This is a genomic window from Bacillus sp. EAC (assembly GCF_002156875.1).
Taxonomy (GTDB): Bacteria; Bacillota; Bacilli; order Bacillales; family Bacillaceae_G; genus Gottfriedia.
Map to the genome: position 1 here is coordinate 576716 of NZ_NCSY01000002.1, position 57671 is coordinate 634386.

General features: G+C 32.0%; 66 protein-coding genes and 1 pseudogene (2 of these 67 running past the window's edge). 22 read left to right on the plus strand and 45 right to left on the minus strand.

Translation table 11 applies throughout. From position 1 onward, the window contains the following. The 4 genes from B7R65_RS05930 to nagZ form a co-directional block, all read right to left on the minus strand. A protein-coding gene (locus tag B7R65_RS05930) for a DUF4395 domain-containing protein (RefSeq protein ID WP_088041809.1) crosses the window boundary here: on the minus strand, positions 1-287 show its 5' portion. It extends 142 nt beyond the left edge of the window; the window shows 287 of its 429 coding nt (coding positions 1-287); it begins with the start codon at positions 285-287; its stop codon lies beyond the left edge, outside the window. Positions 288-588: 301 nt separating this feature from the next. Next, positions 589-1218, minus strand: a complete 630-nt coding sequence (gene cdaS / locus B7R65_RS05935) for a sporulation-specific diadenylate cyclase CdaS (RefSeq protein WP_373419549.1) — start codon at positions 1216-1218, stop codon at positions 589-591. Between the two features lie 180 nt (positions 1219-1398). Then, complete coding sequence (locus B7R65_RS05940; RefSeq protein ID WP_088041810.1) at positions 1399-1671, minus strand: hypothetical protein; 273 nt, start codon at positions 1669-1671, stop codon at positions 1399-1401. A 249-nt stretch (positions 1672-1920) separates the two neighbouring features. Next, positions 1921-3627 carry a beta-N-acetylhexosaminidase gene (gene nagZ / locus B7R65_RS05945; protein ID WP_088041811.1) on the minus strand — a complete coding sequence of 569 codons (1707 nt, stop codon included), beginning with the start codon at positions 3625-3627 and terminating at the stop codon, positions 1921-1923. A gap of 144 nt (positions 3628-3771) precedes the next feature. On the opposite strand from nagZ, the gene B7R65_RS05950 reads away from it, so the two are divergent. Together B7R65_RS05950 and B7R65_RS05955 are read left to right on the plus strand one after the other, a co-directional pair. After that, complete coding sequence (locus B7R65_RS05950) at positions 3772-4686, plus strand: alpha/beta hydrolase (protein WP_088041812.1); 915 nt, start codon at positions 3772-3774, stop codon at positions 4684-4686. Between the two features lie 232 nt (positions 4687-4918). Beyond that, complete coding sequence (locus tag B7R65_RS05955) at positions 4919-5896, plus strand: hypothetical protein (protein WP_088041813.1); 978 nt, start codon at positions 4919-4921, stop codon at positions 5894-5896. 44 nt (positions 5897-5940) lie between these two features. Here B7R65_RS05955 and B7R65_RS05960 read toward each other — a convergent pair whose 3' ends face one another. The 3 genes from B7R65_RS05960 to B7R65_RS05970 all read right to left on the minus strand — a co-directional run bounded on the left by B7R65_RS05960 (position 5941) and on the right by B7R65_RS05970 (position 7854). Continuing rightward, the gene (locus tag B7R65_RS05960; protein ID WP_088041814.1) at positions 5941-6153 is read right to left on the minus strand and encodes a hypothetical protein; all 213 of its coding nucleotides are present in this window, start codon (positions 6151-6153) and stop codon (positions 5941-5943) included. Positions 6154-6222: 69 nt separating this feature from the next. Further along, the gene (locus B7R65_RS05965; protein ID WP_088041815.1) at positions 6223-6519 is read right to left on the minus strand and encodes a DUF4359 domain-containing protein; all 297 of its coding nucleotides are present in this window, start codon (positions 6517-6519) and stop codon (positions 6223-6225) included. Between the two features lie 570 nt (positions 6520-7089). Beyond that, positions 7090-7854 carry a nuclease-related domain-containing protein gene (locus B7R65_RS05970; protein ID WP_088041816.1) on the minus strand — a complete coding sequence of 255 codons (765 nt, stop codon included), beginning with the start codon at positions 7852-7854 and terminating at the stop codon, positions 7090-7092. 184 nt (positions 7855-8038) lie between these two features. Between B7R65_RS05970 and B7R65_RS05975 the strand changes: the two genes are divergently transcribed. Then, the gene (locus B7R65_RS05975) at positions 8039-8830 is read left to right on the plus strand and encodes an HAD family hydrolase (RefSeq protein ID WP_088041817.1); all 792 of its coding nucleotides are present in this window, start codon (positions 8039-8041) and stop codon (positions 8828-8830) included. 57 nt (positions 8831-8887) lie between these two features. Here the strand turns inward: B7R65_RS05975 and B7R65_RS21670 are convergent, their stop codons facing one another. Beyond that, the gene (locus B7R65_RS21670; RefSeq protein ID WP_256941177.1) at positions 8888-9019 is read right to left on the minus strand and encodes a hypothetical protein; all 132 of its coding nucleotides are present in this window, start codon (positions 9017-9019) and stop codon (positions 8888-8890) included. Between the two features lie 352 nt (positions 9020-9371). Here B7R65_RS21670 and lepB point away from each other — a divergent pair, with 352 nt between their 5' ends. Both lepB and B7R65_RS21045 read left to right on the plus strand, forming a co-directional pair. Beyond that, on the plus strand, positions 9372-9908 hold the full coding sequence (lepB, locus tag B7R65_RS05980; protein ID WP_256941178.1) for a signal peptidase I: 537 nt from the start codon (positions 9372-9374) through the stop codon (positions 9906-9908). Positions 9909-10051: 143 nt separating this feature from the next. Next, positions 10052-10243: a hypothetical protein gene (locus B7R65_RS21045; RefSeq protein WP_142288206.1), complete on the plus strand. Its 192-nt coding sequence runs from the start codon at positions 10052-10054 to the stop codon at positions 10241-10243. 77 nt (positions 10244-10320) lie between these two features. On the opposite strand, the gene B7R65_RS05985 is transcribed toward B7R65_RS21045, so the two are convergent. Continuing rightward, positions 10321-10992 carry a GNAT family N-acetyltransferase gene (locus tag B7R65_RS05985; protein ID WP_256941190.1) on the minus strand — a complete coding sequence of 224 codons (672 nt, stop codon included), beginning with the start codon at positions 10990-10992 and terminating at the stop codon, positions 10321-10323. Between the two features lie 297 nt (positions 10993-11289). Between B7R65_RS05985 and B7R65_RS05990 the strand changes: the two genes are divergently transcribed. After that, a complete protein-coding gene (locus tag B7R65_RS05990) occupies positions 11290-11676 on the plus strand; it encodes a RidA family protein (protein WP_088041820.1) in 387 nt (128 codons plus the stop codon). An 82-nt stretch (positions 11677-11758) separates the two neighbouring features. Here B7R65_RS05990 and B7R65_RS05995 read toward each other — a convergent pair whose 3' ends face one another. Beyond that, positions 11759-12061 (minus strand): hypothetical protein, encoded by a 303-nt coding sequence (locus B7R65_RS05995; RefSeq protein ID WP_088041821.1) that lies wholly within the window; start codon positions 12059-12061, stop codon positions 11759-11761. A gap of 35 nt (positions 12062-12096) precedes the next feature. Beyond that, positions 12097-12453, minus strand: a complete 357-nt coding sequence (locus tag B7R65_RS06000) for a hypothetical protein (protein WP_088041822.1) — start codon at positions 12451-12453, stop codon at positions 12097-12099. 186 nt (positions 12454-12639) lie between these two features. On the opposite strand from B7R65_RS06000, the gene B7R65_RS06005 reads away from it, so the two are divergent. Beyond that, the gene (locus B7R65_RS06005) at positions 12640-13629 is read left to right on the plus strand and encodes an NAD(P)-dependent alcohol dehydrogenase (RefSeq protein ID WP_088041823.1); all 990 of its coding nucleotides are present in this window, start codon (positions 12640-12642) and stop codon (positions 13627-13629) included. A gap of 119 nt (positions 13630-13748) precedes the next feature. On the opposite strand, the gene B7R65_RS06010 is transcribed toward B7R65_RS06005, so the two are convergent. The 13 genes and pseudogenes from B7R65_RS06010 to B7R65_RS06065 all read right to left on the minus strand — a co-directional run bounded on the left by B7R65_RS06010 (position 13749) and on the right by B7R65_RS06065 (position 23866). Then, positions 13749-14204 carry an SRPBCC family protein gene (locus B7R65_RS06010; protein ID WP_088041824.1) on the minus strand — a complete coding sequence of 152 codons (456 nt, stop codon included), beginning with the start codon at positions 14202-14204 and terminating at the stop codon, positions 13749-13751. Beyond that, entirely contained in the window at positions 14201-14545 is a 345-nt protein-coding gene (locus tag B7R65_RS06015; protein WP_218780398.1) for an ArsR/SmtB family transcription factor, read from the minus strand. Before B7R65_RS06015 ends, B7R65_RS06010 begins: the two co-directional genes overlap by 4 nt. A 133-nt stretch (positions 14546-14678) precedes the next feature. Further along, complete coding sequence (locus B7R65_RS06020) at positions 14679-15362, minus strand: hypothetical protein (protein WP_088041825.1); 684 nt, start codon at positions 15360-15362, stop codon at positions 14679-14681. 105 nt (positions 15363-15467) lie between these two features. Beyond that, positions 15468-15884 carry a hypothetical protein gene (locus B7R65_RS21485; RefSeq protein WP_218780399.1) on the minus strand — a complete coding sequence of 139 codons (417 nt, stop codon included), beginning with the start codon at positions 15882-15884 and terminating at the stop codon, positions 15468-15470. Between the two features lie 285 nt (positions 15885-16169). Further along, entirely contained in the window at positions 16170-16799 is a 630-nt protein-coding gene (locus B7R65_RS06030; protein ID WP_256941180.1) for a hypothetical protein, read from the minus strand. Positions 16800-17051: 252 nt separating this feature from the next. After that, complete coding sequence (locus B7R65_RS06035; RefSeq protein ID WP_088041827.1) at positions 17052-17603, minus strand: GNAT family N-acetyltransferase; 552 nt, start codon at positions 17601-17603, stop codon at positions 17052-17054. A 550-nt stretch (positions 17604-18153) separates the two neighbouring features. Further along, positions 18154-18576, minus strand: a complete 423-nt coding sequence (locus tag B7R65_RS06040) for an SMI1/KNR4 family protein (RefSeq protein ID WP_179194787.1) — start codon at positions 18574-18576, stop codon at positions 18154-18156. Positions 18577-18857: 281 nt separating this feature from the next. Beyond that, positions 18858-19130: a hypothetical protein gene (locus B7R65_RS06045; protein ID WP_088041829.1), complete on the minus strand. Its 273-nt coding sequence runs from the start codon at positions 19128-19130 to the stop codon at positions 18858-18860. A gap of 277 nt (positions 19131-19407) precedes the next feature. After that, positions 19408-19934, minus strand: a pseudogene (locus B7R65_RS06050) (dihydrofolate reductase family protein). Between the two features lie 215 nt (positions 19935-20149). After that, positions 20150-20860, minus strand: a complete 711-nt coding sequence (locus B7R65_RS06055) for a hypothetical protein (RefSeq protein WP_088041831.1) — start codon at positions 20858-20860, stop codon at positions 20150-20152. Between the two features lie 391 nt (positions 20861-21251). Beyond that, positions 21252-21932, minus strand: a complete 681-nt coding sequence (gene rpiA / locus B7R65_RS06060) for a ribose-5-phosphate isomerase RpiA (RefSeq protein ID WP_088041832.1) — start codon at positions 21930-21932, stop codon at positions 21252-21254. Between the two features lie 142 nt (positions 21933-22074). Continuing rightward, positions 22075-22236: a hypothetical protein gene (locus B7R65_RS21245; RefSeq protein WP_179194788.1), complete on the minus strand. Its 162-nt coding sequence runs from the start codon at positions 22234-22236 to the stop codon at positions 22075-22077. A 175-nt stretch (positions 22237-22411) separates the two neighbouring features. Then, positions 22412-23866, minus strand: a complete 1455-nt coding sequence (locus B7R65_RS06065; protein ID WP_088041912.1) for a DHA2 family efflux MFS transporter permease subunit — start codon at positions 23864-23866, stop codon at positions 22412-22414. Positions 23867-24138: 272 nt separating this feature from the next. On the opposite strand from B7R65_RS06065, the gene B7R65_RS06070 reads away from it, so the two are divergent. The 3 genes from B7R65_RS06070 to B7R65_RS06080 all read left to right on the plus strand — a co-directional run bounded on the left by B7R65_RS06070 (position 24139) and on the right by B7R65_RS06080 (position 26473). Next, positions 24139-24723: a TetR/AcrR family transcriptional regulator gene (locus B7R65_RS06070; protein ID WP_088041833.1), complete on the plus strand. Its 585-nt coding sequence runs from the start codon at positions 24139-24141 to the stop codon at positions 24721-24723. An 83-nt stretch (positions 24724-24806) separates the two neighbouring features. Next, positions 24807-25481, plus strand: coding sequence for a response regulator transcription factor (locus B7R65_RS06075; protein ID WP_088041834.1), 675 nt, complete (start codon positions 24807-24809; stop codon positions 25479-25481). After that, positions 25478-26473, plus strand: a complete 996-nt coding sequence (locus tag B7R65_RS06080) for a sensor histidine kinase (RefSeq protein WP_088041835.1) — start codon at positions 25478-25480, stop codon at positions 26471-26473. Before B7R65_RS06075 ends, B7R65_RS06080 begins: the two co-directional genes overlap by 4 nt. Before the next feature lie 5 nt (positions 26474-26478). On the opposite strand, the gene B7R65_RS06085 is transcribed toward B7R65_RS06080, so the two are convergent. Both B7R65_RS06085 and B7R65_RS06090 read right to left on the minus strand, forming a co-directional pair. Further along, positions 26479-28437 (minus strand): ABC transporter permease, encoded by a 1959-nt coding sequence (locus B7R65_RS06085; protein WP_088041836.1) that lies wholly within the window; start codon positions 28435-28437, stop codon positions 26479-26481. After that, a complete protein-coding gene (locus B7R65_RS06090; RefSeq protein WP_088041837.1) occupies positions 28434-29180 on the minus strand; it encodes an ABC transporter ATP-binding protein in 747 nt (248 codons plus the stop codon). The genes B7R65_RS06085 and B7R65_RS06090 overlap by 4 nt, the downstream gene beginning before the upstream one ends. A 234-nt stretch (positions 29181-29414) precedes the next feature. Between B7R65_RS06090 and B7R65_RS06095 the strand changes: the two genes are divergently transcribed. Continuing rightward, on the plus strand, positions 29415-29930 hold the full coding sequence (locus B7R65_RS06095; protein ID WP_088041838.1) for a DUF421 domain-containing protein: 516 nt from the start codon (positions 29415-29417) through the stop codon (positions 29928-29930). Positions 29931-30066: 136 nt separating this feature from the next. Here B7R65_RS06095 and B7R65_RS06100 read toward each other — a convergent pair whose 3' ends face one another. After that, the gene (locus B7R65_RS06100; protein ID WP_088041839.1) at positions 30067-30318 is read right to left on the minus strand and encodes a cold shock domain-containing protein; all 252 of its coding nucleotides are present in this window, start codon (positions 30316-30318) and stop codon (positions 30067-30069) included. A gap of 165 nt (positions 30319-30483) precedes the next feature. On the opposite strand from B7R65_RS06100, the gene B7R65_RS06105 reads away from it, so the two are divergent. After that, positions 30484-30708, plus strand: a complete 225-nt coding sequence (locus B7R65_RS06105; protein ID WP_088041840.1) for a hypothetical protein — start codon at positions 30484-30486, stop codon at positions 30706-30708. Positions 30709-30807: 99 nt separating this feature from the next. On the opposite strand, the gene B7R65_RS06110 is transcribed toward B7R65_RS06105, so the two are convergent. After that, positions 30808-31164: a helix-turn-helix domain-containing protein gene (locus B7R65_RS06110; RefSeq protein WP_088041841.1), complete on the minus strand. Its 357-nt coding sequence runs from the start codon at positions 31162-31164 to the stop codon at positions 30808-30810. A 183-nt stretch (positions 31165-31347) separates the two neighbouring features. On the opposite strand from B7R65_RS06110, the gene B7R65_RS06115 reads away from it, so the two are divergent. Then, positions 31348-31866 carry a cysteine hydrolase family protein gene (locus B7R65_RS06115; RefSeq protein ID WP_088041842.1) on the plus strand — a complete coding sequence of 173 codons (519 nt, stop codon included), beginning with the start codon at positions 31348-31350 and terminating at the stop codon, positions 31864-31866. Positions 31867-32117: 251 nt separating this feature from the next. On the opposite strand, the gene B7R65_RS06120 is transcribed toward B7R65_RS06115, so the two are convergent. From B7R65_RS06120 to B7R65_RS06140, 5 genes are all read right to left on the minus strand, one after another. Beyond that, complete coding sequence (locus B7R65_RS06120) at positions 32118-32336, minus strand: helix-turn-helix domain-containing protein (protein WP_088041843.1); 219 nt, start codon at positions 32334-32336, stop codon at positions 32118-32120. 10 nt (positions 32337-32346) lie between these two features. Next, complete coding sequence (locus B7R65_RS06125) at positions 32347-32826, minus strand: DUF2975 domain-containing protein (protein ID WP_088041844.1); 480 nt, start codon at positions 32824-32826, stop codon at positions 32347-32349. 39 nt (positions 32827-32865) lie between these two features. After that, a complete protein-coding gene (locus tag B7R65_RS06130) occupies positions 32866-33348 on the minus strand; it encodes a DUF2975 domain-containing protein (protein ID WP_088041845.1) in 483 nt (160 codons plus the stop codon). 349 nt (positions 33349-33697) lie between these two features. Further along, on the minus strand, positions 33698-35086 hold the full coding sequence (locus tag B7R65_RS06135) for a sensor histidine kinase (protein ID WP_088041846.1): 1389 nt from the start codon (positions 35084-35086) through the stop codon (positions 33698-33700). Position 35087: 1 nt separating this feature from the next. Then, positions 35088-35729, minus strand: a complete 642-nt coding sequence (locus B7R65_RS06140; protein WP_088041913.1) for a response regulator transcription factor — start codon at positions 35727-35729, stop codon at positions 35088-35090. 189 nt (positions 35730-35918) lie between these two features. On the opposite strand from B7R65_RS06140, the gene B7R65_RS06145 reads away from it, so the two are divergent. Together B7R65_RS06145 and B7R65_RS06150 are read left to right on the plus strand one after the other, a co-directional pair. Then, positions 35919-36785, plus strand: coding sequence for a metallophosphoesterase (locus B7R65_RS06145; RefSeq protein ID WP_088041847.1), 867 nt, complete (start codon positions 35919-35921; stop codon positions 36783-36785). A gap of 243 nt (positions 36786-37028) precedes the next feature. Beyond that, entirely contained in the window at positions 37029-38738 is a 1710-nt protein-coding gene (locus B7R65_RS06150) for a peptidoglycan-binding protein (protein WP_088041848.1), read from the plus strand. Positions 38739-38859: 121 nt separating this feature from the next. Here B7R65_RS06150 and B7R65_RS06155 read toward each other — a convergent pair whose 3' ends face one another. Further along, the gene (locus B7R65_RS06155) at positions 38860-39858 is read right to left on the minus strand and encodes an NAD(P)H-dependent flavin oxidoreductase (RefSeq protein ID WP_088041849.1); all 999 of its coding nucleotides are present in this window, start codon (positions 39856-39858) and stop codon (positions 38860-38862) included. Between the two features lie 454 nt (positions 39859-40312). Here B7R65_RS06155 and B7R65_RS06160 point away from each other — a divergent pair, with 454 nt between their 5' ends. Next, positions 40313-40807: a hypothetical protein gene (locus B7R65_RS06160; RefSeq protein WP_088041850.1), complete on the plus strand. Its 495-nt coding sequence runs from the start codon at positions 40313-40315 to the stop codon at positions 40805-40807. Between the two features lie 52 nt (positions 40808-40859). Here the strand turns inward: B7R65_RS06160 and B7R65_RS06165 are convergent, their stop codons facing one another. The 7 genes from B7R65_RS06165 to B7R65_RS06195 form a co-directional block, all read right to left on the minus strand. Next, positions 40860-41189, minus strand: a complete 330-nt coding sequence (locus B7R65_RS06165; RefSeq protein WP_306298447.1) for a nucleoside triphosphate pyrophosphohydrolase — start codon at positions 41187-41189, stop codon at positions 40860-40862. Between the two features lie 55 nt (positions 41190-41244). Then, the gene (locus tag B7R65_RS06170; protein ID WP_179194789.1) at positions 41245-41988 is read right to left on the minus strand and encodes a metallophosphoesterase family protein; all 744 of its coding nucleotides are present in this window, start codon (positions 41986-41988) and stop codon (positions 41245-41247) included. A gap of 129 nt (positions 41989-42117) precedes the next feature. After that, entirely contained in the window at positions 42118-42552 is a 435-nt protein-coding gene (locus B7R65_RS06175; protein ID WP_088041852.1) for a DUF6526 family protein, read from the minus strand. Positions 42553-42650: 98 nt separating this feature from the next. Beyond that, positions 42651-42881 carry a hypothetical protein gene (locus tag B7R65_RS06180; RefSeq protein WP_306298448.1) on the minus strand — a complete coding sequence of 77 codons (231 nt, stop codon included), beginning with the start codon at positions 42879-42881 and terminating at the stop codon, positions 42651-42653. Between the two features lie 67 nt (positions 42882-42948). Then, positions 42949-43344, minus strand: a complete 396-nt coding sequence (locus tag B7R65_RS06185; RefSeq protein WP_088041853.1) for a hypothetical protein — start codon at positions 43342-43344, stop codon at positions 42949-42951. A gap of 100 nt (positions 43345-43444) precedes the next feature. Next, positions 43445-44401, minus strand: a complete 957-nt coding sequence (locus tag B7R65_RS06190; protein WP_088041854.1) for an ABC transporter permease — start codon at positions 44399-44401, stop codon at positions 43445-43447. A 34-nt stretch (positions 44402-44435) separates the two neighbouring features. Next, the gene (locus B7R65_RS06195; protein ID WP_088041855.1) at positions 44436-45332 is read right to left on the minus strand and encodes an ABC transporter ATP-binding protein; all 897 of its coding nucleotides are present in this window, start codon (positions 45330-45332) and stop codon (positions 44436-44438) included. A gap of 442 nt (positions 45333-45774) precedes the next feature. On the opposite strand from B7R65_RS06195, the gene B7R65_RS06200 reads away from it, so the two are divergent. Then, on the plus strand, positions 45775-46266 hold the full coding sequence (locus B7R65_RS06200; RefSeq protein ID WP_088041856.1) for a GNAT family N-acetyltransferase: 492 nt from the start codon (positions 45775-45777) through the stop codon (positions 46264-46266). A 147-nt stretch (positions 46267-46413) separates the two neighbouring features. After that, the gene (locus B7R65_RS21675; RefSeq protein WP_256941181.1) at positions 46414-46548 is read left to right on the plus strand and encodes a hypothetical protein; all 135 of its coding nucleotides are present in this window, start codon (positions 46414-46416) and stop codon (positions 46546-46548) included. 94 nt (positions 46549-46642) lie between these two features. Here the strand turns inward: B7R65_RS21675 and B7R65_RS06205 are convergent, their stop codons facing one another. Together B7R65_RS06205 and B7R65_RS06210 are read right to left on the minus strand one after the other, a co-directional pair. Continuing rightward, positions 46643-47083 (minus strand): hypothetical protein, encoded by a 441-nt coding sequence (locus B7R65_RS06205; protein WP_088041857.1) that lies wholly within the window; start codon positions 47081-47083, stop codon positions 46643-46645. Between the two features lie 19 nt (positions 47084-47102). After that, positions 47103-47435 carry a nucleoside triphosphate pyrophosphohydrolase gene (locus B7R65_RS06210; protein WP_256941182.1) on the minus strand — a complete coding sequence of 111 codons (333 nt, stop codon included), beginning with the start codon at positions 47433-47435 and terminating at the stop codon, positions 47103-47105. An 88-nt stretch (positions 47436-47523) separates the two neighbouring features. Between B7R65_RS06210 and B7R65_RS06215 the strand changes: the two genes are divergently transcribed. Continuing rightward, positions 47524-48561: an HNH endonuclease domain-containing protein gene (locus tag B7R65_RS06215; RefSeq protein ID WP_088041858.1), complete on the plus strand. Its 1038-nt coding sequence runs from the start codon at positions 47524-47526 to the stop codon at positions 48559-48561. Between the two features lie 32 nt (positions 48562-48593). Continuing rightward, the gene (locus tag B7R65_RS06220) at positions 48594-51746 is read left to right on the plus strand and encodes a DUF3427 domain-containing protein (RefSeq protein ID WP_088041859.1); all 3153 of its coding nucleotides are present in this window, start codon (positions 48594-48596) and stop codon (positions 51744-51746) included. Positions 51747-51784: 38 nt separating this feature from the next. Here B7R65_RS06220 and mutT read toward each other — a convergent pair whose 3' ends face one another. After that, on the minus strand, positions 51785-52174 hold the full coding sequence (gene mutT / locus B7R65_RS06225; protein ID WP_088041860.1) for an 8-oxo-dGTP diphosphatase MutT: 390 nt from the start codon (positions 52172-52174) through the stop codon (positions 51785-51787). A 381-nt stretch (positions 52175-52555) separates the two neighbouring features. On the opposite strand from mutT, the gene B7R65_RS06230 reads away from it, so the two are divergent. Both B7R65_RS06230 and B7R65_RS06235 read left to right on the plus strand, forming a co-directional pair. Next, positions 52556-55351: a TrlF family AAA-like ATPase gene (locus B7R65_RS06230; protein WP_088041861.1), complete on the plus strand. Its 2796-nt coding sequence runs from the start codon at positions 52556-52558 to the stop codon at positions 55349-55351. 736 nt (positions 55352-56087) lie between these two features. After that, positions 56088-56906 carry a hypothetical protein gene (locus B7R65_RS06235; protein ID WP_088041862.1) on the plus strand — a complete coding sequence of 273 codons (819 nt, stop codon included), beginning with the start codon at positions 56088-56090 and terminating at the stop codon, positions 56904-56906. Between the two features lie 381 nt (positions 56907-57287). On the opposite strand, the gene B7R65_RS06240 is transcribed toward B7R65_RS06235, so the two are convergent. Next, positions 57288-57671 carry the end of a DEAD/DEAH box helicase family protein gene (locus B7R65_RS06240; RefSeq protein WP_088041863.1) on the minus strand. 2202 nt of this gene lie beyond the right edge of the window, so 384 of the gene's 2586 nt are visible here — the last part of the coding sequence; the start codon falls outside the window, past its right edge; the stop codon is at positions 57288-57290.

Genomic DNA, 57671 nt, shown 5'->3' on the forward strand with positions numbered 1-57671 from the left:
GCACTAATGAAAGCAATGGTTAAACAAAATACCGCAATGATTTGATTAAAATTTTGCTGACTTTTATCTTCTTGATGATAAGCAGTAAACTCCTTTTTCAGGAAGTTTTTAGCGATTCTCATAATCGGGTTAAAATCAAACAAGATACCACCTAGACCACTAATTAAGGGAATTAATAATATCCAATATTGCCCTGTCAACCAGGTTAATAAAACTGATAATACAATTGTCCACTGATTCGTTTTAACCAAGGGCTGAGGAATCGTTCCGTTTTTTGAATTCGCCATCAATAAACCAACCTTTCACATCGGAATAGTTTAGTATTATCATAATATGATTCAAGAGATCTGACAATTAATAAATACATTTTATTATTTTTTATACATTCTGTTTCCGATAACTTTGTTGCTAATGATCTCCGGGGACAACTCGCCTTTCCGATACTCCCACAGAAATCTCACTCCTTCCGCTTTAAGCATTTTCTATACTTAATGTTTGCTTTTACTAAACTTATATAAAACAACAAATTTTTAGTAAAAAACCTACATAAAAAAAGCGACCTCAAAAAGATCGCTAACAAATTACTATTTAATTCATATGTGGTGCACCAGATTGAACTGGATACAAGTTACCTTGAAATGCAAAGGATATTTTCCCTGTCTCTTCAGAAACGACTAGTACTAGTGCATCACTTCGTTCTGATAGACCGATAGCTGCCCGATGTCTTGTCCCAAGCTTCTTATTCTCATATGTGATTTTTGATAATGGTAGGACATTTCCTGCCGAGATAATCATATTCCCTTCAACTAAAACGGCTCCATCGTGTAGAGGGCTCCCCGGATAAAAGATTGATTCCAAAAGTGCCGGGGATAAATTAGCTCCAACCGGAATCCCAGAACTCATTAGTTGATGAAGTGGATCATCTCTTTTTATGACGATTAAACCACCATGCTTTCGCTCTGATAAATGTTGGATTGAAATCGTCAGTTCATCAAAAATATCTGTAAATGGTGAAAGATAGGAGTTTAAATAAAATGAAGATGCTTGCAATTGCAATTGATTAAAGATTCGATGTATATTTTCAAATTCAGTTAATATTCCACATCCTTGCACTTCAATTTTATTAATCATACTTTCGATTTTTGAATTGATTTGCGAAAGTGTACTTGATAAATTTTTCTTAATGACTGGTGTTAACTGTGATTCCATTTCGTCCATACGATCTTCAACTCACTTTCAAACCGGAATACCTTCTAATACTTTTCCCACCGAGTGAAAAGATATTCCATTCTTTACCATCAACTATTTTCCAAATTAAAAAACCTCGAAAGGCAGTATGCCAATCGAGGTTTAATAGTATCTATACCCATTTAATAATTAAGATCTAATCTATCTATTTTATTTTAATAATTCAATTACTTTAACCATTCCTGCCGGTGTAATTGACACATTACTAAAAGAAGGTATTTCGGTTTGATCTACTTCACTTTTAACCCATATTATTCCCTTGATAAATCCTTCTTGCTCTAGTTCTATTAATGCAGGTGTAACGTATTCGAAAGCTACTCCAACTTCATTATGAATCCCTTTTTCAAAATTTGGCATTTTTTCTTGAAGTTCTTTAAAAATAGCTAATAGTATCATCTCTGCATCCGAAATCATCGTAGACATTTAAACACCACCTTTCTATACTAGCTTTCGACAAAAGATGGCATTTTCCTTTTTTTTCCTTTAAATTCCAAATAATTTTTCACATTTTTATTAACTTTTTACGTAAACATTGTTTCTATTTAATATTGGGTTAGTTTCCGTAACAGGATACTCGCTTTTTTTATGGGTGGGGACCGAGCATCATGTCGTGCAATCGCTCACATCTCCCACTACAATGTCCTTCTAAAAAACAATCATTTAGAAAAAGAGTTATTTTTTTAATAATTTGTTTGTTTTTTCAACTACCTTTTGAGTACTAATGTTAGGTACTTTGTTATTGTCGATTTTGTATTTTTGCTTTAACAAAATAATGCGTTTTACACTTTGGTTTATTCTATCTTCCGAAATCTTTCCATTTTGTACGGCTGCTTGGATTGCTTTAAAAACCGCTCTTACTTTATTCGGATCATGCGCAACCATAATAATATCACTACCTGCTTGAATGGATTTGACCGCAGCATTTGGTAAATCGTAGTGTTTTTCAATTGCTGCCATCGTCATATCATCAGTCATCACGACTCCACTATAGTGTAAATCGTTTCGTAATATGTTAGTGATTACATTTTTAGACATAGATGATGGAAACTTCGAATCAATTTTCGGCAATAAAATGTGAGCAATCATAACGGCATCTGCTTTTTGCTGAATTGCATTTTCAAAAGGAATTAACTCTAAATGCTTTAAGTCATTATAAGTTTTATTAACAACCGGTAAATCTAGATGTGAATCTACCCCCGTATCACCATGACCAGGGAAATGCTTAACGACTGGAATTATTCGTTCTGATTGGATTCCTTCCATTGTCTTGATTCCTAATTTACTAACTATCGAAGCATTATTTCCAAATGATCGATCACCAATAACAGGATTATTCGGGTTACTATTAATATCTAATACTGGTGCAAAATCAGTGTTAAATCCAAATATCTTTAACTGTTCACCTAGTATTTGGCCAATTTCATATGAAAAATTCGAATTGTTTCGCTTTCCAATTTGTTCATTTGTAGGAATATTACCTAACTTCTCAGGTAAACGAGATATTCTCCCGCCTTCTTGATCTACTCCAAATAAAATTGGTAAAGAATTAGAACCGTTAGCACTTTTCATCGAGTTGATTAACTTAACGGTCTGATTCTTATCTTTCAAGTTCTCGCTATAAAATATAAACCCACCTATTTTATATTGCTGAATAAGATTTTTTAAATCGCCTGAATACGTAGGACCATAGAATCCTGATAAAATCATTTGACCAATTTTTTCATTAAGTGACATTTCATTTAAAAGATTGTCAATATTTGAACTAACATTTGTATTATTTCCACTTGGATTATTTCCATTTATAAGTAATACAGCAGTATGATGTAATGATGGATTAGGATTTTCATTTGTCGGTCGAGCTAGTATAAATTTTAATTCGTATGTTTTAGATAAACGGTAATCAAGGATAATTTGATCAACATTCTGATCTTTATAATATTTAGTAGATGTTGGTTTCTTTAATGTTTCAAGAATGGATTCAAAGTGAATTTGATTCAAGCGTGAGTCATATGATCTGGCCTCAAAAATACTTCCTGCATGTTTAGTTCCAATTGCAAATGCTGGATTTGAATAGGTTAAAAAAGTACCTTGTGCGATTGACTCTTCCTGGTCCGGCGTTCCAAATTCTTTTGTAATATCAGTCATTGTTGTTTTTCCAACAGTAATATTCGTTTTCCCATCTATTTTTCCAGCTTTTGCATTAGAAATAATATTAGCTAACAGTTCATCCGTATTGTCAGGTACTTGTACCTCACTTTCAACAGGATTACTTCTAGTAGTTTTAGGGGTTTCCTTCGAGATTTTAGTATTTACATAAAAAACTACTCCTGCACCTATTAGAAACAAAATTAAAATCAAACTCACAACTTTTTTAATCATTGTCCCCTCCTAAAAATATGTTTTTATAACAATCAAATTCTTAAAATTAATGCACATGCCATCCTATGTTTTAAAAAAATACCGGGTACCAACCCATCTCGTACTGCATACGATGTGGAAGATATTAAGGAGGGACCATTACGAATGACGATCAAAGAATTTTATGCAGTTAAAAATCACTTCGACCATAAATATAGAAATAGCCAGTTAAATCAATTAAACCCTTATTCCTATTATCCCCAAAATTGGAATAACGAATATACAGCAAATCCATATGAATCCCATTATTACCCAGATCAAACTGACTTTTTCCATCGTCACCAATCACAAATAACATTTGTATTAGTCCATGGTTCATGGGTTGATCCTAGTTTTTGGAACGGTATTTCCGCAGATTTACGAAAGATGGGTCATGTAGTTCACACACCACAATTGGCGGGGCATGGAACTGATACAAACAAAAACGTTACTCATGAGATTGTAACGAAATCCGTTGTTGATTATATTACAACTAAAAATTTAATAAATATTATATTAGTCGGACATAGCTTCGGGGGAAGTGTCATTCAAAAAGTAGCTGAACAACTCCCTGATCGAATTAAACGGTTAGTCTTTTGGAATGCTTTTGTCTTAAATGATGGAGAAAGTATGGCTGATCAATTTCCTAAACAAGCTCAAGACTTCTTATTAGGTCTTGCTCAGCAATCAAGTGATCATACGATTAAACTGCCCTTTTCCTATTTTCGAGAAACATTTGTGAATTTAGCTGATTTACAAACTGCTCAACAAATCTATAACTCTACTACTCCAGAACCAGCTAACCCCCTGGTGGAAAAACTAGATTTAAAGAATTTTTATAGGCTAACTACTCCTAGAAGCTTTATTAACTTACAAGAGGACACTGTTATTCCTGCTGGAGAACAATATGGATGGTATCCACATTTAGCTAGCCGTCTAGGTATTTTCCGATTTATACAAGGGCATGGTGACCATATGTCGACAGCTAAATTACAACCGAGGAGAATTGCACAATTAATTGTGAATGCAGGTAGAGATTGAATATAAAAAACATTTTTACTACTATCCTATGATTTTATCATGAGTATTATCTAACTCTCTATGATTTACATTCTGTAATTTCGCTCAGAGTTAGATAATATTTTTTTATCATGCAATTATAATTTTCTTTTAACCTGCATATATATTTTTTAATAAATATTTAATATATCGAAAACTTGTATTATACTAACATAGTGTAAAAATATTAAAATACATAATTAGGAGACCGAGTATGAAAAATATTAAGAAACTAGCAACTCTCGTGACCGCATCAACATTATCAGCAGGTATTCTATTAGGTGCTGTACCAACTACAGCTTCTGCAAAAACATCTCCAAAAATTGTCCAAGCTCAAGCTAATCTAAAAAAACAAGTTAGTGCATACACAAAAACGCTGACTAGTTTAAAAAATGAAATTCGAGCTAACGATCGTTTTATCTACGGTTACTATAGTTCATTGCAAGCAGACATTAAAGCATTTACAACGTACAATTATTCTGGGAAAGATGCGTTAGTTAAAAAAACTGCAACTTTCAAAACTAAAATCGATAAAACACGTAAGGATAACTCAGCTGTAGATATGAAAAAAGTAACAGCTACATTTAACACATACATTAAAAAAGCAGATGCTAAAAATGCTAAATCATATTACACAAAACAACGTGCAAAATTAGTTGCAATCTTAAATTACCAAGACAATTTCATGTATGATATTGAAGAGTATGCAGATGAAATCGAGTTCCAAATCTATACTGAAAATGATATATATATCCACAACCAATTACCAACTGAGTATGGAAATTATGAATCAGAAATGACAAAAGCACTTACACGTATGATTGGCTCAATGGTTAAAGTTCAAGAAATTAGCTCGTATGCATACGAAGTTCTAAATATGGACTACACAACATATAACCAAATTCAAACTGATAGTGAAAAAATAGTTGAAAAGTATTATAACGGATTTTTAGGAACTGAAGATGATGAAGATTTACAAGACCTAGAAAGTGATGATCTATCTGCAGCCATTCAAAAGAGAGATGTCGTAAAAGCTAAAATTGCTCTTTTAAATGCTATGGATGATATTAAAAAGTTGAACGATTCATTTGACCAAATGGATCTAGAACTAAAAACTTACAAAGAAAATCTTACAGTTAAGTTCGCAGACAAAGTAAAAGAAAAACCTGCTGACAAACCTGTAACTGAATAACTGCATTATTTGAGAAGAGTCATACGTACTCTTCTTTTTTTAATTTAAGAACAAAATAAAAAACAGTCCTTTGTTTGAAAGTCATCTCTTCCAAAGGACTGTTTTTTATGTTTAAATTGATTTAATTTATCTTTCTTCGTTTTTGTTTTTCGAGTATTTAAATCCATCATCGAAAATGGGCTTCTTCCTAATTCTGGATTTCTTCTACCTTCTCTTTCTAATTTCTCTCTTAGTTTCTTTGCTTTTGATTTACTCATCTCATCCACCTCTTTTATTCTTTTCGTTTTATTATATACTGCAAATACTATTTTACCACTTCCAACCAACTATTTAATATCTGATTTTGAAATTGGAATAAAGTGATCAAATACTCCGATGACTTTTACTTGTTTATTAAGTACTCTTACTTCATACAGTGAAAAGAACTTATAGTTATGTGTAGTTGTTGCTGAACTTATTAATTTATCTCCAAGTAGATCAAGTCCAAAATCTATATATTTATTTTTAGATTCTTTCTTCAGTTTTTCTTTCGCCCATACTACAAATTCTCCTTTTGTTGGATTTGTTTGAGCTGAAATGATTAGAACAACAGCAATGATAACTGCTACGATTAACTTTTTCATATTACCCCTACCTATCCCAAAGTATTACTTACTATCATAATAGAAAATTCCTTTTTGACCAAATATTTTTAACAAATCGGTGTTTTCGTATAGCTAATAATCATGGGAGTTTCGTTGATTTCCACTTCAGGATACTCGCTTTCCGTGGGGCAGGCGATGAGCCTCCTCGTCGCATTCGCTTCTGCGGGGTCTCACCTGTCCTTCTACTCCCACAGGAGTCTCGCACCTTTCGTTTCAATCATTTTCATTTTTTTAGTTTAATTAAACAAAAACTTTTTAAAGAATATCTTGAAAAATTTCATATGGAAATATAGTTTCTTTCTAATTTGTTGGTAATTTCGTAGATTTCCACTTCAGGATACTCGATTTCAGTGGGGAAGGCGATGAGCCTCCTCGTCGCATTCGCGTCTGTGGGGTCTCACCTTCCAGCTACTCCCACAGGAGTCTCGCACCTTCCGTTTCAATCATTTTCATTTTTTACAGTTTGAATAAAGAAAACCTTTTTACGATTTATCATTGATGATCAAAACAATAAATCTTATTTTTAAATTTTTCTTTATTTGTTAAACATTAGTCTTTTACTTTTTCAGATACTTTTTTACCACATGTAGCACAAGTAGCCGAATATATTTTACTTTCATTAGATTCTTCACTTTTTACTTCATTGATTAACTCGATATGTTTCTGTCGTATTTCAGGATCTAGAATATTTTTTCCATTTAATTTATTGAACATCATTAAGATTTCTTCATCAGTAAATGAATTAAGTTGAGGTTGTAGTTTTAAGACATTCAGCTTCCTGTTAATGTAGTCGGTTAACTCTGTATCATACACAATTAGATCATTTGAATGAATTTTTCTTAATTCTTCATTCACTTTAAAAATACATCTTCTAGAAAAAGACACAATCGAAATATAACTAGATAAATCAACATTATCTAGCAATGCATTGATTGCTTTTATATGGCCAAAATTTTGATGAAATGGATTCATCATTTTAAATTTACCATTAACATTCCAAGTGCTTCTTTTTCGATCGCCATATATCGTTCCTTGATAATTCTTCGTTTCTATGACAAAGATTCCTAAATGCGTGAATACAACATGATCTATTTGCGAATAACCAGATTTTGATTTTGGATTTCCTATAAGGAGATCACTAATATATTTGTATTTTTTATTAAGCTGGTCTAGTTGAATATTAATTTTATATTCTCCCAATTCACCTATCCTTGTAGGTTGAATCTTGTTTTTAGTCTCTCTACTTACTTTCTTTTCTTGTGTATTTTTCACATTATTTTTCCCAGTAAATATGCCGATTAATTTTGAAAACATTATTGTAAACTCCTCAATTTTTATAAACATTTCTAAAGCCCATTAGTTCTATCGACCATTTTCATTTTTATTTAATAATAAGAGTACTTTAAATTCCTATTTATCTCTATTTACTATTTCACCTTTTCACTGTACTATTATGGATAATTTATATAATTCAAAAAATTAAAAGGAGTTTTCTCTTATGATTAAAGGAATTATTTTTGATTTGGATGATACTTTGCTTTGGGATCAGAAAAGTGTGGAGGTTGCATTTGCGAACACATGTAAATTGGCTGAAGAGAAGTATGGTATTAATCCAGATGCGTTTGAAGAAGCAGTTCGGGATGCAGCAAGGCAACTATACTCTTCATATGATACATATGAATTTACTAAATTAATTGGAATTAATCCGTTTGAAGGACTTTGGGGGAATTTTTTAGAAGATCATGATGAATTCCCTAAAATGAGAGAAAACTCCTCTACTTATCGAAAAAATGCATGGACTTTAGGTTTAAAAGCTTTCGGAATTGATGATCCTGAATTTGGCCATGTATTAGCAGAAAGATTCCCTGAAGAACGAAAAGGTAACCCATTTGTATATGAAGAGACATTCCACGTTTTAGATGCATTAAATGGAAACTTTCAGCTCCTTTTACTAACTAATGGTTCGCCTGATTTACAGCATACAAAGCTTTCCATTACACCTGAAATTAAAGAATACTTTGATCAAATACTGATCTCTGGAGATTTTGGAAAAGGTAAACCAGACCCAACTATTTTTGAACATGCTTTATCTTTAATGAACCTAACAAAAGATGAAGTCCTAATGGTTGGCGACAATTTAATGACAGATATACTTGGCTCAAACAAAATAGGAATGAAAAATGTCTGGATTAATCGACATAATAAGGAAAGAAACGAAGTAATTCCTACATTTGAAATTAGTCATTTAGAGGAATTATTAGGGATAATTTCTACCATTAATGCAGAATAAATCTAATGAAACAAATAAAGTACTCTCTAATTTAGAGAGTACTTTTTACTTTTAAAATTAATCCTCTAACCATTTAAGGATTTCATCAATACCTATCGCTTCTTCAATTTCCGGTAATTGGGTAATAAAATTTAATTCGGCCTCGCTTTTAACCACTTCATTACTTTCGTTTGGGTCATTAACATTCATTGAGTACACCTCATTTTAAAATTTTATTTTAATTTTTGTATTATTAACAATCTGAACTAATACCATACAATATCCATTTTATTAACTAAATACTCAACAAATTCTAACGGAAATAATTTCTTTTATTACTATTTCGGAGTACAGAATGAAATTCCCTTTTTTTAACTAAAATTCGAAAAAAAATATGACTATTACTTTGTTGCTTTTTAAGATAAATGTCAGTTGATTTCCATTCCTGGATTCACACTTCATTCAACTTCTTTAATGGCACATATGATTAATGAAAATCTAACAGTATTCACATCTTTTACGTGATAAAATATGGGTACAACCCAATAAAGGAGATGGCAAATTGAAACCTAAACAAAAAGTTACTGTGTGGAGTCTAATAAAACTTGCCGCATACTCATTTACACTCGCATTTATTGTGAAAATATTCGTTTTTTCACCATTTGTAGTTGAAGGCGCATCGATGCAACCTACATTACATACAAACGATTATTTATTTGTCAATAAAGCGGCGATTCATATATCAAACATAAATACTGGAGACGTTATTATTATCAAAAAAGTAAATGATCCAAAATATTATGTAAAACGTGTTGTTGGTTTATCTGGAGATCACGTTTCAATCATTGATGGCGTTTTAAATGTGAACGGAAAACCGATCAAAGAAGAATATTTAAATTCAAAACTCAAACAAGAATACAAGCAATATTTACAATTTAAGCAAGTAACAGTTCCTAAACATTCTTATTTTGTGATGGGCGACAATCGATTAAATAGTAAAGATAGTCGAAACGGCTTGGATTATATTAAACAATCTGAAATTGTAGGAAAAGCAGAAATGATATATTTCCCTTTTAATCGTTTAAAACTTATCCATTAATTATTAATCATAAAAAAACTTAACTATCGCTAGTGAATAAAAAAAGGACTGCAATGCAGTCTTTTAATTTTTTTATGGGAAGGAATTACTTTCGCACAAGTGAATATTATGGTTAATAAATCCATTTAGGGGATGTGTATAAAATGTTGCTAGTACAAATTTTAGTGATCGTAGGTATTATTAGTCTTTGCATTGCTGGAATTCAGTACAAAGGGTATTTACTATCATTATCTTCTAAGGGCAACAATCATAAAATCATCCAAAAACAATATCGTTGGACCACACTTTTTAGCCTCTTATGTTTTGCCATTTCTGCTTATGTATTTTTTTCTTAAAGTCTGAGTTAACTTATATAACTAAAAAAAAGCTTACGAATCCTAGATATCGTAAGTTTTTTGTTTAGTCGATTCTTTTAACTAATATGTATATCCGTACCAAATTGAATTAGTTTCAGCTTCTTAGCGATCGATTGTGAAGAAAAATTATCGAATGATGTACTGTATAATGCAATTCGATTTTGATTTTGAATTTCAATTGCCCATGCATTCGTAACTTCAATTCCATATTCTTTTCCTCGGAAATCTTCTAAAGTATACAAGCTTGCCTCCGCTGCTTTTTCAGTTTGTCTAGCACTACAGCAAATCGAAACAGCCTGATTATTTTCAATGATTGCATAACACGGTGATTTTTCCTCAAGTTCTTTAAACGTATATGGAAAATGTGGTAATAGAAACTCTTTGTTTTCATTCGTTATCTTTATTGCCTTCGATTTCCGATCTTTCACATCAGGAAAAACATATGCAGGTCCAAACCAAATATTTGTTATAGGTTGATCTTTACTTAAAATATTTATGATTTCAGCGATGGGGATACTCTGTTCAGTATTAAATACTCTTTCGATCTTATTGATAAACTCTTCTCCAAGACTATTACTATATTTAACAATGTTACCACGCTTTGTACAACCTAAATAAAATTTAGGCGCTACATCAAATGGTTGCTCATTTATGAAAGTAATTCTGCCCATATCATCATTCATAAACAAGACTGTAGCATGTAGCTTTATAAGCTCCAACTCTGTCATCAAATAGCATTCCTCCTATGTTAAATTCCCACAAAATTACCTAATTCATAAAAATCCATTTACTATTGATAGATAGAAGACAACTGAATGAATGCGAATTACTAAAGATAAGCTAATCAACAATCTAGCTTTCTCTTACAATATTTCGTTTAAATGTAAATATTTCCTTCTTCAACTCAAATAGGAATAGATTAATTAGAATACTTTCCGCACTAATTTTAATGTTTGTAGGAATACCAAAAATTGTATAATAATAAATACATACAAATAAAATACGATAAGCCGAGGAGTAAAAAAATGGAAATTAAAAGATCAAATCCTGAAAATGTAGCACCGCCAGTAGGTCAATACCATCACGTTACAGTTATTCCGAGAGATGCTGAATTAATCGTTTTATCTGGACAAATAGGCAGCGATAAAAATGGCTTTTTACCTAAAGATATTGAAAGCCAATTTGTGAATGCACTTGAGAATATAAAAGCAATTCTCGAAAGTGAAGGCGTAGAATTAAATAATATTTTTAAAATTAATTTCTGGTTGGCAGAAAACATTGATCGTAAAGTATTTTTAGAGAAGTGGAGTGAATTCCATAAAGGAAATCCACCAGCTACAACATATGCATATGTTTCTGCATTAGCAAACCCTGATATAAAAATTGAAATTGAGGCGTGGGCCGCTCGATAACAAATAATTAATTTTTTTCTAAAATTTAAACACAAAAAAAGGGCTGCTTACAGCCCTTCTTTACTTCAACTAGCACAATGTGTTAGTTCATTATGTAACTCACTATAGGTAGTAATACTAACAGTAAGATTGAACAAGATACAAGTATGCTTGAAACTCTTTTAGGGATTTTTGCTTTCCCCTTTCCTGCATACCAACCACTATATTGCAATTTGTTTCGATACAAAACAAATAACAAAACGAAAATTGCAGTAAATCCCATCCACTCGTAACCATCCGTGTTTACGTTTAGTGCCCCGTATAGATTTGATAGAATCACACCAAATATGCTTCCTAGAAAGAAAAAAATTAAAATAATTCTTATTAATTCCAGTATTACCTTCATTTACTCCCTCCTAAAATCGCAAATTAATTTTTAAATTAACTAGTATGTGTCTCGTACTTAATTACTTCTCCATTATCATCCAACTCAATGACGAGTAATTCAATATCAATGCCAGGAAATCCTTTTTCAGGACCAAGATAATAAATGATCGTATTTACAGTCTTAGAACTAGCTTGTTCAGTTGGTGCCCCTAAAAGCTTAATCACTTCGGCTTTACTCTTACCAACTAGATTATATTCACTTAATAAGTCATCAACAATATTAACTCTATTACTTGGATCTTCCATCCATTTTTCACGACTAAAGTTTGCTTGGTACTTATTAACTCCTATCCAGCAAAGAAAAATCACCAACATACTAATAAAAATAATCCGAACGTATTTCTTCCCCATGTTTTCCCCCAGATGTCGTTTCAAATGATTATATCATTTAAATTTAATTTACTCTTCAACGATTCTTGCTTTGACTACTAAAAAATGTTTCACTTTCTTTTCTACATTCTTTCTCAGAATGACATTTTTATAGTATGAGCTTCATAAGGTTAAATGACCAAATCATAGAAATGGTAGAGGTGACTTATGAAAGCAATTATCTGTACTAAATACGGTGCACCGGATGTGCTTCAACTAAGAGAGGTTGAAAAACCTTCTATTAAGGATAATGAAGTATTAATAAAGATATATGCTACAACGGTAACTTCAGGAGATACAAAACTTCGGAAGTTCGATTTCCCTTTCATGTATTGGCTCCCCTCTCGCATTATGTTTGGTTTCAGAAAACCTAAAAAAACGATTCCAGGAAGTGAGCTAGCGGGGGAAATTGAATCGGTCGGGAAAGATGTAAAACTATTTAAGGAAGGTGATCATGTATTTGGCTATAGTGGATTTGGTTTCGGAGCGAATGCCGAATACATTAGTCTGCACGAAGAAAGTGCACTGGCAATAAAACCAGCGAACATGACTTTTGAGGAAGCTTCCACTGTTCCTATTGGAGCATTAACCGCATTGTTTTTCCTTCGAAAAGCAAATATTCAGAGTGGACAAAAGGTTCTTATTTATGGAGCTTCTGGTAGTGTAGGTACGTTTGCGGTACAGCTTGCCAAGTACTTTGGAGCAGAAGTTACTGGGGTATGCAGTTCCAACAATTTGGAATTGGTAGCATCTTTAGGTGCTGATAAGGTGATTGATTATACAAAAGCAGATTTTACTAAACGAGATGAATCATATGATATTATTTTTGATACAGTAGGAAAAAGTTCCTTTTCAGGTAGTAAAAGGTCATTAAAAGAAAATGGTGTTTATCTTTTATGTGCAGTCTGGCAGATGTCGGTTTATGCTCGGGGCTTATGGACTTCAATGACAAGTAGCAAAAAAGTCATACCTGGGATTGCAGTCCCAACTTCAGAGAATTTAATTTTCGTAAAAGATCTTATCGAGGCAGGAAAGCTAAAATCGATCATAGATAAACGTTACCATCTGGAAGAAATTGCAGATGCTCATTCCTATGTTGAAAAAGGACACAAAAAAGGAAATGTAGTCATAACCTTAGACCCTCTTCATAAAACGTAATAACTGATTAAATTAAATAAAATGCAACGATAGTCTCCTTATCATAGGTACATTTTATAGTCCTCTATTTATAAAATAGAGGACTATTTTTATGTTTATAAAATTAAATCATGTCAAGGTTAAATAGAAACGGCAGGTAAAGTATTTCCTGTTTCAAGTAAACTTTTCAAGTTACTTAGAATTGCCGGCCAACCATTATTTAATCCCTCAAAAGTACCCTCTTTATCAACGAAGTCTGTTGGCTCCAGGTTTTCATGCTTTAGCGTTAATTTTACGGTTGAATCCATCGAAATCAATTCAAATGTAACCTGTGATGGTTCCTCACGATTCGTTGTATCGTGAATGTGATTCCATGTAAATGAAAGCAAACGATATGGCTCACACTTTAGAATCTTTCCGTGATCAGTGACCTCACCATTACGTGAATACTCAACAGTTGAACCTTCTTGCCAATCAGATTGAATTTTAGTTCCAAAAAAGTATTTTTCAGTAAAGCTGCTGCTTGTTAAAGCTTCCCAAAGTTTCTCTGGTGTGGTTGAAATGTAAGTAACATAAACGAATGTCGGTTTACTCATTTTTTCCGTTCCTCCTCAAGATTATTTTTTAGTTCATTCAATGATTCCATACGATGGTGATCATATTTGCTGATCCATCGATGATAAACTTCGCTAATTGGAATGGGATTAAGGTAATGTAGTTTCTCACGCCCTTTCCATTCCACAACAACAAGATTTGCCTCTTCTAGTATTACAAGATGTTTCGTTACTGCTTGTCTAGTCATATCAAGATGTTTACAAAGTTCACTTAATGTTTGTCCGTTGTTTATGTAAAGTAGGTCAAGTAGTTTTCTGCGATTTGAATCGGCAAGAGCCTTAAAAATCTTATCGATTTGTTCCAACCTCCTCATTGTTTCCATTATAAGCAACTAAATAGTTGCATGTCAAATTTACAAAAGGACTGTCGAAACAGTCCGTTACAAATCATACTATATAATTATTAGTTCAAAAACTGATCTGCTTTTATCAGATTCATATAGCAAACCCAGAGTATTATTTTCCAATAAATAATCCAACTGTTTCAGCATTTTGATTAAGTTGATAAAAAATATTATTGTCATTGCAATACACCGGGAAAGATAATTCAAAATTCCCAACAATCACAGTTTCTAAGGCGGGGAAAAAGATATTACCAAAACACACTTCTCTAGTTGAAAGAGTTGAAATTAGTTGAAGGGCTTGTAAACTTGTTACTTTAAAAACATTTGAATTCGATTTAAGTAAATTATGTAAAAATGCAAAACTATCTTTTTCCAATACGTTTTTATATTCTTCTAGATCTACAGTTTTCATATTCGAAAAAGATTTATTAGAAAATGGAATACTTAATTGTACAAAAATTGGTTGTCCTGAGTTCAATTCAAATATCTTTTCAAAAAAAAGTAGAAAGTTCTTTTCATACTTTAAATTATGATTTTTGAAAGAAGATAACAGTTTTACGGCTTCCTCTTCTGTTAAACATTGATCATATACGTCTAATATTCCGATATTACTAAATAATCCTTCTAATATTTCTTCATTTTCGATATCTAATCTACCAAATTGATTTTTTAAAAATGAAAATTCGAAATCTGTCGCCACTTGAACCATCGAATCCTTATCATTAACTAAATTAAATTCGTTAACAACATTCTTTACAAAATGAAAGTAGCGTCTTTTACCTCTAAACTTCTTCATTTGCTCCTCCATTTTAATTTTATATCTAACAAGATCTACATTCATATCAATACTAAGAATTTATTCAAAAAATCTATGAAAATAAAAACAACTTGAACTACTTACTCATAACTTTCTACTTTTATTTCCAGACCTAATAATAATATTTACATCTGTAGCTTCTCCACTATCAATATGATTCTCTATCTTCGAAACATCAATATTCATCTTGATTTTCACTATCTTTCTCTCATTACCATATAACGTTACTACATTTAGACCATTTTTATTTAAAAGTGAAACCATTTGTACATCATCCTCGAATTGATCATAAAATTCAACTTTGAATTGCACATCAGTTCTACCATAATTTTTAAAAGGCAGTTCACATTCTGCATGTAAAGTCTCTTCATTTTTCATATTAAAACGACAATTACTTTTATCACGGTCATATGTAATTGCATAAATACCTGTTGCAAAGGTTTTTTGATACGATTTGACAAGAAAAGGTGGCAAAATCATTGCGATTATTATAGCAATCACTATCAATCTAGCTCTATATTTCCCTAATGATATCCAAAGAAAATATAAGCTCAAAATCAGTAAGGATAAGGAAATAATTCCTACATACCGTAAACCATGTTCTGAATTTACAATGATATTGAACACCGCTATTTTCCCACTATAAGAATGATCATTAGGAAACGGAATATTCAATGCTATAGATGCGAAAAAAAGTATTAATGAAATATAGAAAGATTTTTTATCTCTTACCAATAAGATCCACTCCCTTTTAATTTTTTCAGGGTTAATTGTTAGCCGCACTATTTAAGAATTTTCCCTAATCATTTCTTCTACATAACTTTTTAAATTAGGATATGTTGAGTTTCCTTCTAAAAATTGTGATACTTCGTAAATTGGTAATATGACTATCTCTCTCTTTTTTGAATAAAGAAGACTAGTAGGTTTGTTACTTCTATGTACCCCATCAAGCTTGGACGAATAATTATAAACAGAGTCATATTCATACCAGTAGAAATCTTGTTTGATATTTTTTTTAATAACTTCTCCAATATATGCTCCTATTCGAACTACGAGACTATCAAAATGCTCATTCAACAGTTCTGTACCCGTTTCAGTATTCATTAATCTTGTAGAATACAAATCAATATATCGAATGCTTTCAATGGAGAAATCCAAATTACTTTTAGTAAGGTTTTCTTTGTCCCAGACATCCGCTGAAACATCTTGATACATTAATTTTGCTAATCCATTTAGATCATCTTTTATTAATTTGTTTTTTCTAAAGAATCCTAATCCCGTTATACCTAAAGAAGCACCTAATGCTGTTGAAAAAGCTGTGAGTATGTTTAAATTCTCTTTAAAAATTGCGTTTCCTATTAAATTTCCTATGAATAAAACAATAAACCACTTTAAAAACTCAATTAGTCGATTCATTTTATGCCCCTTTAATAAACATCCATTTCATTCACTACGTATTACTTCTATTATTATAATTGTTCCACTTTTTTATTGCATCAAGCATTTTAACTCGCAATCTGTCATTAACTGTATAGCAGTTAAAATAAAAAAGGATCGACTAAACAGTCAATCCTGATTTTAAATTAGAACTTTATAAGTTTAATAGTAAGGATATTCTTACTTTAAAAAAGAAAGCTAAAAGGCTAGCTTATTTTTCTGTTTTATCCATCAAACCTTTGCTAAAAATTCTTCTTCTAATAGTGCGACACATACATGATCACACCACTTATCTCCAACTTTTAAGTTTTTTCTAGCATAACCTTCTTTAACAAAGCCGACTTTTTCGAGTACTCTTAAGGAAGCTATATTTTCAGGATTAACTTGAGAAGTAACTCGGTGGAATTTCAATTCTTGAAAAGCAATTTTCAGTGCAATTTCCAAGGCTCTCGTCATATATCCTTTTCCATTGAATTTTTCACCAATTTGATAACCTACCATGCAACTTTGTTTAGGTCCTCGTGCTACAAAAGTGAACTGAACCTCTCCAATTAATGTGAGTAAAGAGTCTTCTTGTAAAAAAATAGCGAAATCATATCTACTATCTTCTGCACTGTTTTCCATAAACTTTTTAATGCTATCGATTTGTCCTTGTAATGTAAAAAAATCTTCGTTACTTCTGACCGGGGACCATTTTTGGAAATGCCCTCTATTTTCTTGATGTAATTGAAGCTTAACTTCGGCATCTTCGTATGTATATGGTCTAACAATTAATTGTTTCAATGTAACTCCTCCAGTGCGCTGTTTATATACAAATTCTTTTTAATTGGTCGATTTTCCTCCCGCACTCATCACTTTGATCCAATAATAAAGTTGCCGCGAACTATCTTGGACAACTAGACTGTGGTTTTAAATGAGCCCAAACTATGTAATTATTACTCTTAATCTATTAACTTGCTTTCAACTATTTTAAAAAAATCGTTTACATTAGATTGGTCACTTTTAAAAATCTCCTTTAAAACATAGCAACTATCACACATCCAAATACCACCCGTTCTATTTATAAATTTAAATTTACTTAATCTAATATTTTACATCTATTATCGGTTTATTTCATTCAAACTGCCATTTACTTCAATAAAAAAAGAGCAGCCTAAGCCACTCCATAATATTCAACTAACACATGCATTATTCACTCATGAATGTAAATACGCCTATGCATAAGAAAAGTGAAGGATAGATAAAAAAGTTATTTATTAGTTGAAATAATTAATACAAAAAAGATCCCTTTTTAGGAAGGAACTTTCGTTTTCTTATACAACTGAAGCATGTGTTAGTTCAATAAGGAATTTTGGTAATTGTATAGATATTCAATAAACTCATAGAAGTATTTATTACTATAATTGGGATTTTCAATATCCATTGGTATATAATTAACCTCAACTAAATTCGGGATTTCATCTCGAAAATCGTAACCAAAAGCAGTTCCTCCACCATCTGACCCTATAATTAAAAACCCAGGTGCGAACTCACTTACTGAATAATCCTCATTAACTCCAACTAATTGTTCGATTTTCCATAGTCTTAGATAACCTTCTCCAATATTCCCTTCACCACCGTTTGTCTTAATCATAAATTCAACATAATCTGATGGGAACTTTACCTTTAATTCTTTTTCCACCTTTTCTATTTCTTCCTTAGAAATAGATTTATTAAAATTGAAACCTTTAAATAAATATTTTTTCTGGTCTAACACCTTTTTCACTCCTAATTTCAAACTATTAATTTTGTAATTAGAATTAAATTCTACTTAATTGCCGTTGTTCCTTCTTCAACTATCCTGCTCCATAGAAAAAAGGAACCAATCGGCTCCTATTCTTGTTCAATTAACGCTGAGTATTAGTTCGGCAATGGGAGGGATGTATTACGGATTTATTTATTGAAGTATGTGACAGTAATCCATTACATTAAGTTATTTATTGTTAATAGTAACATAAAAAACTCTCGTAATCTGGAACAAATAGAATGAAAATTTTCTTATTTTAAAAGTCCTTTTACTATTTTGAGAATATATCTATCAAATCTAGCTATAAAACCTTCACCATTCTCTCCTCTTTCTGATACATGCTTTTTATGCAGTTCTACTATATTAAGTCGAGTTTTTCCTAGGTTAAAAACAAAGTTTTCCGATTTAGCTAACAATCCTTTACCATTCTCTCCTCTTTCAATTTTTTGAGCATGTTCTTTATGGAATGCCGCGACTCTCATATTATGCTCTTTCTGCCAATTGTGTATTTTATTTTGTTTCATTTAAGTTCCCACCTTTCAGTTATATATTTAGTCAACATTTAATCTAACCTCAACCTCTTATATCCCTGACATTTCATCGTTCAATCGACATGTTAGGGTAAAGGAGGATTTTTTATTTTGATTATAATATAAAATATAAATGAGATTTATGAACAAAATATGAACCACTATTTTATGACGAAATCATAAGTAGGTTCACCGAGAAACGTTTTTTAGAAATAAGGTAATTAAAAAGATAAAAATCTTCCCCAACTTAAATAAGGGAAGATGATAAAAATTATTTTTTTATATAATGAAGCATTGCAAGTTGACCTAATTTTTCTACTTTTGTTAATGTGTATTTTTGAGTAATATCATCTCCGAAATAAAGGGAGATTCCTTTCCCTAGTACAATAGGTGCAATGGCTAGTTGGAATTCATCGATTAAATTTTCTTTAAAAAATCATGAGCTAATTTTCCTCCACCAATTAACCATATATCTTTACCTGAGTCTTGTTTTAATTTATTTATGAAAGTTTTAATCTCTTCATCAATAAATGAAGCATATTCATCTGATCCGCTAATCGATTTAGTAAAGACATAATTTTTATATTCACCATAAGGATAATCCATATCAAATCCACGAATGACATCATAAGTTCCTTTTCCCATCAAAACAGTGTCAATTCTTTCAAGAAGTGAATTGTAGCCAGAATCTCCCTTTACTTCTGTTGATTCCAACCATTCTAATGTACCATCTTCATTTGCAATATACCCATCAATTGAAGTACCAATATATAAAATAACGTTACGCTGTTTTCCCATGTTTATCCCCCTTACTTTGTTTAAGGATAAAAACAATATACTAATAAATTTACATAGTTTACCATTAGATTAATGAAGACGAATACCTATCAAAAATAAAAGAGAAGTTTAACTATTAAAATAATAGTCCACTTTTCACATTATCCTCAATTAAAAATAGAGTTGCCTGAGCAACCCAAGATCTAAAACTAAAACAAGCGATGGTTACATATTTCTTAATGATTTATCGGACCGTAGAATGGATTTTTATCAAGTAACGAATGTGGTAAAAATTCGATTGTTTTCGCTTGATACATTTTATTACGAAATTCATAACCGATAATAATATCTCCAATAAACCCTGCTGGAGTTATTTGTGCGCCAACACTTGCCATAAGCTGCTTATTAATAACCTCATAATCAATAATACTACCAAAACCTATATCTTCATTTAAATGGGAAGGCTCGATCGCTTTTATCTTCACAACGGATATTTTGTCTCCCACAATCACCTCGGCTTTTTCGGTTGTCAATTTTGTTTTTACATTTTTATAGACAATTGCTAGAGGATTATCAACGAGTTCCTCACCGAAGTAGTTATAATCTGTATTAAAAACATGAACTTCTTCAATGTTCAGACCACTGCCATGACCTTTGTTCAAAATAATAATTAACTCTTTCCGTTTGTCTTTGTTTATATCTTCATAAATCATTTTCGGTGCGTATGTATATTTAGTAGCTGTGCTCATCCAGTAAAAAGTTGAATAAATAGTCCCCTTGAAATCAAGTTTGAAATCTTGATACCAACCATCCCTCGTCTTAGCATATAAAGTTATATCCTCATTGTTGATTTTTGCTACAATCTCAGGATCTGTAGTTACTGCACCTGATTTAATTGGTGAACCAACAAAAAGTATTACCATTATTAAAATAAAGTATTTTTTCAATCGTTTAACACCTCATTTTAGTATTCCCTATGATGTTTTCTTATTCTACTAACCGGCCCGTTAGTCCAGTAAAAACAGCCAGCTAAACAATCCAACAATTCTTTTTATTTAAAGATACTTTCATAAAAATAATAAAAAAACTGCCAATATGATATTTTCCCCTTATAGTAGACACTTAAAAAAGCCTATTCGACAAAAAGGATAGGTAGTCTACTCTAGGGGGATTTTATTATGGCTGTAAAAAGATCTAAGTTTAATAAGTATTCAATCGAATTAAAACTTAAAGCGGTTAAACTGAAGAAGGATATGCCAGTTACGAGACTATATCTGAAGAGTTAGGTCTTATATAAAATGGACTTATCATTTTCCTAAGAAGAATTGATTCTTTTCACTATGTTCTAGTACTATGCTTAATCTCAATTCCACCATTATTCCCACCAATAATAACTATGTCACTCATGTTAACAAAAAGGCCATTTTCAACAACCCCTGGAATCAAATTTAATTGAACAGTCAATTCTTCAGGTTTTTCAATCGTATCCATATAGCAATCTAGAATATAATTCCCATTATCTGTTATATATGGAGCATTCTCTTTTAAACGTAATCGCGGATTAGTATTATCCATCCATTCGATTTGTTTTTTTGTGATTTCCCAACCAAATGGAGTGACCTCTACCGGTAAGGGGAATTTACCAAGTGTCGAAACAAACTTTGATTCATCAGCAACTACTACAAATTGCTCGGATATTGAAGCAATCATTTTTTCGCGCAATAATGCCCCACCACCACCTTTAATCAGTTCTTGTCTCGGGTTTACTTCATCAGCACCGTCAATTGTTACATCAACCTTGTTTAATTTAGAAAGATTTATTAGAGGTATTCCCATTTTTATAGCTAGTTGTTCAGTTTCCTTTGAAGTAGGTACTCCATGTATTTTTAACCCTTCTTTTATTAATTCCGCAATTTTAATAATGGTCCAATAAACAGTTGATCCGGTTCCTAGCCCAACGATCATTCCATCTTTAATGTACTCAACCGCCTTCTCACCAGCAAGTTTTTTACTTTCCATTTCTCCACCTCAATTAATTTATTTATGTACTGACGCTTTATATGAGCATCAACTTGTGATATTTTTCTTACATAAAAAGAGATGTTGTATTACTAACATCTCTTTTTCCATCCATTTAAACTCACTAAATTTTATTTATGTGTCATGCTTCGATCTCAATTCCAATTTTAAAACTATAAATTTGATCTGAGCTTTTTATTTGAAAACCATCTGTGTAATCAATTGTTAAATCATCATCTAAAAAGTTTAGAGTTGGTGAAACAACTAGGAGTATTACCATTATTAAAATAAAGAATTTTTTCATTCGTTTAACACCTCATTTTAGTATTCCCTATGAGCTTTTCTTATTCTACTAACCTGCCCGTTAGTGCAATTAAAACAACTACTAAACAAGCCAACAAAACTTGTTATTAAAACTTATTCTCATAAAAACATTAAAAAAGCTGCCAATGAAGGCAGCTTTTTTGTAAATGATTAAATTAATTTGTACTTAACTTCTTATTTGTTACATTTTCTAAAGGGGCACTAGTTTCTAATGCCGAATTTTGTTTTCCCTTTTTAATAAAGAAGGACATTAGTAATCCAATAATACCAATCCCAATTATGACAAGATATGCGTCATTAACTCCTTGTATAGAAGCTTCTTTAATTAGTTGCATTTGGTTCAAACCTTTAGCAGCTGCAGTAGGAATCATATCTTGTAAATGTGATTTCGTACGGACAGTCATTACTGTAACGAGTAACGAAGTACCTACAGCACCTGCAACTTGGCGAATTGTATTACTTACTGCTGTACCATGTGCGTTTAAACGTTGTGGCAGTTGATTTAAACCAGCAGTTTGTAAAGGCATCATCATTAATGCCATCCCAATTCGGCGTCCCGTTGACATGAGCACCAAATAAGTATAACTAGTTGAGTCAGTCAAGTTGATAAAGCCCATCGTCGTGATAATCGTAATAATCATCCCAATAATCGTTAACCATCTTGCACCAAATCGATCAAACAACTTACCAGTAACTGGCATAAGTAAGCCCATTACTAGAGCTCCTGGAAGTAGTAAAAGTCCGGACTCAATCGCTGTATAACCACGGATATTTTGTAGGTATAACGGAAGTAGCATCATATCTGCATACATTACCATAGTTACTGCGATATTAATGATTGTCGTTAAGGAGAACATCTTGTATTTGAATACACGCAAATCAAGTAGTGGATTTTGCGATTTCAACTCTTTCCATGAAAAAAGTACCAGAGACAAGACGCCCACAAAAATCGTACTTAGTACTTCCACGTCTGACCATCCAAGCGTCCCTGCTCGGCTGAATCCATAAAGTAATGCGCCAAAACCAACCGTAGAGAGTGTAACACTTAAGAAATCTAACTTTGTCTTGATTCGATCAGATACATTTCGAAGATAAATGAATCCAAGTATAATGACAAGAACAGCAATTGGGATCATCCCGTAAAACATCGTTTCCCATTTGTAATTGTCAATAATATAACCAGCAATTGTAGGTCCAATTGCTGGGGCGAAAATGATCGCAAGACCGACCATCCCCATGGCTGCTCCCCTTTTGTTTGGAGGGAAGATTGTCAGAATAACATTTGTAAGTAAAGGCATAATGATTCCTGCACCAGCAGCTTGAATCATACGACCAGTTAATAATAATGGAAATCCTGTTGCTATAGCTGAAACGATCGTTCCGGCTAAAAATATAAACATTGCTGTTTGAAAGAGCTCACGTGTGGTAAACCGTTGCATTAAGTAAGCTGTAATTGGAATCAAGACTCCATTTACAAGCATGTAGCCTGTTGTTAGCCATTGTGCTGTTGCAGCTGTGATTTTAAATTCGACCATTAATTCAGGAGTAGCAACGCTCATAACTGTTTGATTTAATATCGCAATGAAAGCACCTATAATCATAATGAACATAATAGGTCCTTTTTTTATCGAATTTGTGTCAATTTTAGGATTATTATTCAATTCTCCCCGATCCTTTCTAAATAGAATATAGACTTTTTTTACATAGTGTTTAATAATTAACACTGTATAAATAAATTATAGATAGAAAGTAGATTCTTACAACCGACAATTTCTTAGAAAGTGTAAATTAGTTATCATTCATTTCATTTATGTAGTAAATAGTGAAGATTATAGACAGAAACAGAATTATTGTAAATTTAGCAAAAGAAAGGTGATTAGTAATGGTGGATAATACAAAAGCAAAAGTAGATCCTCGGGTCATTCGAACACGTCAATTGATCAAGGATGCATTAATCGATTTGCTACAAGAGATGGATATTAATAAAATAACGGTTAACCGTATTGCGGAACGTGCAACCATTAACCGTGTTACGTTTTATCTTCATTATAATGATATACATGACATGCTGGAAAAATTGTCCCAGGAAATGGCTGAGGACATTGATTGCATTATTATGAGTACGAATACTAACCAAAATTCCGCAGATGATAGCGACCATCTAAAGCTTGTAACCCTGCTTGAGTATATTGCTGAGAATGCCAAATTCTATAAAGTAGTGCTTGGTTCAAATCGAACGCCAATCTTTACAGACCGTTTGTTAAATATCCTTTCGAAAAGAATAACAGAGAGAACAACGAATAATTCCAAGTTAGATACGAAAGACATTCAGAGGGATATTGCTATTTGGTACGGATCTTCAGCTTTAATTGGAACAATTGTAGCTTGGTTGCGTAAGGATATGCCATATACTCCTCAATTTCTTGCTAAGCAGTTGTCTTTGCTTTTTCGAATAGAGAATAAATAACTTGGATTCAAATTACAAAAGTCTAAACCAAAGAGTGTGCTAGAATAATTGTAGTGACTATTTTTACAATAATGAGGGATTTCATGTATAAAGTAATGATGATTGAGGACGATGAAAAAATTAGACGGATTGTCTCTGATACGTTGAAAAAGTGGCAATATGATGTAGTGGAAGTGATCCATTTTGACCAGGTGTTAAAGGAATTTGAGAAAACTGAACCACACCTCGTTCTATTAGATATCAATCTACCTGTTTACGATGGATACTACTGGTGCCAGCAAATACGATCAGTTTCCAAAGTACCGATTATATTCCTTTCATCTAGAAATCAGAATATGGACATCATTATGGCGATTAATATGGGTGGAGATGACTTTATCCAAAAGCCATTTGATTTGGACATTCTTATCACGAAAATCAGTGCGCTTATGCGCCGGAAATATACCTATCAGGAAGAGGAGAACATCAGATTCGTCCATCGTGGATTGAAATTAAATGTAACTAATTCAACTATTGAATACAATGAACAAAGTACTGAGTTAAGCCGGAACGAATTCATCATTTTACAATTAATGCTGCGGAATATAAGAAAAATTGTTTCGCGAGATGATTTGATGCAGGCACTATGGAATGAAGAAAAATTCGTCGATGATAACACATTGACCGTGAATGTGAATCGACTGCGCCGAAAAATTGCCATTCTTGGACTGGAGGACTTCATTGTTACCCGCAAAGGAATGGGGTATATAATCGAATGACCTTCCTACGATATCTTCCATATGAAAAACCATATATTTATCTGTATCTAATTGCTTTCTTAATCACGGCCGCAGTATTTTTTACTGATAGTAATGGTACCTTGGCATGGGGGACCTTCTTTTATGCCTTCTCCCTATCTTCTATTGTATTACTCGGATTTTTAATTTATCGTTATCAGCAAAATGTACGTGTGATACGGCAAATGAAAAATGAGGAGTATGACAGCTTGTCAATGGAAGGAGAATTTGCGAAGGCGTACATTGATGAACTTAAAAGAGAGCATATCCGTGAAATGAATCAGATTCAAGACAAGAAGAATGAGCATTATGATTTCATCGTCTCCTGGTTCCATGAAATAAAAACACCGATTGCAGTCCTTCGCTTATTGGAGCAAACTGATATGGACGCCAATAGTTTAAGGGAAGAGATCGCGAAGATTGAAAATTACGTGGATCAAGCACTCTATTACGCCAAGCTCGATAGCTTTAACCAGGATTACGCTATTCAAAATTGTGACATTATCCAAATTTCGAAAAAAATCGTTAAGGCTCATTCAAAAACCTTTATTTCAAAAAAAATCCGTATTGCCATACAGGCAGATTCACTGGAAGTTCAAACTGATCCTAAATGGCTAGAGTTTATCGTCAATCAGTTATTGACGAATAGTTTAAAATATACGGAACCTGGTGGGGAGATTACCATTTCAGTTTTCGAAACCCCACAAGAAAAACAACTTGTGATTCGTGATAACGGAATTGGCATTAGTCAAAAGGATTTACCGCGAATTTACAATCGTGGATTTACTGGAGAAAACGGTCGGATGTATACGAAGTCAACAGGAATGGGCTTATATTTAGCTCAACAGTTAAGTAACAAATTAGGACATTACATTAGTTGTACTTCTGAAGTAGGGGATTTTACTCAATACATAATTCACTTTCCGCAAGATAGTGATCCGTATTTAATATTACAAAAAACACACGATGAGTAAAAAACTCACCGTGTATTTTTTTCGCTGATAATTTTGTAGTAAATAGATGTCGATGATACGTAAAAGATTAGATATGTAAACACATACAGTCCCATTACTGAAAAAATAATTGTTGTTAAGGAAGGTAAATCTTTTATGATTAGGATTACTGTATAGTATAAAAGATACCAACTGTGTACCAATCCAAGTATTAGTGGCGGTAAAAATACGAACAGCAATTGTTTCCGAATAATCTTTTTCATTACTTTGTCTTCAACACCAATTTTCCGTAAAATTGCGTAGTGTTCACGCTCTTCTGTAGCTTCACGTAACTGTTTAAAGTATATAACGCTTGCTAAAGCAAACAATGCAATGACTGCAAAAAACGCAACGGAGAACAATATTAACGATGAAGATTCAGTATCAACGGAATACATATCTATATAGGCCGAATAATATGCTCCTTTTGTTTTCTTTACGATATCGTATATTTTTCGGGATACATCATTCGATGTTTTCGGATCCTCGATTTTATAAATTTCATAGGAAGAAATTGTACGATCTTCTTTTAAACGCTCAAAAACTTCGTCTGAAATCACGAGTACAGAAGGTTGAGGATCGGTATCTCCACCAGGAATCGTTGGGATACTTAACAACGGGTATCGGATTTTCTCGACAATACGAAAAGAATTATCTTTTAAAACGGTAATTTCAGGCTGATTTTTTTTATATTTTGTCGGCTCATCGATTCCTCTTGTTAAAAGAATTGCTTCATCATCTTTTACATCTACTTTTTTACCTACTTCGCGTAAATCAACGATCGCATTTAATTGTGATTCTGGAAAAAGGTAAAATTCCTCTGAATAATATTCGGGATAGCTATAATACGTTTTTCGATTTTGAATTTTTTCTGTTTGTATTCCCGTAATTGTTTCATGTCCTACAATTGGATGAGAGTCATTCATAATCTTTTCAATTTGTTTTTGAGTTCGATCATCTTGCGTTGAAAAGGCAATATGATTTGGAAATTCTTTTTTGACAACCTCACCTTTCATGGCGTAATCAACAGCAATAAATCCAACTGCAAAAATGATAATCGCACTAATCAGTGAATTAATCGTAAAGTTTACTGTATTCCCTCTTATAGAAAAGCGAAGTGAGGAAATCCATAACATTTTGTTACCGTTAAAGTAATTTTTACTTTGACTCATTTTTTGTAGAATCCAACCTGAAAACTGGCTGAAAAATAAATACGTACCGACAATTAATGCCGATGCTGTAGCAATTAATGTTTCTTTAAAATGCTCTTTCCATATATCTGTATTTCCTGCAATGGTAATTGTGTAATAGGACGCTCCAATCAATAGGATGGAAAATATCGCCAAGGGCATGGAAAATTTAAGGGGTTTATCCATTTTTTCTTTTGCATGAAACAATTCCACAAGCTGCACACGACGGACGTTAAAATAACTTTGAATCGTAATTATGCAGATTAATAGAGCGAATAACAGAATAGTTGAGACGATTGCTTCAAGTGGAAACGCAAACGAAATTTCATCATGATAGTGCATTAAGTTCATTAATACCCTACCGAAAAATTTCGAAAGTAAACCGCCAATTAATATACCGCTAGTTACAGAAATGGTGCTTAGAAATAACGTTTCAAAAAAGACCATTGTGGCAACTTGTCTTTCTTTCATCCCGTAAAGTAAATACATACCAAATTCTTTTTTCCGTTGCTTCATAAAAAAAGAGTTAGCGTATAAGATAAAGAACACAATAAACAAAAAGACGATAATCGAGGCAACGAAAATACTTGTTTTGTAGTTTTCTTTATTTTGAATTGCTGCAACTACGTCCTCGTTAAACATTAAACCGGAAAAGGTATAGTAAATTACAACCCCGACAAGCATAGAAATGAAATAAATCGAGTAGAGACGAAAATTTCGTTTCATGTTACGCCATGATAAATCGTACAAACTCATGGTCGGTCGCCTCCTATGGCACTTTGAATCGTCAGAATTCGATCAAAGAATTCTTTTACGGTTTGCTCTCCTCTAAACATTTCATTAACGATTTTTCCATCACGGAGAAAAACCACGCGCTGACAGTAGCTTGCTGCATATGGATCGTGTGTAATCATTAGAACCGTAGTATTAAATGTCTTATTGAGCAATTGAATTTGTTCAAGCAGCTGGGTAGCAGATCTCGAATCAAGTGCACCAGTCGGCTCATCAGCAAACACAATCGCTGGATTGGTAATAATCGCTCTAGCTGCAGCCGTGCGCTGCTTTTGGCCACCGGAAATTTCAGACGGATATTGATGTAAAATCGATTCAATATTTAAGGCTTCTATTAGTTTCTCTAACCGCTTCTCCATTTCCTCGACAGGTGTTTTTTGTAATGCGAGTGGGAGTAAGATATTTTCTTTCACCGTTAATGTATCTAATAGGTTGTAATCTTGAAAAATAAATCCCATTCGTTTTTGGCGAAACTCACGTAAGGCTTTCTTTTTCATATCTAATAACGATTTCCCCTCGATCCAAACATCCCCAGCGTTAAAGGTGTCAATCGTTGAGAGAGTATTCATTAATGTCGTTTTCCCTGAACCAGATGGCCCCATAATCGCAGTGAATTCACCTTGTTCAATTGTTAAATCAATATTTTTTAGGACTTGTGTTTTCCCATAAGATTTCGATAAATTCTTTGTATGTATAATTTTAGTCATTGTTCCGACCTCCTTCACCATCATACTATACCGACTAATTTGCCCGCCAACCATCGATGTTACAGCATCAAAAGTGACAGTTTTGTCATGTTGGGTGAGGAATCGATTTTGTCATTTTAGTTTTGCGATAAAACTCATTTTTATGAAGGATTACCTAATGAATCAGTAACTCTGTCGATATGAATGAATAGTTTACAGCTCACTTTGGAAATTTAAGTTAAAAAGGATGATTCTATGCAACTTGATATTGTTTGGAAAGCAGTGCTAATTGTTATCATGGGAACACTTTTATTAAGAATAGCTGGAAGAAACTCTATTTCTAAATTGACAGTTTCTGAACTTGTTTTAATGAGTACAATCGGCCCATTACTAAGTCGTCCTATTGAAAATAAAGGTATTTGGACAAGTTTTGGTGTTGCTTTAATTCTAATCCTAACTGTATTTTTGTTTCAGTTTCTTAAATTAAAATTCGTTTCATTTGAATTATTACTAACTGGTAAGCCAACGATCATAATTGAAGACGGGAATTTAAATATAGAAAACATGAAAAAAACACGTCTCACAACTGATAATCTAAAAATGCGTTTACATCAGTTGGGAATAACCTCAATAGAAGATGTAGAGTGGGCGTCATTAGAGGTGAATGGGCAAATTGGATATAAATTGAAGCTAAGCTCACAGCCCGCAACTAAGCAGGACATACAAAATTTGACTCGACTAATTGAAACAAAGATACTTGAATCTAATTAAAGTTAATAAAAAATCATTATTTATAAATCACTTACTTTTAAATTCAGACACAAAATTACCTCCTATTGATCAATAAATAGGAGGTTTGATAAAAACAAAACTATTTTCATTTTTTAGTTATACAACATTAGGCATATTAATCAGAAATTATATTTACATTTTTAGCTACGCGAGATTGATCGCTTAAACCTGGTGATTCAATCAAATCAAACGAGACCTTTTGTCCTCGCTTTAAAAAACGAAATCCACTCGGAAACCTTTTTTGATCTGGCATGATGGAACTAAAATGAACAAAAACAAAATTTTTAGTTTCTCCATCAATCTGTATGCGTCCATACCCTTCTTCAACCTTATACCACCTAACAATTCCTTCTCGTTTTTGAGTCATTGTGAGTCCCTCCCTATTCAGTCAGTTACTCCAATTTTTTCTCACGTAATATAAGATATTCTCTAATTGTTAAAATATGAAGCATGTTCCCTTAACCAGACAATATTTTCTATAATTTACCAATTTTATGTACTGAGATAAAATAAACATTCGGAGGTGTTTGTAATGTCTGAAAAAAATGAGAATCTACTAGAAGAAGTTTCTAAAAGTCTTTTAATTGGTCTTACATTTGGCTCGTCATTTGATCCAGATATGAGTGAAGAAAAAGTGAAAGAAACTAGAGAGTTTTCTACAATTGAAGTATTCAATCATCTAACAAGGAAAGAAAAATTAGCTGATTCAGATATTGAAGCCTTAAAAAGATCAGCGAAGTATAATCGTAGTCTATAAATATTAGAAAATATTAAAGGAGCTTAAGTCAATAAGCTCCTTTTCCTTAAAGTTAAACAGTTTCTTCTTTATATATTGCTTATAAAATGCTTAGTTTAATTAATTCGTATCAATATACTTCCATGTCGTTGAATTATAATTAATCCATTCATCCAGCTGCTTTTGATTGAAGTAATTTTGATTATTAATACTAATATAAGGAATAAACATATATGTCTGAAACACAGTATTTTGAAGTCTTTCTAGATCCTGTTCTTCTATCATTTTATTTAACTCATCTACCGTCATATTCAAGTAAGCTGCAGCTTGTTTTGTTGTTAATAAGCCTTTGTTATTGTTGGAAAGAGTAATATTCGATTTTGTTTTGATTTTTGAATAGGCGTTTAACTGATATCCACAAAAAAATAACGCAATACTCAATATGAATATTGATATTGGCAATAGATATTTTGTCAATTAAACCTCCTCCTTCACTTAATTCTATACGTATATTCATCTACTAAACTTTTTATCCTATTTTTTCCCAGTACATACGATTAAAAAAATAATGAAAACCTCATTTTTCCTATTAAATCATGATATGATTAGATTAGATATAACATTATTTACCAGTTTAAATAGGCATAGGAGGAAAGATTGATGGAGAAAAAAGCATTATTAATTATTGATGTACAAGTTGGTATGTTTCCAGAAGATGAACCAGTCTATAATGGCGAGAAACTTTTACAAAATATAAATCAATTGCTTGATAAAGCCCGTACTTCAAATACCCCTATTTTTTATATTCAACATAATGAATCAGAAGGACCATTAGTATCCGGCACAAAAGGTTGGGAAATTCACCCTGATATTGCACCAAGTGAAACTGATCTAATCATACAAAAGCACACACCCGATTCATTTTTAAGAACAAATTTAAATGAAGAACTACAAAAACGAGAAATTACTCATTTAATTATGGCAGGCATTCAAACGGAAGCATGTGTGGATACAACAACGAGAATAGCATGCAGCTCTGGTTATGATGTGACACTTATTACAGATGCTCATAGTACATGGGATTCTCAAGACATGACGGCACAACAAATTATTAACCATCACAACAACGTATTACGTTGGTTTGGAAATACAAAGACTACGAGCGAAGTAGAATTTTAAAAGACATCTATAATGCTAACTGGTTCTGTTTTGAAGTACAAATGTCAAGTGACAAGCTATTTAACAGCATAATACCCATCTTAGCTAGCACAATATTTAACAACAAAAAAACAGGGTAATCAGTATAATTCTAAAATGCAGTACTCAGAGTATCTACTATCAATTAACGCAAAAAAAAAAGGGATAGCTTAATGGCTATCCCTTTTTTTGGCTATCGACTCCCGTTAGTTAAATAATTTTGTTGTCTTTTTTTAATGAGTATCTTCGTCGCTTTTGTACTCCAAAATATCACCAGGCTGACAATCCAAAGCCTTACAGATCGCTTCTAATGTTGAAAAACGAACCGCCTTTGCTTTCCCATTTTTCAGAATAGAAAGATTCGCCATAGTGATTCCAACGCTCTCCGAAAGCTCTGTTACACTCATTTTTCGTTTTGCTAGCATCACATCAATATTTATAATAATTGTCATATCCTCCACCTCAGACCGTCAAATCATTTTCTGATTTTATGTTAATCGCTTCTTGTAGAAGTCGTTCGAGGATCGCAGCAAAAACGGCGATAACCAACGAAGCAAAAATGATAATGAGACACAAGAATCCAATAGGAGGGTCCATTTTCTTCGCTATAAAATGAAAGAGTGGCAAACCTAATACATACAAACCACTAATTGTAATCGCACAGAACTTTATGTTCTTTAACGCCTTTACAGATAATTCCGAGAACGCCGTGTTCTTGTCAATGTACCGTAAAAGATTGAAAGCCTGATAAAGAGCAAAATAAAATGGCACAGTCGCTCCATACATTAAGATGAAAACGAGATATTTAATTGGGGCAATAGTTGGATACAAATTTGCTGCGAAATTCGCTATTTTGGGCACTAAAAATATGCACAAAGCAAGTACTAAGATTCCAATAAAAAAAAGAGCTAACTTTAAAAAAAGGGTCGAAACTTGTTTCAAAAAAAACACCTCACTAATAAAATTTTATCAAATTGTTAATCACTTTTTTGGTTTTAATTCTAGGGAGTTTTTTAATGGCTTTTGAAGCACGTCCACAATGGCTGTGATGATACTTGTTGCCAAAATTCCCATTAGACTTAGTGATGTTGGACCTGCTGCATCATCTCCTGTAGTTTTAGCGAGCACTATTAAGCTTACTATTCCTATCATAATGATGAAAATGGTTGTAAACGCACATTTCTTTATAACCTGCAAAGATTTAAGTGATAACTCGGAGAAAGCATTGTTCCTTTCAATATAGGTTAATAGTTTAAATACTTGAAACAACGCAACGGAAAGCGTAATACAAAATCCATATGAACATATTAAAAAGGGAATTAGGAAATAAGCCGTATCTGGATGTACCTTCGCATCTTTAATGGCTATCTCAGGTAACCAATAGATACACAAGGCAAATACCCCAATTTCAATCAGAAAAATAATCACCTTTAAGAAAGTGGTTGAACCTCGTCTAACATTCATTAAAAACACCTCACTGATTTAATTATAAAATCATTTTACCAAACAATTTATCGTCTTACAATAAATTAACATCGTTTTTAATTATATTATTATTGTTATTAGTATATCCTATTAATTTTAAAAATAATAAAATGCATTTCTCATTACTAAGAAATACCCTTACTTTAAGTTGTTAAATTTACAATTTGTTCAACAAAAAGTCTTAATCTTTTAGCACACCTTTTAGAGTCTGTCTGCTGTCCGGCAGATACTTGGTAATTGGTATGTTAATTTGATTATAAAGCTACAATAACCCTTTTATATCAATAAAAAAGCAGATAATATGGTCTATTATCTGCTACACTTACCTTTATCTTAATCCATTTTTAGCAAAGTGAATTGTAAATTGAATGGAACCTTCTATTAGAGTTACCCCATGTTTAAATTTATGTCGAGTTAAAATTGATTTGACGATTGCCAGTCCTAAACCAGTTCCAGTTAGATTTTTATTACGTGATGGTTCCATAACATAAAATGGTTCCCAAATTTTTTCAACTTGATCAACTCCTTTTAGATTCGTCGCGTTTTCGATACAAAATATGAATTCATCCAGTCGGTCTTCAAATCGTATGATAATCTCTTGATTTTGAGTATATTTAATCGCATTACTAATTAAATTATTGAATACTTTTTCCATTTGATCTCGATCTGCTTCTAAGAAAAATTGATTGATGCCACTGTCTTCTCTTTTAATCGCAATGTCATTTCGATGGATTTCGATCGCGTAATTTTCCAGGCTTTGATTAACTAATTTTACTAAATCAACTTTTTCTAAATGAATAACTTCTCTCTCAATTCGTGATAACTCCAATAGTTCATCAATTAAAAGATTGATATGATCGGTTTGTCTTAAAATTGTATCTACATACGTCCCATCGTCAATTCCATCTTTAATGCCCACAGAATAGGCCTTTATTAAGGCTAATGGTGTTTTTAATTCATGGGTAATATCAGAAATAAATCGTTTTAGATTTGTATTTCGTTCATTTAAATCTTCATGAGCAATTCGTAATTTATCACTCATTTCATTAATACTTTCAGCCAGTTCTTCAATTTCATCATTCGTTGAAATCGAAACTTTTTTGAAATCTAGAAGAGCAATTTCTTTGGATATATCTTTTAACTCTTTTAATGGATCAGTTATTTTTTTCGACCAAATCCAAACCATTAAAATCAAAAGTAAGATAAGCGTAATCATGATATAGATTGTAAATTTATTAACGATATCGACTGCATCATTTAGAGAAACAATTGAAACTCCCACAACAATAAACACATTATCTTTTTGAATAAAATCGACTAAAAAACTTGATTTCAATTTACCTTGATCATAAATTTTACTAATCTTTTTACCTCTTTCAGTTAGTTGGAAAGTGTCTTCGGTTACCCAAAACTTATTTAATGTAACTTTTTTTTGATTTAACCTTTCACGCAAAGTCCAGTTAAACTTATCGATATTTGAACTAATTGGCTCAGAGACGATGGTCACATTATTGTTATTTTCAATTCGCTCAATTGATTTCTGAAATTCGTTCATCGGCATTTTATTTACCTCATCAGAAATGTCATGTAAACGATTCTTCATTTGATAAAGATAATACTTAGGTAAAAAATAAGAATTGATAATTAAATAACTTATAAAAACGAATAGAATACTTGCTGTGATAATGATTGAAATTTTTCTTCCTAAACGATTCATTTTAATTTTTTATAAAACTATACCCTAACCCTCGATGAGTTTGAATTAGTTCTTCTCCTATTTTTTCTCTAAGTCTTCTTATATGTGTATCGACCGTCCGATCATCCCCATCATAATCGATGCCCCATACGCTACTTAATAAATCTTCTCGTGACAAAACCTTGCCTTGGTTTCGAATGAAACAACTTAATAATTCGATTTCCTTTTTCGTTAAACTTAGAATTTCTTCATTTTTTGTTACGACCTTTGCTTGTAAATCAATTTTCAAATCCGATACTGTGATTTGCTTATCCTCTTTAAGCAGCTTCTTAGCCCTTGTTAAAAGAATGCCGGGATGAAATGGTTTTTTGACATAATCATCTGCACCAATAGTTAATGCATGAAGCTCGTCCTCATCTTCACTTTTCGCCGTTAGCATTAACACCTTTGTATTGCCTTTTCTCTTTATCTCTTTACAAACATTCATTCCACTACAATACGGCATCATCCAGTCTAGTATCGCTAAATCAATTTTCTCGCGATAAAAAACTTCAAGTGCTTTTTCACCATCTTCAGCAAGAAAAACTTGATAGCCTTCTTTCACAAAATAAGCATTTAAAATTTTTAACATATCCAATTCATCATCAGCAATTAAAATATTTATATTTGTTTCCCCCATTCAAGTTTCATTTATTTCTTTGGAAATTGTCACTTTGATGTAACATTACCGTTTTATACTTCATTCGAGGAGTGAAGTTATGAAATTTATTGAAATTTTAATCTGTGCGATATTTATATTTTTAGCATTATTTTTTGTTTCTGCAAACTAATTAAGTAAGGAAGGGACTACCCCATGAAATATAACATACTACGTAAGCTAATTAGAAGATTAATAGTTTTTATGTTCTTACTAATAATTTGTCCAATCTCAGTATTTTCTTATTCAAGAAGTATTGAACCGAAATTATTAGATATGAATCAAATAGAGATTAAATCAAAGTCAGTTTCTAAAAGTATAGCAGGGTTTAAAATTGTTCAATTCAGCGATACTCACTTAGGAGATAATTTTTCATTAGACCAGCTACAGCATTTAGTCGATAAAATAAATGATCAAAAACCTGATTTAATTGTATTTACTGGTGATTTAATTGATAATAGCAATCGATATGATGAAACAAATCAAATTCATCCAATTTTAAAACAATTACATGCGAAGTACGGCAAATATGCTATTTATGGAAATCATGATGTAGGTGGCGCGGGGAAAAGAGTTTATTCGAATGTATTAGCAAGTTCAGGCTTCAAAGTTTTAGAAAACTCGAATGTGACGATTCCATTTAAAGATCATCATACACTTTCGATCGTTGGTTTGGATGATTATTTATTAGGAAGACCAGATCCTCAAAAAGCATTCGCAAATGTGCAAAAGAATTCATTTACATTATTACTTGCTCATGAACCAGATATTGCTAAGAGATTAAATGACTTTCCAATTGATTTGCAGCTTTCTGGTCATAGTCATGGTGGACAAGTTAAATTACCATTTCATAAAGCGATTTATACACCACCGCTTGCGATTGACTATACAGAAGGTCTGTATGAAATTCATAACAGCTTAAAACCAATGTCACTGTATGTGAATCGTGGAATTGGTACGACAAGACTACCAATTCGATTTTTTAGTCTTCCTGAAATCTCAGTGTTTACACTAAAAAGTTAAACCTAACAGTTTAAATATGATCAATCTAAAAAATGAACTTCGATCGAAGTTCATTTTACTATTTACTGAAATATTTTATCGCCTTACTAATTAGTAACGCTTCGGTAAGCCTAAATAAATAGCTGCCTTTTTAATTCCTACGCTACTGAATTAAAAATGACTTACCCTTTGATAATTATGGATGAAATTTCTTTATCCATAGATAATAAGCTTATATGTTTTTTAAAGTAGGTGAACAGTTTTATGGAACTATTTAAAAGGTATGAGATCAAACAGTCAAATGGTGAAACGACAATCATCATTCACGTTTCTAATTTCTTAGAAGAATTTGCAAATGAATTCGGAACGGATCAACATAATAAGATTGTTAGTTTAAAAAATTCAGCTTTAGAATATATTCAAAAAAATGTCCCTCAAGTTAAAAACGCGACAATTTGTATTATGGCTGGGTCATTTATATTGGCTTCTTTTCCGATGAAAAGCTCAGCACATTCTTCCAATTTTAATATGAGTTATTTATATTTTGGTAATACTAAAACCTATTTATCTCAAATTGATAAAACAAAAGGAAATTTAAATCTTGTTTCGCCAAGTTTTTTTGACCTTCATAGTGATGGATCACTTAAAATTACGAATCAGTTTAATTCAAAACTAGTAAGTGAAGTTCACAGGCGGAAAATGAAAGTAGTTCCTTTTCTAAGTAATCATTGGGATCGTGAACTTGGTCGGTCAGCCTTAGCTAATCGCGAGAAGCTATCTAGTGAAATTGCCAATTTCATTTTAAAAAATCATCTAGATGGAGTAAATATTGATATTGAAAATGTTACCGATGAGGATCGAGACGCTTACACTGATTTAGTTCGTTTAACTCGAAATAAACTCCCTAAAAATAAAGAAGTGTCTGTTGCAGTCGCAGCTAATCCATATGGTTGGACAGAAGGCTGGCATGGTTCATACGATTACAAAGAACTTGCAAAATATGCAGATTATCTCTTTATCATGGCATATGATGAGCATTATCAGGGTGGTCCTGCGGGTCCGGTTGCAAGTAGAGATTGGGTAGAACAATCAATTCAATACGCTTTAAATCAAGGTGTTTCAGAAAACGAAATTGTCCTTGGCCTTCCCTTTTTTGGTCGGTATTGGAAAGAAGGCGCATCGGTAGGTGGAGCCGGTGTACCTGTCAAACAAGTTGAAGCGCTAATCTCAAAATATAGAGGGACAGTATCATTTGATAGTGTAAGTAAATCTCCTAAAGCAGTGATTACGATCAAAAAAGGTGATCCACTTCCAGTTATACATGGAATCACTCTTCAACCCGGCAAATATGTTTTTTGGTATGAAAATCTTACTTCATTAAAAGCTAAAGTTGATCTTGTTCATAAGTATGACTTAAAAGGAACAGGTAGCTGGTCACTTGGAGATGAAAATATTGCAATTTGGAACAATTATAAGAATTGGTTAACAACACACGATGGGAAACCCACTATCATCCCACCTAAAAAGAAAGTATCGGTTAACTATCCAACACTTAAAATTGGTTCGAAGGGTGATCAAGTCAAAAAGTTGCAAACCGCTCTAAAAGTTCAACATTTTTATAACGGATCAATCACTGGTACATACGATACAAAAACAAAAAATGCAGTTATGGCCTTTCAGAAGAAATATCATCTTAAAGTTGACGGCATTGCTGGAATAGAAGTTCAGTCAAAACTCTACAGCTTACCACTAACGAAAACATACGCTATTTTGAAACAAGGCTCAAAAGGTAGTAATGTTACTGCACTTCAAAACGCATTAAAGAAATTAGGATTTTATACTGGCTCAACACACGGTATTTATGACTCAAAGACAAGAGATGCGGTGATTAATTTTCAAAAGAAGTATCATTTAAGTGTTGATGGGATCGCTGGGGTTGAAACTCAGACGAAATTGTTTCAGTTAGTGAAGTGAAAAATTGTACTTTATATAGTAAAAATATCCACGTAAATTCATGCTTTATTATTCAATCAAAAAACACTTCAGAATAATCTTCCGAAGTGTTTTTATGATTAAAACGTTTACAATTTTAACATTATTTTACGACTCTTGACCTTAATTTTTCATTCTGTGCATTAAGTTTGTCTACGGCCTCAATATATTCTTCCTCAAGCTCATTAATAATATCTGCAGCTGAGTTAATTTTTGTTATAGCACCAACACCATGGCCTGCAGACCAAATTTCTTTCCAAGCTTTTGCGTTTGTTTCATTTTTCATACCATCAAAATCTACTTTTTCTTTCTTCTTCAGCTGCTCAGGGTCTAGACCAGCTTTTACAATACTTGGAATAAGCATATTCGCTTTCACACCGGAGAAAGCATCAGTTAGAATGATGTCATCATGAGTAGAATCTACTAACATTTGCTTATATTCATCATCCGCCAAACTTTCCTTTGCAACGATGAAACGAGTTCCCATATAAGCTAGATCAGCACCAGCAGCTTGTGCAGCTAGTATGCTTTTTCCTGTAGAGATACCACCCGCAAGTATAATGATACCATCCCACCAAGTACGAACACTATCAACAAAGGCAAATCCGTTCAGATTCCCTGCATGACCGCCAGCTCCAGATGTTACAAGGATTAGTCCATCAACCCCAGCTTCTGCAGCTTTTTTAGCGAACTTCATATCACTTACGTCAGAGAATACTAGTCCACCATAGCTATGTACAATATCAACGACAACCTTAGGACTTCCCAATGAGGTAATAACAAGCTCTGGTTTATGTTTTTGTAAAAGTTCTAATTCTTCTTGTAATCTGCTGTATGAGCTATGAACAACCATATTCATTGCCCAAGGCGCAATTTTACGCTCTGGCTCATTTGTACGTGCCAAAGCAAGATTATCATTTAATTGTCCCATCCATTGATCAAGCACCTCGATTGGACGTGCATTCGGTGCTGGGAATGAACCAATTACACCATTTAAACAGACCGATTCTACTAATTCAGGGCCAGACACTAAAAACATCGGAGCAGAAATGGCTGGTAGCTTTAGTTGACTCCACCATTGTTCAGGAATTTGTTTACTCATGAAATATGCCTCTCTTTCATATCGGAATTTTCTGACTTATTAATTAATCTTACATTAGTAAACTATTATTTTCAATATACTTTAAGTAATAAACCATAGCATAAGGCAAACCGAATCTTCATCCACGCCCTTTTAATATGCTAGAAAAACAAATCCCAACAAAAAAAAGAATCTCCTCGGGTCCTCTTAATTTAAAATAATCAAGTTTAATAATGGATTTTAAGGTTTTGCTTCTTCTATATTTTTTATAGGTAGTAAAAAAATATTATTCGAATGATTGTAGGCTCACTATAAAAAGTATAAAGAATTTTCATTCAGAAAAAGTGTTTAGGTTCCCCCCTCTATCCTCATCACTTTTGGTCTTGGCCATATTATGCAGCATTTTTTATTAGTGATAAACTTTACAACCGTCCAATACAATAGATTCATATCCATTATTTTCGGGGGTGTCCTTTTGAAATATTTTACTTTACTGTTATTATCTCTATTTCTTGTAGCAGGCTGCTCGAAGAACGCAGGAACTGAAAGTAATACAAAATTTAAAACTAGCCCAACATTTGCATTGCCTGTAACATCAGTGGATGGAACAAAAGGAGAATACATATTAATTGGTCAAAAAGGTAAGGTTGGACTTCAAATTGGATCTGGTCAAAAAGGAAAAGGTAAGGTAGAACCTATTTTTGAAGGCAAAAGCAATAAATATATGTGGTATTTTTGGGGTAGTGAGGAAGAGATGCGGGGAGAACTAGAAATTAAAGGCATTCACGAAGATGGTCACACTGGTATGGCTTTACATGTTTCAAATGTGTTCAATTTAAATGAGAAAGGTGCCATTGAAACTTATCCGACAATGATGGATTTCTCTAAATCCGGTAAATGGAAACTCGATGTTTATATTGGTGATAAGTTGTTAGGAACAGTGGTTGTTGATGTGGAAAAAGCATCTTAATAGATAAAAAAATGGATTGGTAATAAAACCAGTCCATTTTTTTGGGTACCTCTTATTCTTCAATAACATGCTTCAGTAAAATTCTTTCCTTAAACCCACCACGTTCTTCTTTCTTTTTAACTCTTACTCTCTCTATTTCTTCTATACTAATCTCTTTTGTTTCAGCTAGAGCATACAGTACTTCTAAAATATCAGCTATTTCTCCGACGACTTCTTCTGGCGTTGCATTTAAAAGCTCTTCTACTTCTTCGGTTAATTTTTCGTTTAACTTTTTGATGTAATCTTGTTCTGATAGTATTGTCGTTTCAAATGTACTTCCCGTTTTTGAAATGATCGTTGGGATTTTATCTCTTACTAATTTATTATAGTATTTAATGGCCATTTGGAACTCCTTATAGATGGTTTTCTTTAGACTTTCTTATTAAGTAGTGGCTCAGTTATACTTCATATTTTCCATTCCCAGATTTAGAAAGTACAGAATGGGTTGAAACAATTCCATTCTTATTCACTTTAATCCCATGTAAAAATCCGCTATAAACCGCTCCGCCGTCAATACAAATTTTCGTGTGGCATGGTGAATTCCAAATATCGAATTTACCTTCCATTTTATGAAGTATTGATGTTGGGGTATGACCGAAGATAATTGTTTTATTTGTTTTATTCTCTCCATAGTGGAATTCATCTCGAATCCAATAAAACTCGCGCTCAGTAGAATTCTTCCAATCATCAATAGTAAGATTAACACCCGCATGGACAAAAACAGTATTCTCCCACTCAAAGTAAAGTGGTCTGTTTTCTATAAAATTTAGTTCAGATTCAAACTGCTTTTTCATTAAACGTGCAATTTCATCTGGTTCTTTATGATTGGTAATATCACTTTCAAAAAACGAATGTATCGTTTCAAGACCACCTTGTCCATAGTAATACACTTGCTTTATCTCAGGCTGTTCAAGCCAATCTAATAGCATTCTCTCATGATTTCCAAGTAACACAATCGCTCCGTACTCTTTTTCTAATAACATTGCTTTTCGAACGACATCGAATGAATTTTTACCACGATCAACTAAATCACCAAGTAAGACCAACTGCTCTGTATCAGGATTCCATTCTTTTAATAACTCTTCAAGTTCATGAAAACAACCATGAATGTCTCCGATTGCGAATACTGCATCTTTTTGCATAATGAAATTCCTTTCCATTGCTCTATAATGTTAGTAAATTTTTAGTAGATTACTTTAATAATATCGTCAATGTATCAGTTTAGTAAAATAAAAAAGGGACTCATATAAAATGAAGTCCCTTCTCTCGAATTAAACTCGATATTCATCTGCTCGCCAATTTTTTATGTTCGCTTTGATATCTTTTGGAGATAATCCTTCCTTAACGGCTTTCTCACCTAAAGAAATGAACTCCTCATCACTTGCAAAACGTAAAGCAATTACTTGTCTAATCGATAATTTAGGATCTAATACTTTTCCTGTTAAAGTATAATAACGAAAATTTTCTTCCATTCGAATCACACGATCCTGTACTTTATTCGCATAAAGACGGGTAAGTAGAAATGAGATAACAAGTAAAAACGAAGCAACAAGAATGAAAAGTGCTAACCAAACATTTCCTGAATTGTTAATGGCACAGCATAGATTTACAATTGCACCAATGATTGTAATAAGAGCAAGTGGTGCTCCCCAAAAATGGAATAGCGGGTGATAACGGACATGATTTTCTTTTGTTTGTTGGCTCATATTTACCTTCTCCTTTAAGATTACTTATGTACATTCTATACTATATTCTATTACCCATCATATTTTAACTACTTTTTTAAATAGATTCATATACACTACTATTCATTATTATTTTGTATTATATCTTTACACATTTTCTCAAACAGTTCCGATGGCATTGTAAATTTAGTTGTTTTATCACTTCGCCAATTTGTAATAAACTCTACTTGATTTCCCTTTTTCACAACTTCCAGCAAGGAATTTTCACCTTTATCTCTAATTGAAACGAAACTGTTTCCGTTTTTCTTAGTATTGTGTTTGTAGTCGTAAATAAAATTAATATTGCTCATACTATCACCTCTTATAGAAAATATTTCTTGAATATTATTTTTGATTAATAGTTAGAAAGGTGCGCACTTAAGGTATCTCTACATATAATAAGTCCTTAAGTTTATCGAAATTTGCACCATCGAGAGTGCCGTATTTTTGATTATAATGATCAATTATGATTGCTTTATCGACTTCTAACCAAACTTTATAATTATTTAATACTTCTGTTTGACCTTGTTTTTCAAGCTTTATCGTATAGCTTGATTCACGATCTGGTCTTAATTTATATTCCTTGGACCAATTTGTGTCTTTCAGTAACTTTTTTACCTTCTTAACATCATCATCACTCTTAATTTCTTTAGAAGACACAAAACTTTGAGAATCATCGAAGACTCTGAAACTTTCTTTATTTTGATTTATTGAACAAGCAGTAACGTTAACAATTAGAAAAAAGACAATTATTCTATTAATCAATTTCCTCATCTTTTAACATCCTTTCTTAATTAAAGAAAAGTATATTCTTCATTTCAATAAAAAAATCTAGTAAACAAAACTAAAGTTTTACTAGATTTTTTATTTTAAATTATGCTGTTACATCTCGTTTTGAGAATACAAGTAATGCTAGAGTCAGGAATACAACCAAGTAACCCAATAACACTAGAATTGAGAATGTCATCGTCATCCCTGCAACTGGTGGAGTTCCATCGATATATTGCATTAGGTTTGTGTTAGCAAATAGGATATATTTACCCCAATCGAAGAAATTAGTAAGTATATTTGTTATCACACTACCAACAGTTAATAATAAAATTGATAAACCAATTGCAATAGTATTGTTTCTGAACACAGTTGATACCATAAATGCCATTGTAGCAAGCATAAATGTTTCAATAAAACTCATTAAATAGAACTTAGCAGAATAAAGGAATCGACTTTGTTCTTCAACATGTCCATGTACATATGCTAAATGCGATACATTTCCTTCACCCGTACCAAATAACATGAGTCCTAGTAGAATTGAAACAAATAATAACGTAAATAGAAGTAATATACCAAATAAAATGCTAGTTATATATTTTGATAAAATTATTTTCGTTCTAGAAAACGGTCGAATCAGTAATAGCTTAATCGTCCCCCAATTAAACTCACTCGCCACGATATTAGCAGCAATAATAATCGTAAATAACCCGACTAGGATAATTAGATTTGAAGCAGTTGTAACAAAAGTCCAAACACTATTCTTTTCAAATGGGTCAATATCATGTTTAATTCGATACTCTTTAATGGCTATATCTCTTTTTAAGAATTTTTTAATTGGATCATCTTTCTTACCTATTTCCTTCAACTGCTTTTTAGATCCATTTATATCTTGTTGCATAGTTTCCTTCCATTTTGGATCAGCAGTTTGAACGTGCTTTCCCTCTTGGTATTTCTCAAATGCCCCAACAGCACCTACTAATAATACAATAAGACCAATCATAACTAGTGTACCGGGTCTTTTAATAATTTTAATCCATTCATTCTGTATCAGCTTTAACATTATCTTGTTCCTTTCTATTTGAAATTCTTCTCAATTAAACATTTGTCATTTCTAGGAAACGCTCTTCCAATGATTTTGAATTTGCCTTAATTCCATAAATGCTAATGCGATTTTCAACTAGTAACTCGATAATACTTGGTACATCTTCTCTAGCTATTTCAATATGTAATTCACCATCTATAACTTGTACTTTATAGTCAGAAAGAACTTTTTCTGCAGCTGCAACTTCTCCAACCTCAAACGCATAGGATTGAGCGTCATCTTTATTTAGCTCATTAACCGTTTGAACATCGATTAGCTTACCATGTTGGATTACACCAATACGATCACACATCATTTCCATCTCAGATAAAAGGTGACTTGAAACAATAATTGCCATCCCTTTTTTCTTCGTTAATAGTTGTAAGTGATCTCTCATTTCACGGATACCAGCAGGATCAAGTCCATTCGTTGGTTCATCCAAAATCAGAACCTTTGGATCATGCAATAAACATTGCGCAAGACCAAGTCGCTGTCTCATCCCTAGTGAATACGTTTTAACCTTTTGACGAATCGCATCCGTTAAACCAACAAGTTCAACTACCTCATCAATTTTTTGCTTCGTAACTTTTTTATCCATTCGAGCATATTGCAATAAATTATCATATCCAGAAAGAAACTTGTATAATTCAGGATTTTCTACAATCGCTCCAACATTTTTAACCGCTTCTTCAAAGTTGGACTTAATACTATGGCCATTAATGACAACGTCACCTTCAGTAATACCCATAAGACCAACCATCATTCTAATCGTCGTTGTCTTACCAGCACCATTTGGCCCTAAAAATCCAAAAACTTCGCCTTCATAAATATCAAAACTCAAATCAGACACAATTTTTTTATTCTTAATTACCTTTGATAAACCTTTGATCTGTACAATCGCCTTTTCCATTTCGTCCTCCTTATTTCCATAATTTACTAATTTCCTAATACTATTTTAACAAATATTAGATAATTACTAAACCGTCTTAAGTATGAGTTTGTTGTTAATTGTTTGTTAAGTTGTTTAGAAATGTGTTAATAGCAGGAACTATTAAAAAAAATAAAATATTTTAAATGAAAAATAAATTATCAGGGTTGTGGTTGATTTCCGCTCCAGGATGCTCGCTTTCCGTGGGGTGAGCGCTGAGCCTCCTCGGCGTATTCACGCCTGCGGGGTCTCACCTGTCTCACCTGTCTCACATTTCCCACAGGAGTCTCGCACCTTCTGCTCCAATCAAACTCTTTATTGACCTGTTTTTTTAACAAAAACTATTAATAAACAAATCATTTAGAAAGAAGCTAAAATTTATGATAACGTGTACATAAGATAATCTAAAAGGCGGTGTAAATTGATGAACAACAGTCCAATTGTAAAAGAGTATTCGAATGAGTATCAAGCACAGGTTGTAGATTTAATTCTTCATATTCAACAACAAGAATACAATATTCAGATTACAAAGGAAGACCAGCCCGATTTGTTTAATATAGAAAATTTTTATCAATCTGGAAACGGAAACTTTTGGGTGGCTTTATGTGATGATAAAGTAGTTGGCACAATTAGCCTTAAAGACATTGGAAATAATCAAGTTGCATTAAGAAAAATGTTCGTAGCTCCAGAATATCGAGGTGCGCAATATAAAACAGCAAGTCTTTTATTAAATAATGCCATTAAATATGCAAGCGAAAAGTTAGTTAAGGAAATTTATCTCGGAACAACTCCACAATTTTTAGCTGCTCATCGATTTTATGAAAAAAATGGATTTACAAGTGTAGAGATTGAAGATTTACCTGTGAATTTTCCTGTTATGGAAGTTGATAAGAGGTTTTATAAATATTCAGTGTGATAAAAAAGTCGATTCCTTTATGGGATCGACTTTTCTTTATAAAATGCTAATATTTTGTGTTTATTGAAGATAAAACTTTAACGGATAGTTTTTTTCATCAATGGGTATTATGAAAGAGATATTAAATGGTGAAAAGGAGATTGGAAAATGAATAATGAGAATAAACAATTAAGTAATGATGATTTTCAGATTGCAAATTTGACTGATCAAGCGAAAAGTAAAATTGAGAATTTAGAGGAAGAATTGAGAGTTACATTGGTTGCTTATGATTGTGAGAAATAGTATTTACTAAACCTTGAAAAGACTTCAAGTAATATTAGTTACTTGAAGTCTTTTTTTACTCTTTACCACTTTTGAAAATCCTTTAATTATTATTCTATATACAACTTTTGTCAGATTCTCTACAAATGATCCTCTTTCCACTAGTAATTTCATCAAATGTATAATATGTATGTCCCTGTAGGGTTTCCTTTGGTGAAGGTAGATGATCTAATTCTTTTTCAACCTTTAAAACATAAAATTTAAATTCTTCTTTTTTTTCAAAACCAAATTTATTTCTTCTTTCATAGATATATCCTAGTAAGCGATTTTTGACTTCACTTTCTAGGAAATCAACTTTTTTCTCTATATCGGGGTCGCCATGCTTTAAAACAAATTCTTGTTGCACCCTATATAATGCTTCCATAAAACCACCGTTTCTCCTGAATGTCATATATTTCGATTCTTTATAACTTCTTGGATGTGGATGTGCATGAATCAAATACTTCTTTATTAATGCTTGCGTCCCACCAGCAGGAATAGATATTACATCTTTCATGTTAACACCTCCCGAAAATTCAATTTTTCTCTACAACATGCTTCAATAAAATTCTATCTTTAAATCCACCACGATCTTGCTTCTTTTGAAGTCTTACTCTTTCGATTTCCTCAACGCTAATCCCTTTTGTATCAGCTAGTGCATAAAGTACTTCAAGAATATCTGCTATTTCCCCCACTGTTTCATCTAGTGTTGCATTATAAAACTCTTCAAGTTCTTCTTTCAGTTTTTCATTTAGTTTTTCGATATACTCGCTTTCACTTAGTACTTTAGTCTCGAATTTGCTACCAGTTTTCGTGATTACCGCTGGAATTTTATCTCTTACAAGTTTGTTATAGTATTTTATAGTCATTTAGTACTCCCCTTTACCAAAAAATTAGTATAATAAATATACTTATAGTTTAAATTACAATCTTTTGAATAGTAAAGGGGATTATTTTTTGAATATTTTCACAGAAGAATATCCATCACTAGAATCATACTTTAGATCTGTCATACTCTTTGGCAAAAATTCAGCCAGCTATAAATTTGCATTAGCTAAATCACTTATCGATTTATCAGAAAGCCATAATAAAGATACTTTTATTCCATTAGATGATCTATCAATCCCTTTTTCGAAGTATATTTGCGAGCATTTAAAGATAAATGATAAACAAACAACTTCTTCATCAAGTAGATTTTTAAATGTTTGTAGAGATTTTAATAATGGTACTATTTCTCAAGATGATTTAATTCTATCTACTAAAAAATTAGGATTTGAAAATGTATTGGATGCATTTCATAATTTGAACCAACAAAATATCCCAGTTTCTTTTTTTGAGGTTAAAAAAGATGGGAGAAATAAAGGAATAACTTTAACTGATGATATTTTTTATTTAAATCAATCTACACAACATCAAAATTTCATTCACGAAGTCGAGGCAAGATGGAGATTAGTAGAAACAGCTTGGTCTTTAAATATTAGTCCATCATTATTAAATGTTTATTTTGATGATGATTCTAAAATGTTTTTTATCAATGAAGATAACAATCTCAAAAGAATAGATGTTACCTCTTCAAGAGATGCCTTAAACGGCTATCAAAAAGGTAAATGCTTCTACTGTTTTAATGATATTTCAGTTGAAATGGGGTCTGAAGCTTTAGCAGACGTTGATCACTTTCTACCATTTATATTGCAAAGGGAGTTATCTAACAATTTAAATGGAGTTTGGAACTTAGTACTGTCATGTAAAGAATGTAATCGGGGGAAAGAAGGGAAATTTGCAAAAATACCAGATTTTCGATATCTTGAGCGATTGCATAAAAGAAATGAGTTTTTTATTGAAAGTCACCATCCGTTAAATGAAACTTTGAAAAATCAAACAGGAAAAACTTTAGCAGCAAGAATTTCGTTTTTAAATAAAACTTATAATGATTGCCTAAGTTTATCAGGCAATATTAAATGGCAACCTTTATATGAACATGAACCAGCGTTTTAAAATAAATATATGAATATAAAAAGGATGAGAAAATGGACAAGCAACGAGGTTTTTACGAAGAGTTAGTAAAAAAAGATAAGGAATATCCAACTTCACAGTCTGTGAGTCCATTAGCGCAAGCAGATTATATAGAAGGTTTAATTCATTATGCTGGTCGAAAGATTGGGGATCGTTTTAATCGTTTAGTAGACGAAGGGAATTATTCCGAGATTATTCGACTAACTGAAGAGATTACTAAATTGGCAGAAGGTAATGATGGAGAGTTTAAGCTCCCACTTTCCAATATTTTATACAACTATGAAAATAGTGAGTTACCAGTAAGTGATCTTTATCAATTGTCAAAACCTGATTTTATTTCAAATGAAAAAGGTTCAATGAAGAATTTCTTTAAATCATTGAAATTTGAATTGATGACAAGTGATGGTGCTGATTTCATGGTAAGCTTTTTGAGATTTTCAGGCCTACAAATTCTATTAAAGCCGATCGAAGAGTTAGCCAAACGTGGTAACAAGGTTAGGATAATCACTTCCTTCTATTTAAATATTACGGAAGCAAAAGCATTAAGAAAATTATTAGAATTACCAAATGTGGAAGTAAAAATCATTCAAACTGGTAACGAATCATTCCATACAAAGGCATACTTATTCCATCGTGAATCAGGTTTTAATTCTATTATTATTGGATCATCTAATATCTCTAAATCTGCATTAGTCAATGGACATGAATGGAATGTAAAAATGCCTGATAGTGCTTATCTTCCTATCTATAAACAAGGGAAAGAAAAATTTGATTTACTATGGAATAGTAATGAATGTCTACCATTAAATGATGAACTAATTAATCAATATGAATTACACGCTAATACTGTAAAAAATGATTATATTCCACCATTTAAAGTTGCAGAGCAAGATTTACGAAGTATATATGCGACTTCAACAATTACACCAAATGCAATGCAAAGAGATGCACTTCTGGCACTTGAGCAAACACGTGAAAATGGTAAATCAAAAGGTGTTGTCATTGCAGCAACAGGCACTGGTAAAACATATTTATCTGCCTTCGATGTAAAAAACTTCAAACCAAAAAGAATGCTTTTCCTTGCACATCGTGAGGACATTCTAGTTAAATCGAAAGAAACATTTAAAACAGTATTTGGTATGGATGATGAGTTTGGAATCCTTTCAGGAAATGTAAAAGAACAGGATAAACCATTCTTATTTGCTACTGTTCAAACTCTTTCTAGAGATAATGTATTAACTACATTTGATCCGAATTATTTTGATTATATTGTTATAGATGAGTTTCATCATGCGCAAGCTAGTACGTATTTAAAAGTTATCAATCATTTTAATCCAAAATTCTTACTAGGTTTAACGGCGACACCCGAACGATTAGATGGACAGGATGTGCTTCAGCTTTGTGATTATAATGTTGTTTATGAAATTCGTTTACGTGATGCATTAGAAGCAGAGTTACTAGCACCTTTTCATTACTTTGGAGTAGCCGACGATACTGTCGATTATGAAGCTATTAAAATGAAAAACGGTTTTTATGATGAGACTGAACTAGTACATGCCTTAAAAACTGAGAAACGTGTTGAGTATGTAATAAGTACTATTAATAAATATAGCTATAGTGGAGATAAATTAATCAGTTTAGGCTTCTGTTCTTCTATTGAACACGCTAAATATATGAGTGAAGAATTTAATGCACGTGGATTCGTAACTACTTATTTAACTGGCGCAGACGGTCCAGACGAAAGAAAAGCAGCAATTTCTAAACTGGAAGATGAAAATAATTCACTTCAACTTATTTTCACAGTTGATATTTTTAATGAAGGAATTGATATTCCAAACTTAAATCTGGTGCTATTCCTACGTCCAACCGAATCACCTACAATCTTTATTCAACAGCTTGGACGTGGATTACGTAAAAGTACGAACAAGGAATTTGTAACAATACTCGATTTTATTGGTAACTATCAAAAATCATTTGTAGTCCCTCTTGCATTAAGCGGACATACGAATCATAACGGTTTTGATAAGGATAGTTTACGTGTTGCAGTTCAGCATGAATTTGCTGATTTACCAGGTGGTGCCTATGTTGACCTCGATCCTGTTACACAAAAAAGAATTCTTGAGAAAATCGATTCTATACGTTTAGATTCAATTGCAGTAATAAAGGATTTATATAGTCAGTTTAAAAAAGATCTAGGCCGATCACCTAAGATTACAGATTTCCTATATGCAGAAAAAGCTCCAAATATAAATTTCTTTCTAAATAAGTTTAAATCTTGGGTTGGAACAAAGCAAAAGATGAATGACATAGAAGATTATGATCAAACAATTATTGATTATCCTTATTTGTTTGAGGTTCTTGAAAGAATTGAGAGCTACTTCCCTATTAAATGGCCATATGAATTTATTATTTTAGAATTAGCCCTTGAGAAGAAGTTTATCTCATTTGAAGATATTGCAAAACTTATTAAGAATCGATTTAGTATTGAAATTGAAATAGCTGATCATAAATCATTAATCCTAAGAGCAATGAAACGCTTATCAGAAACATTTAAAAAGTGCATTTGGTCATTCGGTCAAATTGATAATGAAATATTTATTGTTGATGAACCTTTTTACAATTTAGATCTTTTTGCAAAAGATCAGATAAAAGAACGCATCGAATACGGAATCATTGAATATCGTCGTATGTATCAACCAAAACATCTATTGAGGCAAAATGAACGTTTGGTCCGATATCAAAACTATACTAGAAATGACCTCATCTTCTTATTTGAAGCCCAAGTCCAAGAAGGAACTTGGCGTGAAGGTGTAAGTAGAGTTGGAAACCAATATTGTTTATTTATTAATTTAAATAAGCATGACAAAATTGATGACCACTTAAAATATCATGATTATTTCATGGATCCAATGAACTTCCATTGGCAAAGTCAAAATCAAACTACACACGAATCAACTCGAGGGCAAGATTATATTTATCATAAAGAAAGAGATATCCACATTCATCTTTTTGTTAGGAAATTTACCGAAATGCATGGAATGACACTTCCATTCACTTATTTAGGTGAAATTGATTATGTTTCGAGTAAAGGAAATAGTCCGATGAATATTCATTGGAAATTACATGAAGCTGTTCCGCAAAATTTATTTATTGATTTGATTAAATAAAGTAAAGGCGCTCTCTATTTTAATAGAGAACGCCTTTTTTATTTCATTAACTTTTCAACTGTTGGAATATCAGCTGGTGCCCATTCAAGATCTTGGAGGTCAGATACTTCTTTCCACTCAAGTTTTGCATGCTCACTTGCAACTGGAGTACCATTTGTGATCTTCGCTTCGTAAGTTAATAGATTTACGATTACTGCTGGATATTCATGTACTACTTCTTCTACCAGTTCTGCAACTTTAATTTCGCAGCCTAATTCTTCTTGAATTTCACGAACTAGTGATTCTTCTGGCTGCTCGTTTTTTTCGATTTTTCCACCTGGGAATTCCCAGAGGTTTGGAAGACTCATTTCTGGTGAGCGTAGGGCGCATAGGATTTGGTTTTGATTGTTTCTGATTACTGCACCCACTACTTTGATTTGATTTTTCAATTTTTGTCAGTCCCTTATAAAAGTATAAGTTTATTATATTTTTAGTAACTGACTAATTCAATTATTATTTGTTTCCACACTCAACATGTGTGGAGTAGACAGTGTAAACAGATTTATGATGTTCCCCTAATATTGATAAAACAATAAAACCGACCTCTATTCTGTCAAACTAATTTTTCCATTTAAGACTTCAATTTATACACTAGTACCTATTATTCTACTACTAAAAAAAATACAAAAATATTAAATTGATTACTAATCTACTTAACTTTAGACAAATTTTTACAAAAATGTAAATATTTATATTTGTAAAATATGGAAAATGATATACTATTTTAATGTGTATAAATGTAGATAAAATTTGATGAGGTGAACAGAAATATGAATCAGTTAATTAATACAAGTGGATCTATATGGAAAAAGTGGGACTTGCATGTTCATTCTCCCGCCTCCAAACTCAACAATCAATTTGGAGAATGGGATGAATATCTACAAACTCTAGAGGGTCTTTCTGATATTAGTGTTTTAGGAATTACAGACTATTATTCTATTGAGGGTTATTTAAGAGTAAAGCAATATAAAGATATTGGTGGCTTAGCAAATATCGACTTAATATTACCTAACATTGAATTAAGAATTGATACAGTTACAACTAGAGATAGACCAATTAATTTACATATTATCTTTTCTCCAAACGTGGTAGAGCATATCGAAGACAAGTTTTTACGAGAATTAAAATATGAATATGGTGGAAGAACATTTAGTTGTACTAATTCTGATTTGATTAATTTAGGAAAATTAGTCAACTCAACCCTTAGTGATGAAGCTGCTCTTAGGGAAGGAATGAATCAATTTAAAGTTTCTATACCCAAGCTCGAAGATGTCCTTCAACAAAACAGAACAATATTTAGCGGACATTATATGACTATTGTTGCAAATAAGGAGACAGATGGAGCGTCAGGTCTAAGAGATACCTCTATGAGAATTGAGCAACAAAAAATTTATCAATTTGCAGATGCAATTTTTTCAAGTCGGGCTGGTGATAGAAAGTTTTTCTTAGGCCAAATAGAAGGATATTCAAAAGAATTAATTATCGAGCGATTTGGTTCATTAAAACCCTGCATTCATGGTTCAGATGCACACAGTATAGAAAAAATATGTAAACCTGACTTAAATAGATTTACTTGGATAAAAGCAGATCCCTCATTTCAAGGTCTAATACAGATAATCCATGAACCTGAGTATCGAGTTATTGTACAGGAAAATCATCCAGATACTAAAAGTGATTATAATGTAATAGATTCTGTAAGTTTTTTTAATAATGAAATCTTTACTGAAGAGGAAATAAAATTAAACCCAGGTTTAAATACCATAATTGGCGGAAAGTCGTCTGGAAAATCCTTATTATTATATAAAATTGCTCAGGCTATATCATTAAATGAAGTGGAGTCACGCTCTAATGAAAATCACTGGAAAAATCCATATAGTAATAGTTTTATAGATACAGTGGATTTCAAGGTAAACTGGAGAAACAATGATACTTCTACTAATTCAGAGAATAAAGGGAAAGTAACATATATACCTCAAATGTATATTAATTCTTTATCAGAAGAAGCAGCTGACGAAGATCTACAAAAAAAAATAAGAGAAATTCTAATCCAAAAAGAAGATAACGCACGATTTCTTACTGAAAAAAGAGAATTAATTAACAATATAAATAGCGCGATTCGACAAAACATAATTAAGATGTTTGAGAAGATTGATGAATTAGAAGTGGTTAAACAAGAAATTGAAAAGATTGGAGAAAAAGAAGCAATACGAAAAGAACAGTCTAAATTACAATTATTAATTGATGAAAAATTTAAAAGTTCTAGTCTGTCACAAACAGATGAAACAGAAATGAAAGACCTAGAAAAACAAAGTCATAAAATACTTGAAGAAATAGAAATTCAAAAATTCAATATTGATAAAGTAGATACCTCATCTCGTGAACTTAATATAATTCTAGATGATGTAAATAGTAAGTTGAAAATTTTGTGTCAGAATTTAAATGAAGATACACTACAAGTGATTAATAATTTACAATTAGACATTAATTCAGCATTTTTAAAAGCACAAAATGATTTGACTGATAACAAGACAAATTTTATTACATTAAAGCAAACCAATATCAATCAGCACCAAGAAATTACAAACAAGCTAAATCCATTTTTAGAAAAAATTAAAGAACTTTCTGATATAACTGATTTAAAGTCTAGAGTAACAGAACAAGTACAGCTACTAAAACAAATTGATGAACAATTAAGAAAAAAGACAGAATGTGAATCAATTTTAAATCAACTAAAACAAAATATTTTAGGAGGATTTAAAGAAAATTTTACTATTCTAACAGATTTCAAATCTTACTTTGATGGTAAAGCTGAGTTCGAAAACCTATCCTTAAGTGCAGGAATTATATTTGACCAATCAAAATTTCAGGATAGTTTTTTATCACTTTTTAACAGAAGGGGAAGAATTACAAATGTATTTCAAAATACTGAACAATTAGTAGTCTTTAATGATAACGATGAATTTTTATTTGACGAGACAACATATATTAATAAAATAGAATATTTGTTTTATAATATTATTCAAAAAGATTATCCTTCTCTTAAACTTAAACAGTCTTTTACCAAACAACAAGCTATTGAAGCTCTATTAAGTACTACAACAACTAAAATAATTTATGATTTAACAAAAGATGAAGATAACTTAACCCAAATGTCACCAGGAAAGAGAGGTCTTGTATTATTAGAGCTTTTTCTTGAAATGAGTGAAGATAAACACCCTATTCTTATTGATCAACCAGAAGATAACTTAGATAACCGAACAATATCAAAAGAATTAGTTAAAATAATAAAATCGAAAAAAGAAAAAAGACAAATAATTATTGTTACCCATAATGCAAATCTAGTAGTACTTACTGATGCAGAAAATGTCATTGTGGCAAACCAAGATGTTCAATTACAAGAGAATCATACCCGTCGTTTCGAATATTTATCTGGCTCATTAGAATGTGATTTTTTAGTTGAAGGTAGTAAAAAAATCACATCTAAAGGAATAAAGTCACATGTTTGTGAGATACTAGAAGGTGGTCAAGAAGCATTCGAGATTAGGGAAAAAAAATACGGATTCTAATTTAATAAGTAAACTAGTAAGTCTCATAACAGAATCATTTATGGATATATATTTTAAAATGCTAACTTTTAACAAATTGAAATAGGCAATATGTACACTATTTATATGATTCTTATAATTTAATATTAAAATATCTAATTATATCTCTAATAATTGTACAATCTGTCTTAATGTAATGTTTTATAAGTCTTACCAATTAATTTGAGATGTAACACTGTATTTCTATTGTCTTTTTATTAGAAATTATGTACTTAAAAAGGTTGCGACAAAGCTGTCGCAACCTTTTATTTTATCAAAGTATCACCTGGAATACCTAATTTCTTTTCTAGTTGATAAGCATCTATTATTGTACATCGTTTTAAGTAATCAATGTCTTTTTTTCTCACTATGACTTGTTGTTCAATTTTACACTAGTTATGCTTACAGCTACGTTGATCATCGATGATATTAAAATTACCGTAGCTACTGTCGCAATTCAAATCATTTTTTTAATCTTTTTGACTCATTACTTATAGTGTGGCTAAAAAATCTAAAAAACTCCCTAATCTAGAGAAGTGCACCCCAAATGTTAGACAATATATAACATTTGGACATGCATTTTTTGTATTAATTTTATAAACATTAGTTTCTTAAGAAAAAAACTATCAATATATAACAAATTAACGTAAAATTGGTAATTATTATTGTGTTTAACTATCCATTAGTAAAAAATCTTTTATTTAAGTGAGGAATAAGAATGAGTACTGAAGAAGTAAAAAGACTTGACCCTTCTATGTCCACTTTACGAGAATTATATATTCTTTCAGGAAATCGCTGTGCTTTTCAGGGTTGTACCCATGAAATTATCGATGTTAATGGTACACTTGTAACTCAATTATGCCACATTGAAGCAGCTTTACCTGGAGGACAGCGTTTTAATCCAAAAATGACTAATAAAGAACGAGCTCATGCTTCAAATTTATTATTTATGTGTCATAAGCATCATAAAGTAACAGACAACGTAGCTGTATATAATGTTGAAAAAATGAAGCAAATAAAACAAAACCATGAGAATCTATATAGAAATATAATGAATGATATGTTGAAGTCTATAGAAGATCAAACGAAGAAACAAATATTAAATACAAGTAAAAGTTTCAAAAATATTAACAAAGTACTTGAGTGGAATTTAAGTGATGAGGATCTAGAAGAAACAGTAAAGCTTGCTAATAATTATTTCGAAATACTTAAACTGTTAAATAAAAATACTAGAAGTGTATTTTCAAGTATAGTTGAAAGATCAGAACATAATGGATTACATCGAATAATTTTATTATCGTTGATTCAAAAGAACTTACAGTTGAATGATAATGATATGCGAGATTACTTGGACATATTAGTAAAATATAGACTAATTTCTGAACCGAAATTAGATGATGATTATATTGGACATATTTCTGAAATTAGAGACCCCGATGGTTGGGATTTGTGGGGAGAAATAAAAAAAATTTGTGAACTTCAAAACATAGATTTAGGAGATTTAATTATCGAGTTAGATTTTGAGAAACTTGATTAATAATCATGTTTTTTGTTATTAAACTTTGCAAGTTCACCTTTAAGTTAATTTTCTCTACTAAATAAAGTTAAATATGATTGCAATAGTTTTGAAATATTATGCTTTCCGCACATAATATTCATTATGTGCGTTAAAAAATAGTGATAAAAACCAAAATGTTGATAAGGGGTGGGGCATTAAACTAGAATGAAAACTCTATTTGAATTTGCTAGCTACTGAGAGAATTTATATGTGTACAAAGCTTAGTATATATCTAGTGAACCTTGTGGTTACAGGCTAAACTGTCTCTCAAAAACACAAAAATACCCAACCCCATACAACTATGGGATTGAGTGTTTTATATCTTGTGATGGATAAACCAACATCATTCAATTAAATTTATTATTTATAAAACCTTTCCAACGCCGTAACAAACACATCGTTCTTTTCAACCGCATTGTAGAAAGGCAAGCCAATTACCTTGTATTCATTATCATCAACATAAGTAGTAACTGCTTTGCCTTCGGTAGCTAGCCTTAGCATAAAATCTTCTTTCCATTGGTCTTTATCCATAAAGATTTCGCCCTTTGGCTCTACGAATAATTGCTGTTGCTCATAGTTATCAGCGTTTTTCTTTTGAAATAGAAGGATATAGTCAGGCTCGAACCGCTCACCAGTATCAAAGTCATAAATTGCAAGCTCGGGGAATCGCTCGTTTCTTATCAAAAACACCTTTTCATACTTTTTCTTTAAAGCATCTACAATGTGAGAAAAATACTTAACAAA

Bases quoted from the DNA above. Each gene is read 5' to 3' on its own strand.
- B7R65_RS06015 (WP_218780398.1), bottom strand. From the start codon at position 14,545: ATGGAAACAATGAGGAGGTTGGAACAAATCGATAAGATTTTTAAGGCT.
- B7R65_RS06180 (WP_306298448.1), bottom strand. From the start codon at position 42,881: ATGAGCAATATTAATTTTATTTACGACTACAAACACAATACTAAGAAA.
- B7R65_RS06095 (WP_088041838.1), top strand. From the start codon at position 29,415: ATGCAACTTGATATTGTTTGGAAAGCAGTGCTAATTGTTATCATGGGA.
- B7R65_RS05995 (WP_088041821.1), bottom strand. From the start codon at position 12,061: ATGAAGGTAATACTGGAATTAATAAGAATTATTTTAATTTTTTTCTTT.
- B7R65_RS21670 (WP_256941177.1), bottom strand. From the start codon at position 9,019: ATGAATGTTAATGACCCAAACGAAAGTAATGAAGTGGTTAAAAGCGAG.
- B7R65_RS06100 (WP_088041839.1), bottom strand. From the start codon at position 30,318: ATGACTCAAAAACGAGAAGGAATTGTTAGGTGGTATAAGGTTGAAGAA.
- B7R65_RS06075 (WP_088041834.1), top strand. From the start codon at position 24,807: ATGTATAAAGTAATGATGATTGAGGACGATGAAAAAATTAGACGGATT.
- B7R65_RS06200 (WP_088041856.1), top strand. From the start codon at position 45,775: ATGAACAACAGTCCAATTGTAAAAGAGTATTCGAATGAGTATCAAGCA.
- B7R65_RS06120 (WP_088041843.1), bottom strand. From the start codon at position 32,336: ATGACAATTATTATAAATATTGATGTGATGCTAGCAAAACGAAAAATG.
- rpiA (WP_088041832.1), bottom strand. From the start codon at position 21,932: ATGGAAAGTAAAAAACTTGCTGGTGAGAAGGCGGTTGAGTACATTAAA.
- B7R65_RS06220 (WP_088041859.1), top strand. From the start codon at position 48,594: ATGGACAAGCAACGAGGTTTTTACGAAGAGTTAGTAAAAAAAGATAAG.
- B7R65_RS06190 (WP_088041854.1), bottom strand. From the start codon at position 44,401: ATGTTAAAGCTGATACAGAATGAATGGATTAAAATTATTAAAAGACCC.
- B7R65_RS06195 (WP_088041855.1), bottom strand. From the start codon at position 45,332: ATGGAAAAGGCGATTGTACAGATCAAAGGTTTATCAAAGGTAATTAAG.
- B7R65_RS06165 (WP_306298447.1), bottom strand. From the start codon at position 41,189: ATGGCCATTAAATACTATAATAAATTAGTAAGAGATAAAATCCCAACG.
- B7R65_RS06155 (WP_088041849.1), bottom strand. From the start codon at position 39,858: ATGAGTAAACAAATTCCTGAACAATGGTGGAGTCAACTAAAGCTACCA.
- B7R65_RS05960 (WP_088041814.1), bottom strand. From the start codon at position 6,153: ATGAGTAAATCAAAAGCAAAGAAACTAAGAGAGAAATTAGAAAGAGAA.
- B7R65_RS05990 (WP_088041820.1), top strand. From the start codon at position 11,290: ATGGAAATTAAAAGATCAAATCCTGAAAATGTAGCACCGCCAGTAGGT.
- B7R65_RS05975 (WP_088041817.1), top strand. From the start codon at position 8,039: ATGATTAAAGGAATTATTTTTGATTTGGATGATACTTTGCTTTGGGAT.
- B7R65_RS06065 (WP_088041912.1), bottom strand. From the start codon at position 23,866: ATGTTCATTATGATTATAGGTGCTTTCATTGCGATATTAAATCAAACA.
- B7R65_RS05950 (WP_088041812.1), top strand. From the start codon at position 3,772: ATGACGATCAAAGAATTTTATGCAGTTAAAAATCACTTCGACCATAAA.
- B7R65_RS06210 (WP_256941182.1), bottom strand. From the start codon at position 47,435: ATGACTATAAAATACTATAACAAACTTGTAAGAGATAAAATTCCAGCG.
- cdaS (WP_373419549.1), bottom strand. From the start codon at position 1,218: ATGGACGAAATGGAATCACAGTTAACACCAGTCATTAAGAAAAATTTA.
- B7R65_RS06105 (WP_088041840.1), top strand. From the start codon at position 30,484: ATGTCTGAAAAAAATGAGAATCTACTAGAAGAAGTTTCTAAAAGTCTT.
- B7R65_RS06070 (WP_088041833.1), top strand. From the start codon at position 24,139: ATGGTGGATAATACAAAAGCAAAAGTAGATCCTCGGGTCATTCGAACA.
- B7R65_RS06145 (WP_088041847.1), top strand. From the start codon at position 35,919: ATGAAATATAACATACTACGTAAGCTAATTAGAAGATTAATAGTTTTT.
- B7R65_RS06085 (WP_088041836.1), bottom strand. From the start codon at position 28,437: ATGAGTTTGTACGATTTATCATGGCGTAACATGAAACGAAATTTTCGT.
- B7R65_RS06030 (WP_256941180.1), bottom strand. From the start codon at position 16,799: ATGAATCGACTAATTGAGTTTTTAAAGTGGTTTATTGTTTTATTCATA.
- B7R65_RS21675 (WP_256941181.1), top strand. From the start codon at position 46,414: ATGAATAATGAGAATAAACAATTAAGTAATGATGATTTTCAGATTGCA.
- B7R65_RS06170 (WP_179194789.1), bottom strand. From the start codon at position 41,988: ATGCAAAAAGATGCAGTATTCGCAATCGGAGACATTCATGGTTGTTTT.
- B7R65_RS06205 (WP_088041857.1), bottom strand. From the start codon at position 47,083: ATGAAAGATGTAATATCTATTCCTGCTGGTGGGACGCAAGCATTAATA.
- B7R65_RS06230 (WP_088041861.1), top strand. From the start codon at position 52,556: ATGAATCAGTTAATTAATACAAGTGGATCTATATGGAAAAAGTGGGAC.
- B7R65_RS06175 (WP_088041852.1), bottom strand. From the start codon at position 42,552: ATGAGCCAACAAACAAAAGAAAATCATGTCCGTTATCACCCGCTATTC.
- B7R65_RS06150 (WP_088041848.1), top strand. From the start codon at position 37,029: ATGGAACTATTTAAAAGGTATGAGATCAAACAGTCAAATGGTGAAACG.
- B7R65_RS06130 (WP_088041845.1), bottom strand. From the start codon at position 33,348: ATGAATGTTAGACGAGGTTCAACCACTTTCTTAAAGGTGATTATTTTT.
- B7R65_RS06135 (WP_088041846.1), bottom strand. From the start codon at position 35,086: ATGAATCGTTTAGGAAGAAAAATTTCAATCATTATCACAGCAAGTATT.
- B7R65_RS06010 (WP_088041824.1), bottom strand. From the start codon at position 14,204: ATGAGTAAACCGACATTCGTTTATGTTACTTACATTTCAACCACACCA.
- B7R65_RS05985 (WP_256941190.1), bottom strand. From the start codon at position 10,992: ATGACAGAGTTGGAGCTTATAAAGCTACATGCTACAGTCTTGTTTATG.
- nagZ (WP_088041811.1), bottom strand. From the start codon at position 3,627: ATGATTAAAAAAGTTGTGAGTTTGATTTTAATTTTGTTTCTAATAGGT.
- B7R65_RS05970 (WP_088041816.1), bottom strand. From the start codon at position 7,854: ATGTTTTCAAAATTAATCGGCATATTTACTGGGAAAAATAATGTGAAA.
- B7R65_RS06185 (WP_088041853.1), bottom strand. From the start codon at position 43,344: ATGAGGAAATTGATTAATAGAATAATTGTCTTTTTTCTAATTGTTAAC.
- B7R65_RS06000 (WP_088041822.1), bottom strand. From the start codon at position 12,453: ATGGGGAAGAAATACGTTCGGATTATTTTTATTAGTATGTTGGTGATT.
- B7R65_RS05955 (WP_088041813.1), top strand. From the start codon at position 4,919: ATGAAAAATATTAAGAAACTAGCAACTCTCGTGACCGCATCAACATTA.
- B7R65_RS06005 (WP_088041823.1), top strand. From the start codon at position 12,640: ATGAAAGCAATTATCTGTACTAAATACGGTGCACCGGATGTGCTTCAA.
- B7R65_RS06080 (WP_088041835.1), top strand. From the start codon at position 25,478: ATGACCTTCCTACGATATCTTCCATATGAAAAACCATATATTTATCTG.
- B7R65_RS05940 (WP_088041810.1), bottom strand. From the start codon at position 1,671: ATGTCTACGATGATTTCGGATGCAGAGATGATACTATTAGCTATTTTT.
- B7R65_RS06020 (WP_088041825.1), bottom strand. From the start codon at position 15,362: ATGAAGAAGTTTAGAGGTAAAAGACGCTACTTTCATTTTGTAAAGAAT.
- B7R65_RS06235 (WP_088041862.1), top strand. From the start codon at position 56,088: ATGAGTACTGAAGAAGTAAAAAGACTTGACCCTTCTATGTCCACTTTA.
- B7R65_RS06090 (WP_088041837.1), bottom strand. From the start codon at position 29,180: ATGACTAAAATTATACATACAAAGAATTTATCGAAATCTTATGGGAAA.
- B7R65_RS21245 (WP_179194788.1), bottom strand. From the start codon at position 22,236: ATGAAAAAATTCTTTATTTTAATAATGGTAATACTCCTAGTTGTTTCA.
- B7R65_RS06045 (WP_088041829.1), bottom strand. From the start codon at position 19,130: ATGAAACAAAATAAAATACACAATTGGCAGAAAGAGCATAATATGAGA.
- B7R65_RS06115 (WP_088041842.1), top strand. From the start codon at position 31,348: ATGGAGAAAAAAGCATTATTAATTATTGATGTACAAGTTGGTATGTTT.
- B7R65_RS21045 (WP_142288206.1), top strand. From the start codon at position 10,052: ATGTTGCTAGTACAAATTTTAGTGATCGTAGGTATTATTAGTCTTTGC.
- B7R65_RS05965 (WP_088041815.1), bottom strand. From the start codon at position 6,519: ATGAAAAAGTTAATCGTAGCAGTTATCATTGCTGTTGTTCTAATCATT.